This is a genomic window from Candidatus Pelagibacter ubique HIMB140 (assembly GCF_025558165.1).
GTDB classification, from domain to species: domain Bacteria; phylum Pseudomonadota; class Alphaproteobacteria; order Pelagibacterales; family Pelagibacteraceae; genus Pelagibacter; species Pelagibacter ubique_T.
This window is the reverse complement of sequence record NZ_LAMZ01000001.1, coordinates 919,999-977,669: the sequence shown is the minus strand read 5'-3', so window position 1 is coordinate 977,669 and position 57,671 is coordinate 919,999. Positions and strand designations below refer to the sequence as shown.

62 protein-coding genes (2 of these 62 only partly in view) are annotated in these 57,671 nt (G+C 28.6%); 29 read left to right on the top strand and 33 right to left on the bottom strand.

Annotated features, from left to right (window positions below):
• On the bottom strand, nt 1–224 hold the 5' portion of the coding sequence (locus VP90_RS05315; protein ID WP_262590093.1) for an alpha/beta hydrolase. It extends 427 nt beyond the left edge of the window; only the first 224 of its 651 coding nucleotides appear in the window; the start codon lies at nt 222–224; its stop codon lies beyond the left edge, outside the window.
• Between the two features lie 49 nt (nt 225–273).
• On the opposite strand from VP90_RS05315, the gene VP90_RS05310 reads away from it, so the two are divergent.
• Nucleotides 274–477 (top strand): twin transmembrane helix small protein, encoded by a 204-nt coding sequence (locus tag VP90_RS05310; RefSeq protein WP_262590092.1) that lies wholly within the window; start codon nt 274–276, stop codon nt 475–477.
• On the opposite strand, the gene VP90_RS05305 is transcribed toward VP90_RS05310, so the two are convergent.
• Nucleotides 474–983 (bottom strand): TlpA family protein disulfide reductase, encoded by a 510-nt coding sequence (locus tag VP90_RS05305; protein WP_262590091.1) that lies wholly within the window; start codon nt 981–983, stop codon nt 474–476. The two genes, VP90_RS05310 and VP90_RS05305, sit on opposite strands and share 4 nt — an antisense overlap.
• Nucleotides 984–1,007: 24 nt before the next feature.
• On the opposite strand from VP90_RS05305, the gene argH reads away from it, so the two are divergent.
• The 4 genes from argH to VP90_RS05285 are packed head-to-tail and all read left to right on the top strand — an operon-like array spanning nt 1,008 to nt 4,445.
• Nucleotides 1,008–2,399 (top strand): argininosuccinate lyase, encoded by a 1,392-nt coding sequence (gene argH, locus VP90_RS05300; protein WP_262590090.1) that lies wholly within the window; start codon nt 1,008–1,010, stop codon nt 2,397–2,399.
• Nucleotides 2,396–2,521, top strand: a complete 126-nt coding sequence (locus VP90_RS05295; RefSeq protein WP_262590089.1) for a hypothetical protein — start codon at nt 2,396–2,398, stop codon at nt 2,519–2,521. Before argH ends, VP90_RS05295 begins: the two co-directional genes overlap by 4 nt.
• Nucleotides 2,518–3,732, top strand: a complete 1,215-nt coding sequence (gene lysA / locus VP90_RS05290; RefSeq protein WP_262590088.1) for a diaminopimelate decarboxylase — start codon at nt 2,518–2,520, stop codon at nt 3,730–3,732. Before VP90_RS05295 ends, lysA begins: the two co-directional genes overlap by 4 nt.
• 11 nt (nt 3,733–3,743) lie before the next feature.
• Nucleotides 3,744–4,445, top strand: a complete 702-nt coding sequence (locus tag VP90_RS05285; RefSeq protein ID WP_262590087.1) for a lysophospholipid acyltransferase family protein — start codon at nt 3,744–3,746, stop codon at nt 4,443–4,445.
• Here the strand turns inward: VP90_RS05285 and dnaN are convergent.
• The 4 genes from dnaN to mutM all read right to left on the bottom strand — a co-directional run bounded on the left by dnaN (nt 4,442) and on the right by mutM (nt 8,451).
• On the bottom strand, nt 4,442–5,554 hold the full coding sequence (gene dnaN / locus VP90_RS05280) for a DNA polymerase III subunit beta (RefSeq protein ID WP_262590086.1): 1,113 nt from the start codon (nt 5,552–5,554) through the stop codon (nt 4,442–4,444). The two genes, VP90_RS05285 and dnaN, sit on opposite strands and share 4 nt — an antisense overlap.
• A complete protein-coding gene (gene dnaA / locus VP90_RS05275) occupies nt 5,544–6,962 on the bottom strand; it encodes a chromosomal replication initiator protein DnaA (RefSeq protein WP_262590085.1) in 1,419 nt (472 codons plus the stop codon). Before dnaA ends, dnaN begins: the two co-directional genes overlap by 11 nt.
• A 316-nt stretch (nt 6,963–7,278) precedes the next feature.
• Entirely contained in the window at nt 7,279–7,539 is a 261-nt protein-coding gene (gene rpsT, locus VP90_RS05270; protein WP_262590084.1) for a 30S ribosomal protein S20, read from the bottom strand.
• 48 nt (nt 7,540–7,587) lie between these two features.
• On the bottom strand, nt 7,588–8,451 hold the full coding sequence (gene mutM / locus VP90_RS05265) for a bifunctional DNA-formamidopyrimidine glycosylase/DNA-(apurinic or apyrimidinic site) lyase (protein WP_262590083.1): 864 nt from the start codon (nt 8,449–8,451) through the stop codon (nt 7,588–7,590).
• Between the two features lie 29 nt (nt 8,452–8,480).
• Here mutM and ubiE point away from each other — a divergent pair, with 29 nt between their 5' ends.
• Genes ubiE through VP90_RS05235 form a run of 6 tightly spaced genes read left to right on the top strand, consistent with a single transcriptional unit; the run spans nt 8,481 to nt 13,587 of the window.
• Nucleotides 8,481–9,185, top strand: a complete 705-nt coding sequence (ubiE, locus tag VP90_RS05260; RefSeq protein WP_262590081.1) for a bifunctional demethylmenaquinone methyltransferase/2-methoxy-6-polyprenyl-1,4-benzoquinol methylase UbiE — start codon at nt 8,481–8,483, stop codon at nt 9,183–9,185.
• Nucleotides 9,185–10,753 carry a 2-polyprenylphenol 6-hydroxylase gene (ubiB, locus tag VP90_RS05255; protein WP_262590079.1) on the top strand — a complete coding sequence of 523 codons (1,569 nt, stop codon included), beginning with the start codon at nt 9,185–9,187 and terminating at the stop codon, nt 10,751–10,753. The genes ubiE and ubiB overlap by 1 nt, the downstream gene beginning before the upstream one ends.
• Nucleotides 10,754–10,761: 8 nt before the next feature.
• The gene (gene coaBC, locus VP90_RS05250; RefSeq protein ID WP_262590078.1) at nt 10,762–11,967 is read left to right on the top strand and encodes a bifunctional phosphopantothenoylcysteine decarboxylase/phosphopantothenate--cysteine ligase CoaBC; all 1,206 of its coding nucleotides are present in this window, start codon (nt 10,762–10,764) and stop codon (nt 11,965–11,967) included.
• Nucleotides 11,967–12,404 carry a dUTP diphosphatase gene (gene dut, locus VP90_RS05245; RefSeq protein WP_262590076.1) on the top strand — a complete coding sequence of 146 codons (438 nt, stop codon included), beginning with the start codon at nt 11,967–11,969 and terminating at the stop codon, nt 12,402–12,404. The genes coaBC and dut overlap by 1 nt, the downstream gene beginning before the upstream one ends.
• Nucleotides 12,401–13,156, top strand: coding sequence for a HesA/MoeB/ThiF family protein (locus VP90_RS05240; protein WP_262590075.1), 756 nt, complete (start codon nt 12,401–12,403; stop codon nt 13,154–13,156). The genes dut and VP90_RS05240 overlap by 4 nt, the downstream gene beginning before the upstream one ends.
• Nucleotides 13,147–13,587 carry an SH3 domain-containing protein gene (locus VP90_RS05235; RefSeq protein ID WP_262590074.1) on the top strand — a complete coding sequence of 147 codons (441 nt, stop codon included), beginning with the start codon at nt 13,147–13,149 and terminating at the stop codon, nt 13,585–13,587. Before VP90_RS05240 ends, VP90_RS05235 begins: the two co-directional genes overlap by 10 nt.
• Here the strand turns inward: VP90_RS05235 and VP90_RS05230 are convergent.
• The 4 genes from VP90_RS05230 to VP90_RS05215 form a co-directional block, all read right to left on the bottom strand.
• Nucleotides 13,584–14,177: a DUF3501 family protein gene (locus VP90_RS05230; RefSeq protein WP_262590072.1), complete on the bottom strand. Its 594-nt coding sequence runs from the start codon at nt 14,175–14,177 to the stop codon at nt 13,584–13,586. The two genes, VP90_RS05235 and VP90_RS05230, sit on opposite strands and share 4 nt — an antisense overlap.
• A 2-nt stretch (nt 14,178–14,179) precedes the next feature.
• Nucleotides 14,180–15,511, bottom strand: a complete 1,332-nt coding sequence (locus VP90_RS05225) for a (Fe-S)-binding protein (RefSeq protein ID WP_262590071.1) — start codon at nt 15,509–15,511, stop codon at nt 14,180–14,182.
• A 159-nt stretch (nt 15,512–15,670) separates the two neighbouring features.
• Nucleotides 15,671–16,087 carry a rubrerythrin family protein gene (locus VP90_RS05220; protein WP_262590070.1) on the bottom strand — a complete coding sequence of 139 codons (417 nt, stop codon included), beginning with the start codon at nt 16,085–16,087 and terminating at the stop codon, nt 15,671–15,673.
• A gap of 106 nt (nt 16,088–16,193) precedes the next feature.
• Nucleotides 16,194–16,622 (bottom strand): Fur family transcriptional regulator, encoded by a 429-nt coding sequence (locus VP90_RS05215; RefSeq protein ID WP_262590069.1) that lies wholly within the window; start codon nt 16,620–16,622, stop codon nt 16,194–16,196.
• A 94-nt stretch (nt 16,623–16,716) separates the two neighbouring features.
• Between VP90_RS05215 and fabA the strand changes: the two genes are divergently transcribed.
• The 3 genes from fabA to VP90_RS05200 are packed head-to-tail and all read left to right on the top strand — an operon-like array spanning nt 16,717 to nt 19,217.
• Nucleotides 16,717–17,217, top strand: coding sequence for a bifunctional 3-hydroxydecanoyl-ACP dehydratase/trans-2-decenoyl-ACP isomerase (gene fabA / locus VP90_RS05210; RefSeq protein WP_262590068.1), 501 nt, complete (start codon nt 16,717–16,719; stop codon nt 17,215–17,217).
• Nucleotides 17,217–18,428, top strand: a complete 1,212-nt coding sequence (gene fabB / locus VP90_RS05205) for a beta-ketoacyl-ACP synthase I (RefSeq protein ID WP_262590067.1) — start codon at nt 17,217–17,219, stop codon at nt 18,426–18,428. The genes fabA and fabB overlap by 1 nt, the downstream gene beginning before the upstream one ends.
• 3 nt (nt 18,429–18,431) lie before the next feature.
• Nucleotides 18,432–19,217, top strand: a complete 786-nt coding sequence (locus VP90_RS05200; RefSeq protein ID WP_262590066.1) for an enoyl-ACP reductase FabI — start codon at nt 18,432–18,434, stop codon at nt 19,215–19,217.
• Nucleotides 19,218–19,293: 76 nt separating this feature from the next.
• Here the strand turns inward: VP90_RS05200 and pnp are convergent, their stop codons facing one another.
• The 12 genes from pnp to VP90_RS05140 all read right to left on the bottom strand — a co-directional run bounded on the left by pnp (nt 19,294) and on the right by VP90_RS05140 (nt 32,227).
• Nucleotides 19,294–21,366, bottom strand: a complete 2,073-nt coding sequence (pnp, locus tag VP90_RS05195) for a polyribonucleotide nucleotidyltransferase (protein ID WP_262590065.1) — start codon at nt 21,364–21,366, stop codon at nt 19,294–19,296.
• Nucleotides 21,367–21,426: 60 nt separating this feature from the next.
• Nucleotides 21,427–21,675, bottom strand: a complete 249-nt coding sequence (gene rpsO, locus VP90_RS05190) for a 30S ribosomal protein S15 (RefSeq protein WP_075485648.1) — start codon at nt 21,673–21,675, stop codon at nt 21,427–21,429.
• 12 nt (nt 21,676–21,687) lie between these two features.
• The gene (rbfA, locus tag VP90_RS05185; RefSeq protein ID WP_075485631.1) at nt 21,688–22,056 is read right to left on the bottom strand and encodes a 30S ribosome-binding factor RbfA; all 369 of its coding nucleotides are present in this window, start codon (nt 22,054–22,056) and stop codon (nt 21,688–21,690) included.
• Nucleotides 22,056–24,272, bottom strand: coding sequence for a translation initiation factor IF-2 (gene infB, locus VP90_RS05180; RefSeq protein ID WP_262590062.1), 2,217 nt, complete (start codon nt 24,270–24,272; stop codon nt 22,056–22,058). Before infB ends, rbfA begins: the two co-directional genes overlap by 1 nt.
• A 10-nt stretch (nt 24,273–24,282) precedes the next feature.
• On the bottom strand, nt 24,283–25,836 hold the full coding sequence (nusA, locus tag VP90_RS05175; RefSeq protein WP_262590061.1) for a transcription termination factor NusA: 1,554 nt from the start codon (nt 25,834–25,836) through the stop codon (nt 24,283–24,285).
• A gap of 97 nt (nt 25,837–25,933) precedes the next feature.
• Entirely contained in the window at nt 25,934–27,103 is a 1,170-nt protein-coding gene (gene metK / locus VP90_RS05170; protein ID WP_262590060.1) for a methionine adenosyltransferase, read from the bottom strand.
• A complete protein-coding gene (gene lnt, locus VP90_RS05165) occupies nt 27,096–28,634 on the bottom strand; it encodes an apolipoprotein N-acyltransferase (RefSeq protein ID WP_262590059.1) in 1,539 nt (512 codons plus the stop codon). Before lnt ends, metK begins: the two co-directional genes overlap by 8 nt.
• 1 nt (nt 28,635) lies before the next feature.
• Complete coding sequence (gene ybeY / locus VP90_RS05160) at nt 28,636–29,097, bottom strand: rRNA maturation RNase YbeY (protein ID WP_262590058.1); 462 nt, start codon at nt 29,095–29,097, stop codon at nt 28,636–28,638.
• Nucleotides 29,090–30,085: a PhoH family protein gene (locus VP90_RS05155; protein WP_262590057.1), complete on the bottom strand. Its 996-nt coding sequence runs from the start codon at nt 30,083–30,085 to the stop codon at nt 29,090–29,092. The genes ybeY and VP90_RS05155 overlap by 8 nt, the downstream gene beginning before the upstream one ends.
• A gap of 3 nt (nt 30,086–30,088) precedes the next feature.
• Complete coding sequence (miaB, locus tag VP90_RS05150; RefSeq protein ID WP_262590056.1) at nt 30,089–31,414, bottom strand: tRNA (N6-isopentenyl adenosine(37)-C2)-methylthiotransferase MiaB; 1,326 nt, start codon at nt 31,412–31,414, stop codon at nt 30,089–30,091.
• 6 nt (nt 31,415–31,420) lie between these two features.
• A complete protein-coding gene (locus VP90_RS05145; protein WP_262590055.1) occupies nt 31,421–31,831 on the bottom strand; it encodes a Fur family transcriptional regulator in 411 nt (136 codons plus the stop codon).
• A gap of 9 nt (nt 31,832–31,840) precedes the next feature.
• On the bottom strand, nt 31,841–32,227 hold the full coding sequence (locus VP90_RS05140) for a peptidase M22 (protein ID WP_262590053.1): 387 nt from the start codon (nt 32,225–32,227) through the stop codon (nt 31,841–31,843).
• On the opposite strand from VP90_RS05140, the gene VP90_RS05135 reads away from it, so the two are divergent.
• Nucleotides 32,175–33,236: a polysaccharide deacetylase family protein gene (locus VP90_RS05135; protein ID WP_262590052.1), complete on the top strand. Its 1,062-nt coding sequence runs from the start codon at nt 32,175–32,177 to the stop codon at nt 33,234–33,236. The two genes, VP90_RS05140 and VP90_RS05135, sit on opposite strands and share 53 nt — an antisense overlap.
• Here the strand turns inward: VP90_RS05135 and VP90_RS05130 are convergent.
• The 4 genes from VP90_RS05130 to murJ are packed head-to-tail and all read right to left on the bottom strand — an operon-like array spanning nt 33,233 to nt 37,438.
• Nucleotides 33,233–34,300, bottom strand: coding sequence for a glucosaminidase domain-containing protein (locus VP90_RS05130; RefSeq protein WP_262590051.1), 1,068 nt, complete (start codon nt 34,298–34,300; stop codon nt 33,233–33,235). The two genes, VP90_RS05135 and VP90_RS05130, sit on opposite strands and share 4 nt — an antisense overlap.
• Nucleotides 34,301–34,306: 6 nt before the next feature.
• Nucleotides 34,307–34,846 (bottom strand): NifU family protein, encoded by a 540-nt coding sequence (locus tag VP90_RS05125; RefSeq protein ID WP_262590050.1) that lies wholly within the window; start codon nt 34,844–34,846, stop codon nt 34,307–34,309.
• Nucleotides 34,847–34,902: 56 nt separating this feature from the next.
• The gene (gene trpS, locus VP90_RS05120; protein ID WP_262590049.1) at nt 34,903–35,904 is read right to left on the bottom strand and encodes a tryptophan--tRNA ligase; all 1,002 of its coding nucleotides are present in this window, start codon (nt 35,902–35,904) and stop codon (nt 34,903–34,905) included.
• 4 nt (nt 35,905–35,908) lie between these two features.
• Nucleotides 35,909–37,438 (bottom strand): murein biosynthesis integral membrane protein MurJ, encoded by a 1,530-nt coding sequence (gene murJ / locus VP90_RS05115; protein WP_262590048.1) that lies wholly within the window; start codon nt 37,436–37,438, stop codon nt 35,909–35,911.
• Nucleotides 37,439–37,556: 118 nt separating this feature from the next.
• Here murJ and VP90_RS07690 point away from each other — a divergent pair, with 118 nt between their 5' ends.
• Nucleotides 37,557–39,845 (top strand): NADP-dependent malic enzyme, encoded by a 2,289-nt coding sequence (locus VP90_RS07690; protein WP_316963614.1) that lies wholly within the window; start codon nt 37,557–37,559, stop codon nt 39,843–39,845.
• Here VP90_RS07690 and VP90_RS05100 read toward each other — a convergent pair.
• Nucleotides 39,842–40,438, bottom strand: a complete 597-nt coding sequence (locus VP90_RS05100) for a BON domain-containing protein (protein WP_262590047.1) — start codon at nt 40,436–40,438, stop codon at nt 39,842–39,844. The genes VP90_RS07690 and VP90_RS05100 overlap by 4 nt on opposite strands.
• Nucleotides 40,428–41,288, bottom strand: a complete 861-nt coding sequence (gene rsmI, locus VP90_RS05095) for a 16S rRNA (cytidine(1402)-2'-O)-methyltransferase (protein ID WP_262590045.1) — start codon at nt 41,286–41,288, stop codon at nt 40,428–40,430. The genes VP90_RS05100 and rsmI overlap by 11 nt, the downstream gene beginning before the upstream one ends.
• A gap of 33 nt (nt 41,289–41,321) precedes the next feature.
• Between rsmI and VP90_RS05090 the strand changes: the two genes are divergently transcribed.
• A complete protein-coding gene (locus tag VP90_RS05090; RefSeq protein ID WP_262590044.1) occupies nt 41,322–42,476 on the top strand; it encodes a penicillin-binding protein activator in 1,155 nt (384 codons plus the stop codon).
• On the opposite strand, the gene rdgB is transcribed toward VP90_RS05090, so the two are convergent.
• Nucleotides 42,460–43,062, bottom strand: coding sequence for an RdgB/HAM1 family non-canonical purine NTP pyrophosphatase (gene rdgB / locus VP90_RS05085; RefSeq protein WP_262590043.1), 603 nt, complete (start codon nt 43,060–43,062; stop codon nt 42,460–42,462). The genes VP90_RS05090 and rdgB overlap by 17 nt on opposite strands.
• Before the next feature lie 36 nt (nt 43,063–43,098).
• Between rdgB and VP90_RS05080 the strand changes: the two genes are divergently transcribed.
• From VP90_RS05080 to VP90_RS05055, 6 genes are all read left to right on the top strand, one after another.
• On the top strand, nt 43,099–43,752 hold the full coding sequence (locus tag VP90_RS05080; protein WP_262590042.1) for a nucleotide exchange factor GrpE: 654 nt from the start codon (nt 43,099–43,101) through the stop codon (nt 43,750–43,752).
• 63 nt (nt 43,753–43,815) lie between these two features.
• Entirely contained in the window at nt 43,816–45,741 is a 1,926-nt protein-coding gene (dnaK, locus tag VP90_RS05075) for a molecular chaperone DnaK (RefSeq protein ID WP_262590041.1), read from the top strand.
• 29 nt (nt 45,742–45,770) lie between these two features.
• Nucleotides 45,771–46,898, top strand: coding sequence for a molecular chaperone DnaJ (gene dnaJ, locus VP90_RS05070; RefSeq protein ID WP_262590040.1), 1,128 nt, complete (start codon nt 45,771–45,773; stop codon nt 46,896–46,898).
• Nucleotides 46,899–47,068: 170 nt separating this feature from the next.
• Nucleotides 47,069–47,845, top strand: a complete 777-nt coding sequence (gene dapB / locus VP90_RS05065) for a 4-hydroxy-tetrahydrodipicolinate reductase (protein WP_262590039.1) — start codon at nt 47,069–47,071, stop codon at nt 47,843–47,845.
• A complete protein-coding gene (gene nth, locus VP90_RS05060) occupies nt 47,845–48,498 on the top strand; it encodes an endonuclease III (protein ID WP_262590038.1) in 654 nt (217 codons plus the stop codon). The genes dapB and nth overlap by 1 nt, the downstream gene beginning before the upstream one ends.
• A gap of 1 nt (nt 48,499) precedes the next feature.
• Nucleotides 48,500–49,429, top strand: a complete 930-nt coding sequence (locus tag VP90_RS05055) for an adenosine kinase (RefSeq protein WP_262590037.1) — start codon at nt 48,500–48,502, stop codon at nt 49,427–49,429.
• A 102-nt stretch (nt 49,430–49,531) separates the two neighbouring features.
• On the opposite strand, the gene VP90_RS05050 is transcribed toward VP90_RS05055, so the two are convergent.
• Nucleotides 49,532–50,095 (bottom strand): winged helix-turn-helix domain-containing protein, encoded by a 564-nt coding sequence (locus VP90_RS05050; protein ID WP_262590036.1) that lies wholly within the window; start codon nt 50,093–50,095, stop codon nt 49,532–49,534.
• A gap of 11 nt (nt 50,096–50,106) precedes the next feature.
• Here VP90_RS05050 and VP90_RS05045 point away from each other — a divergent pair, with 11 nt between their 5' ends.
• Nucleotides 50,107–50,601: a L,D-transpeptidase family protein gene (locus VP90_RS05045; RefSeq protein WP_262590034.1), complete on the top strand. Its 495-nt coding sequence runs from the start codon at nt 50,107–50,109 to the stop codon at nt 50,599–50,601.
• On the opposite strand, the gene VP90_RS05040 is transcribed toward VP90_RS05045, so the two are convergent.
• Nucleotides 50,598–51,257, bottom strand: coding sequence for a YggS family pyridoxal phosphate-dependent enzyme (locus VP90_RS05040; protein ID WP_262590032.1), 660 nt, complete (start codon nt 51,255–51,257; stop codon nt 50,598–50,600). The two genes, VP90_RS05045 and VP90_RS05040, sit on opposite strands and share 4 nt — an antisense overlap.
• On the opposite strand from VP90_RS05040, the gene VP90_RS05035 reads away from it, so the two are divergent.
• The gene (locus tag VP90_RS05035; protein ID WP_262590030.1) at nt 51,252–51,776 is read left to right on the top strand and encodes a thiamine phosphate synthase; all 525 of its coding nucleotides are present in this window, start codon (nt 51,252–51,254) and stop codon (nt 51,774–51,776) included. The genes VP90_RS05040 and VP90_RS05035 overlap by 6 nt on opposite strands.
• 52 nt (nt 51,777–51,828) lie before the next feature.
• Here VP90_RS05035 and VP90_RS05030 read toward each other — a convergent pair whose 3' ends face one another.
• A complete protein-coding gene (locus VP90_RS05030; RefSeq protein ID WP_262590028.1) occupies nt 51,829–52,815 on the bottom strand; it encodes a porin in 987 nt (328 codons plus the stop codon).
• A 206-nt stretch (nt 52,816–53,021) separates the two neighbouring features.
• Between VP90_RS05030 and VP90_RS05025 the strand changes: the two genes are divergently transcribed.
• Genes VP90_RS05025 through holA form a run of 4 tightly spaced genes read left to right on the top strand, consistent with a single transcriptional unit; the run spans nt 53,022 to nt 57,577 of the window.
• The gene (locus tag VP90_RS05025) at nt 53,022–53,573 is read left to right on the top strand and encodes a DUF3576 domain-containing protein (RefSeq protein WP_262590026.1); all 552 of its coding nucleotides are present in this window, start codon (nt 53,022–53,024) and stop codon (nt 53,571–53,573) included.
• Nucleotides 53,574–53,581: 8 nt separating this feature from the next.
• Complete coding sequence (gene leuS, locus VP90_RS05020; RefSeq protein ID WP_262590024.1) at nt 53,582–56,116, top strand: leucine--tRNA ligase; 2,535 nt, start codon at nt 53,582–53,584, stop codon at nt 56,114–56,116.
• Nucleotides 56,116–56,583 (top strand): hypothetical protein, encoded by a 468-nt coding sequence (locus tag VP90_RS05015; RefSeq protein WP_262590023.1) that lies wholly within the window; start codon nt 56,116–56,118, stop codon nt 56,581–56,583. Before leuS ends, VP90_RS05015 begins: the two co-directional genes overlap by 1 nt.
• A complete protein-coding gene (gene holA / locus VP90_RS05010) occupies nt 56,576–57,577 on the top strand; it encodes a DNA polymerase III subunit delta (protein ID WP_262590022.1) in 1,002 nt (333 codons plus the stop codon). Before VP90_RS05015 ends, holA begins: the two co-directional genes overlap by 8 nt.
• Here the strand turns inward: holA and VP90_RS05005 are convergent.
• Nucleotides 57,561–57,671 carry the end of a ParB/RepB/Spo0J family partition protein gene (locus VP90_RS05005; protein WP_262590020.1) on the bottom strand. The gene runs 729 nt beyond the window's last position, so 111 of the gene's 840 nt are visible here — the last part of the coding sequence; the start codon falls outside the window, past its right edge; its stop codon occupies nt 57,561–57,563. The two genes, holA and VP90_RS05005, sit on opposite strands and share 17 nt — an antisense overlap.

The following is a 57,671-nucleotide window of genomic DNA, read 5'->3' as shown; positions in this document are numbered from 1 at the left end:
TCTTTGGTTAAATCAAACCATTGGTATCCTGATGGATTAATTACACACTTTTCATGTCCATTAGGACAAATAAAAATAGTGTTTGGCAGATGTCTTTTCCAATTTAAAGTTAACATACTTATGTCTTTTCCATCTCCACCATACCCATGAAGTAAAATTATCGCATTCTTGATTTCTGTTCCTTCTTCTGGCTTGATGATGATTGAATTAAGGCAAAATGTCATAGATGATTTATTATGTTTTTTATTTTTAAAAACACACTACAATAATAATATGTTTTCAGGAATATTAGTTAAAATTTTATCTATCGCTCTTTTAATAGCTGTTGGAATAGTTTTGGTTTTGGGTATTGGAACCTTATTTAAAGGTGGAGAAACAAGTAAAAAATATTCAAATAAACTAATGCAACTTAGAGTTCTACTGCAATTTGTGGCTATACTTGTTTTGGTAGCTTTCGCATATTTTTTTAAAAACTAATTATATTTTTCAATCCACTTTAAAAAATCTTTGTCATTAAAGTCTATGTCACCAAGAACCCTTGCAAATTCCTCGCCTTCTTTATTTATAAATATTGATGTTGGAACTCCTCTTAGAGAAAATGTTTTAGCTAAAGTTACTTCTGGATCAAAAAAAGGTTCCAAATTTTCTAAGTCTAATTTCACAAAAAATTCTTCAACTTTATTTAGTTTTTCTTTCCCAATATTAATAGGGAAAACTTTTAAATTATTAAGTGATGAATTTGCTTGCATATTGTCTAATGAAGGCATCTCTTCTTTACAAGGAGGACACCAAGTAGCCCAAAAATTTAAAACTAACAATTTTCCTTTGAAATCATTAATTTTAATTTTTTCATTTTTCTTATTTAAAAAAAATACATTTTCATACGTTTTTGGAACTTTATGAATAACAATATTTTTAATGTTCGGTAAATCACTGGCTTCTACAGTTGTAATTAAAAAAATAAATAATGCTAAAATTCTCATATTAATTAGGTATAACTAAATATCATGGCAAAAAATAAAAACAACCAAGCAATATGGAACACTCGAATACAAAAAGAGGCATCAAACCTATTTCAAAAAGTTGGTAATTCTATTGATATAGATAAGAGACTTTACAAAGAAGATATTCAAGGATCCATTGCACACGTTGAAATGCTTTTTAGACAAAAGATAATTTCCTTTAAAATAAAAAATAAAATTATCTATGGTCTAAATAAAATTGATAAAGAAATAACTCACAAAAAATTTGAATTTAATAAAAAATATGAAGACATTCATATGAATATAGAGAAAAGATTATTTCAAATAATTGGTGATGAAGCTGGATACATTCATACAGCTAGATCAAGAAATGATCAGGTAATAACTGATTTTAAAATTTGGATTAAGACTGCAACAAAAGATATTAATAATAATATAGATAAAGTAATCAAAAGTTCAATTAAACTGGCTGAAAAAAATGTTGAGACTATTATGCCAGGATTCACTCATCTTAAAAATGCTCAAGCTATATCATTTGGCCATTATTTAATGGCTTATGTGGAAATGTTTACTAGAGATAAAAAAAGATTTTTAAACAATTTAGATAATTTAGATGAAAGCCCGTTGGGTGTAGCGGCTCTATCAGGCACTTCATTTAACATAGATAGAAATTTTACATCTAAAAAACTTGGGTTTAAAAGACCAACCAATAATTCAATAGATACAGTTTCAGATAGAGACTTTGTGCTAGATTTTCTTTATGCTGTTTCTGTATGTTCAATGCATATTTCTAGAATTGCAGAGGAATTAATTATATGGAATTCAGATGGATTTAACTTAATCAACTTATCAGATAAAGTTGTTACAGGCTCTTCAATTATGCCTCAAAAAAAGAACCCTGATCTTCTGGAATATCTAAGAGGAAAAACTGGTGCATCTTATGGAAATTTTTTTTCTATGCTAACTATACTAAAGGGCTTGCCGCTATCCTATTTTAAAGATTTACAGGATGATAAGGAATTAGTTTTTAATTCTAATGACACTCTCATAAATTGCTTAAAAATATTTGATGAAGTTTTAAAAAATTGCAGTGCGAATAAAAAGAAAATGCTTGAACTTGCTAATACAGGTCATATTACGGCAACAGATTTAGCTGATTATTTAGTTAAAAAACACAACATGTCATTTAGAAAGGCATATCAAAAAACAGCTGCTATTGTGAACATGGCAGAAAAAAGAAAGAAAAATTTAAACGAGTTGACTTTACATGAACTAAAAAAAATTGAACCAAAACTCACAGATGAAGTTTTAAATATTTTTGAATTAAAAAATTCTATTAATTCAAAAAAATCTTTTGGAGGAACATCTTTTGATAATATAAGAAAAATGATAATAAAATATAAGAAAACAAAATGATTAAAAAAATATCACTTTTAATTTTAATTTCATTTATGCTGGTATCTTGTGGTAAGAAAAATTGTCCAACTTATACAGGTTCAGAAGAGGAGAAATGTAATCCTCTATTTAAAACAAAATGAAATATATAAATAAAAAACTTTCAATTGATAAACATTATTTCCAAGATATTGCTCAAAAGTACGATACTCCAACTTATTGTTACTCATATTCAAGGTTAAGAGAAAATATATTAAATTTCAAAAAAAATTTTAAATCAATATCCCCGTTGATATGTTTTGCAGTTAAATCAAATACTAATGTAAATTTAATAAATGAGATATCAAAATTTGGTTTTGGAGCTGATGTAGTATCTGTTGGTGAAATGATGATGGCTCTTAAAGCAGGTATTAGTCCAAAAAAAATTGTCTTTTCAGGAGTTGGCAAAACTACAAATGAAATAAGTTACGCAATAGATAAAAAAATTTTACTAATAAACGCAGAGTCTAAAAGTGAAGTAGTAGAAATAAATAGAGTGGCTAGACAAAAAAATAAAATTGTAAAAATTGGTTTAAGATTAAATCCTAATACTGATGCAAAAACATTAAGCCAAATTTCGACTGGTAAAAAAGAGAATAAGTTTGGTGTAAATGAAAAAACATTTTATGAAATAATTGAATATTGCAAAAGTTCACAAAATATAGATCTTAATTGCCTAAGTGTTCATATTGGAAGCCAAATTTTAGATCATAAGCCTTATGAAAAGATGCTTAAAGTAGTCGATAATATTTTAAAGAAAACATCTCATACATTTGAATACATCGATTTAGGTGGTGGTATGGGAATTTCTTATGCAGATAAAAATAAAAAACTTAATTATAAAAAATATAATTTAGCTATTAAAAAATTTTTAAAAAATAAAAAATGTAAAATTATATTTGAACCAGGAAGATCTATAATAGGAAATTCTGGAACATTGATTACAAAAGTAATTTATATAAAAGACAGTGAAAGTAAAAAATTCATTATATTAGATGCAGCAATGAATGATTTAATGAGACCAGCATTATATGGTGCAATTCACAAAACTTTACCTGTTATTAAATCTGGAAAAGTTTCCAAAAAAACTTATGAATTTGTAGGACCTATATGTGAAACTACAGACAAGTTTGTAACTATTAAAAACTTTCAGGAACTTCAAGAAAAAGACTATGTTGCAATATGTGATGTTGGTGCTTACGGAATGTCACTAAGTTCAAATTATAACTTAAGAACAAAACCATTAGAAATATTAATTAAAAACAACAAAATAAAAATAATTAGAAAAAGACAAAAGCATAAAGATTTAATTTAGCTTTTGAGACAATGATAAGAAACATTTTATTTTCAATAATTTTTTTTACTGGAATTATTTTTATTTCTATAATTTTTTTACCTTCTTTTTTCCTACCAAGAAAAATAGTTTTAATTGGTGGCAAATTAATGGGCTATTGGACTAGTGTTTGCTTAAGGTTTGTCCTTTCAGTAAAAATCCTTATCAAAGGTGAAGAAAATATAATCAATGAGGATAAATTTTTTATTGCTGCATCTCATCAATCAATGTTTGAAACCTTTTATTTGCAAACTATTTTTAATTCTCCAGTTTTTATTTTAAAGAAAGAGCTTCTTCAAATTCCAATATTTGGTTGGTATTTAAAAAAAATAGGATCAATTTCAATAAATAGAAATAAAACAACTAAAGATAATTTGGGTTTTTTTAGTGATATTTCAAAAACAATATCACAATCAAATCGTCCATTAATTATTTTTCCTCAAGGTACCAGGGTATTACCTGACGATAGAACTCCATTTAAAAAAGGAGCCTCAAGAATATATGAAGAATTAAAAATAAATTGTTTACCAGTAGCCATAAACTCTGGTTACGTATGGCCAAAAAAAGGTAGAAAAAATAGCAATAGAACAATTACTATATCAATATTAAAACCTATTTCAGCTGGACTAGAAAAAAATGAATTTTTAAAAACTCTAGAAAAAAATATCTACCAAGAATTAGATTTAATAAATTAACCCTTCATTGGCATCACAACATAAATACTATCAAAATCGCCTGGATCTTTTATTAAAGCTGGTGAACCCGTATCATTAAAGAAGATTTCGACTCTATCGCCATCTAATTGTGAAGCTACATCAATCAAATATCTGGAATTAAAACTTATTTCTAAGTCATAATCAAATTTAACATTTAATGTTTCTTTTCCGTCTCCACTATTAGTATTATTTACCGAAAGATTAAGAGTATCATTTGATAAATTAAATTTTACACCATCTTTTTTATCCAGAGATACAGAAGCCACTCTATCAACTGAGTTTAAGAAAAGTTTTAAATCAATTTCTAATTTTTTTTGATTATTTTTAGGGATTACCTGAATGTAATTTGGGAATTTTCCATCAATAAGTTTTGAAATTAAAATACTATTATTCAGTTCAAACTTAATTTTTGACTTTAGATTTGATACTTTTACATCACCATCATAACTATCTAACAGTGAACAAAGTTGAAAAATCGTTTTTTTGGGAAGTATAATAGGGTCAAATTCAATTTTTTCATCTAGCCTGATTTTTGAAATCGACATTCTATGACTGTCAGTCGCAACAGCAGTTAAATAATTTTTATCCTCAACTTCGGTTTGGTGAAAATAAATACCACTTAAATAATGTCGAGTCTCATCATTTGAAACAGAAAACTTACATTTATTTAGAAGCTTCAATAATTGTTTTGATTTTATAGTAAATTCGTTTTCATTAAAATTTTCATCAGTCAAAGGAAACTCTGTGGCACTAATACAATTTAAATTAAAAATTGATTTTTCTGACTCTACTTGTAATTTACTTACATCGGTAAGAGTAAGGTTAATTTTTTTTCCTGATGTTAATTTTCTGATTATGTCATACATAATTGACGAGGTTGTTGTTGTTTTACCTTCTTCCAGAATTTCAACATTATTTAGCTGGTGTATAAAAATTAAATCAAGATCTGTAGCAGTAATTGTTAATTTAGAATTACTCGCATCTAATAAAATATTAGATAAAATTGGTAACGTGCTTCTCTTTTCAATTACACCCTGACAATAATTTAGTGCTTGCTGAAGGTCTTGTTGATTGACGTTAAATTTCATTTTCTTTGTTATTATATAATATCTGATTTTTAAGTTTATTGATATTATCTACCATTTCCGGATCTTTTTCTTTAATTTTCTCAATTGTTTTAACAGAATGGATAATTGTTGTGTGATCTCTATTCGAAAATTCTCTACCTATTTCTGGTAATGATTTTGAAGTCAAAATTTTAGTTAAGTAAATTGCTGTCTGTCGAGGTCTTACAAGATATCTTGACCTTCTTGAAGAAAGCATTTCATTTTTGCTTATCTTAAAAAACTTACACACAATAGTCTGTATTAAGTCAATTGTTACTTTATTTTCTGAGATATTTAAAAGATCTTTTAATACCACTTTAGTTTCAGGTAAATTTGGAACTTTGTTATAAATTCTTGAAAAGGATACTATTCGATTAACTGCTCCAACTAATTCTCTAACACTTCCCGAGATCTCATTACTGATAAAATCTTGTATATCTTTTGATACTTGAAGCTGATCTGAATATAAATTGTTTAATTCCTCTGTTTTTTTTTGAACTATTTTTTTTCGTAATTCTAAATCAGGTTTTTGAATGTCAACAACCAATCCACCTGAAAATCTAGATTTAATTCTCTCTTGAATACGCATTAATTTATTAGGTGCTCTATCAGCAGATACTATAATTTGTGACCCTTTATCTAACAAGGCATTGAATGTATGAAAAAATTCTTCCTGCATTGCTTCTTTGCCGCTAATAAACTGGATGTCATCTATTAATAAAATATCAGTATTTCTAAAATATTCTTTAAACTTAACCATATCATTTGATTTAATTGATTTTACAAACTGATACATGAAACGTTCAGCTGAAATGAACATCACTTTATTTTTTTTCTTCATCTCAAAACCAATAGAATTTAATAAGTGAGTTTTCCCCATTCCTACACCACCATAAATATAGAGTGGATTGTAATGAGAGATAGTTTCTGTAACCTTTAAAGAAGCTTCATATGCAAGTTTATTGCTTGATCCAGTTATAAAGTTATCAAATCGTTTATTTGGATCTATTCGATTATACTGAAGATACGAGTCTTTTATAAATGAAATATTTTCATTTTGAGTATTTTCAACATTTATTGTGTCTTTTAAATCCTTATCAACTTTTTGATCAATAATTTTAAATTCAATTCTAATTATATCTTTTTTATTCAATTTAATTATTTTCAGAATTTGGTCTAAATACCTCGAAGTAATCCAGTCTCTGATAAATCTAGTTGGAACAGATAAAAGTAAATAATTATTATGCTCCTCAAGAAATGATATTTTTTTTAACCAACTTTCATAAATTTCCAAACCTAATTTATTCTTCATTTCAGATTGAATTTGTTGCCAATCGATCTCTTCTGAAGCAAAATTATTAATATTTTTATTTGTAAAAGATTTATTCATAACTTAAGGGAAGATCTCAGTTAGAACGATTTAAAAAATTTTGCAACAAGTATTAAATTTAAAATTAAAAAAAAATTAAATCTGCAATTGTAGAATTTATTGTCACAATCATTTTTTTTTATGGACATAAATTTTAAAATTAATTTTAAATTTTTTTAAAAATAAAATTTTTGATTGAATCAAATACAGATTGAATCAAACATGGATTGTATTGTATGAGATCAAAGATTTACTAAATCTAAATATAGTAATTTTAAAATATTTAGATCTTATATAATGTGTGTGTGAAATTTATCTTCGAAACAACTTAAGGTTTTTAAATTGCTGCAATCTTTTTAGTTATTCTTGAAACGTTTCTTGATGCATTTTGTTTTTTAATTACACCAGTCTTTGCAATTTTCATCAACTCAGAGTTTAATTTAGGTAAGAATTTTAACGCTTCATCTTTCTTTTTGGTGTCAATTAAAGCGTTCATTTTCTTTAATGCATTTCTAAATCTACTTTTTCTAGCTTTATTAACTGCTGTTTGCTTAGAAATACGTCTTATACGTTTAATAGCTGATTTTGTATTTGCCATGCGCAGGGGTATAGCTTGAGAACTGAAAACGGTCAACTAAATATTTGGCTAATTTTGGCAGGAATTACAAAAAAAAGTAGATCTATTTGATACAATTTTTTTCTGTATAGTATCGGTACATCCTATAGTTTTACATCTTAATCCTTCTTGCTGATATACTTTAAATTCTTTTTGATAGTTTCCAGGAGATCCCAACGTATCCTTAAAATCTCTAATACTTGAACCACCTTTTTTAATTGCTCTTAATAAAATTTTTTTTGAATAGTAAATAATTTTTTTACAATCTTCTCTAGTTAACAAACTTGCTTTTTTAAATGGATAAATCTTACTTAGAAATAAAATTTCACTTGCATAAATATTCCCAATTCCAGAAACAAATTTTTGATCTAATAAAAATGTTTTAATATTTTTATTCTTTCCTTTGAGGTAATTAAAAACATATTTCAAATTAAAATTTAAATTGAATGGTTCTGGTCCCAAATTTTTAAATCTATTTTCTAATTTTTCACTATTTTCTACTAACTCAAAAAAACCAAATCTTCTTGGGTCATTATAAATTACTTTCAAAGAATTAAATATTAATTCAATATGATTATGTTTTTTTGGTAATGTAGGAGAATGATAAAAACTAGCATTAGTAAATTTTAATTTTTTTTTACTATCAATGATGTGTATGGTTCCAGACATACCCAAATGTATCAAACAAAACTCTCCACTTTTAAAATTCAATATTAAATACTTGGAAAATCTATCTACTTTAATAATTTTTTTATTCATTAAAAAAGAACTAAAATTTTTTGGAAGTGGAAACCTAAGATTTTTATTTCTAATAATTACTTTTTTAATACTTTTTTGTTTAATTTTTTTGTCTAAAGACTGTCTAACAATTTCTACTTCTGGTAATTCTGGCATTTCTCACTATATTCAATATATATTTTTTTATGCAACAATATCTTCAAAATAAAAAAGGTCTTGTAGAAGGTGTTTTTGATCAAGTTTATAGTAAATACGACTTGATGAATGATTTCATGTCACTGGGCATTCATAGATTTTGGAAAAAAAGTCTAATCAATATAATGAAACCATCTCCAAATAGAAAGTTAATAGATGTTGCTTGTGGAACTGGAGATATCGGTAAATTATTTTTGAATAGTACAAATCAAATGTCAGAAGTCACTTGTGTAGATCCAAATAAAGGTATGATTAATCAAGGCAAACAAAAATTATCTAATTATAAAAATATAAAATGGATCAATGCAGCTGCTGAGAAGCTTCCACTTCAAGACAACGAATTTGATTATTACACAATAAGTTTTGGTCTTAGAAATACAAAGAATTTAGATAAAGCTATAACTGAAGCTTATAGGGTATTAAAACCAGGCGGAAGATTTCTATGTTTAGAATTTTCAAAAATTCAAAACTCTAACCTAGATTTTGTTTATAAAAACTATTCAAAAATAATTCCTCGTATTGGTCAATTTATTGTTGGCGATAAAAAACCATATGAATATTTAGTAAAAAGTATTGAAGAATTTATTAATCAGGAAGAATTAATTGACTTAATGAAAAAGCATAATTTTACGAAATGTAATTATAGGAACTTTTCAGGTGGTATAGTTTCTATCCATAGTGGTTGGAAAATATAATGATAAGAAAATTAATTACTTTATTTAAATTAGGAAGAAAGATTGCAAAATCTGATATTTTAGATATTGCCTCTAAATTTAAAAAACCGCCGGTCGCAATTACAATTTTATTTCAGCTATTAGCAATATCTTTTGAAAAAAAAGAATTAAGTCATCATGCGCTAGATGATGGTGAAAGACTTTCAAAATCATTAGAGTTGATGGGTACAACTTTTATAAAATTGGGTCAATTTTTAGCTACTAGACCTGATATTATAGGAGAAGAACTTTCTACAAAACTGGAAAAATTACAAGATCGTGTACCACCATTCTCTATTAATAAGGCAAAAGAAATAATTAAAAATGATTTAGGCAATGATGCTTACAATTCTATTATTGATTTAAGTGAGCCAGTTGCTGCTGCATCAATAGCACAGGTTCATAAAGCTAAAATAAATGACAATGGTACAATTAAAGATGTGGCAATAAAAATTATAAGACCAGACATAAAAAAAATATTTAATGAAGAAATTGATGCAATGATGCTATTTGCATTTATCATTGAGTCATTTTTAAAAAAAACTAAAAGATTAAAACTTGTGGAAGTTGTTTTTTTGTTGAAAGAAATAACCAACCTAGAAATGGATTTAAGGTTTGAGGCAGCAGCTGCAAATGAATATGCAGAAAATACAAAAAATGATGCTGGATTTAAAGTTCCTGAAATATATTGGAACTTTACTAGTGAGAATGTAATGACATTAGATTGGATAGATGGAGTATCTATTCGTGAAACAGAAGAACTGAAAAAAAGAAATTTAAATACTAATAAAATTGCTGAGGATATTATCCAACATTTTTTAAGACATGCAGTAAGGGATGGTTTTTTTCATGCTGATATGCACCAAGGAAATATATTTATTGATGAGAATGGTCAAATAGCTCCAATAGATTTTGGCATAATGGGTAGATTAGACAAAATGAGTAAACGTTTTTTAGCTGAAATTTTATTTGGATTTATACAAAGAGATTATAAAAAAGTTGCTGAGGTTCACTTGGTAGCAGGATTAGTCCCTAAAAATGTGCCAATAGATGATCTTGCACAAGCATTAAGGTCAATAGGAGAGCCAATATTTGGTCAAGAGGTTAAAGATATTTCAGGTGGAAAATTATTAAAACAGCTTTTTGATGTTACAGAAAAATTCAATATGCAAACTCAACCTCAATTGTTGATGTTACAAAAAACAATGGTTGTAGTTGAGGGTGTTGCAAGAAAATTAAATCCTAACACTAATATTTGGACAACCTCTAAACCAGTTCTTGAAAATTGGTTAAGAGAAACAAAAAATCCTATAAATAATTTTAACGAAACACTTAAAAATAGTACTGAAGTAATTAAAAGATTACCTGAGTTACCTGAAATCATGGATAAAGCAAATCAAGCTCTAACATTTTTAGCTAGCGGACAAATTCCTCAAAACTCCAATTCTTATACAGCTTTAAAAGATAAAAAATCTGAAATGATAGCATTTAGAAACCAATCTATTATTGGTTTATTACTCCTTGTAATTTTTGGTCTTATAGTATTTTAATTCTGCAAATGAAAAATCTTAATAACAAAAAAATTCTTTTTATTATTTGTGGTGGTATTTCAGCTTATAAAAGTCTTGAAACGATTAGATTATTAAAAAAAAATGGCGCAGAAATAAAAACTATACTTACTCCTAGTGCTAAAGAATTTGTAACTCCATTATCAGTAGCATCATTATCTCAAGGTAAAGTTTATAGTGATTTGTTTAGCTTAGAAAACGAAACTGAAATGGATCACATTTCACTTTCTAGATGGGCAAACGTAGTTATCGTTGCTCCAACCACAGCAAATACAATTTCAAAATTAGCACAAGGTACTACAGATGATTTGGCTTCAACTGTAGTACTTGCTTCAAATAAACAAATTTATTTAGCACCAGCGATGAATGTTAGAATGTGGGAACATAAATCTACAAAAACTAATTTAAAAAAATTAAAAGATTTTGGTTATAAGTTTATTGGTCCAGAAATAGGAGATATGGCATGCGGGGAATATGGAGAAGGTAAGATGTCAGAACCATTAAAAATTGTGGATGAGTTAAACCAGTTTTTTTTAAACCAAAGTCAAAATAAAAAATTTAAAGCTTTAGTTACTGCGGGTCCAACTAATGAGTATATCGACCCTGTACGTTTTATAACAAATAAATCAAGTGGCAAACAAGGATATGAACTAGCCAAATGTCTATCGAAAAAAGGTTTTAATACAACACTGATTTCAGGACCAACTAATTTAGAAGTAGAAAAAGATATTAAACTCATTGAAGTTGAAACAGCAGATGAAATGTTTGCTGCTACACAAGAGAATTTACCTGTAGATGTAGCAATTTTTTCAGCAGCAGTATCAGACTTTAAAGTAAAAAATAAATCTCAAAAAAAAATAAAAAAAGAAGAAGCATTAAATTTAGATTTAGAAAAAAATATTGATATTTTAAATTACATATCAAATCATAATTCTATGAGGCCTGAAATTGTGATTGGTTTTGCAGCAGAAACAAACGAAGTTTTAAAAAATGCAGAAGAAAAATTAAATAAAAAGAATTGTGATTGGATAATTGCTAATGATGTTTCTAAAAAAAATATTGGATTTAACTCTGATTATAATGAAGTTGTAATCCACTACAAAAATAAATCTTTAAAAAGTGAAGTCCTACCATACAAAAGAAAATCTGAAATTTCTGAGGAAATAGTTGATAGAATAATTGATCAATTAAATTAATGGCAAAAATCCTTGTTAAAAAATTAGATCCTTCAATAGAGCTACCTGCCTACAAAACAGAAGGGGCTTCGGGAATGGATCTTATGGCATTTATAAAAAAACCAATTATACTTAAATCGCAAAATTCTTGTTTAGTTCCAACTGGAATTGCCGTTGCTTTTTCAAATGAATTTGAAATTCAAATACGACCTAGATCAGGTTTAGCAGCAAAAAATAATATTAGTGTTTTAAATACACCAGGAACAATAGATAGTGATTACAGGGGTGAGATAAAAGTAATACTTTACAATCACGGAAAAGAGGATTTTTTAATAAACAATAAAGACAGAATAGCTCAAATGGTTCTTACACCAGTGATAAAAATGAATTTTGAGGAAACAGATGAGCTTCCAGAAACAATTAGAGGCGAAGGCGGATTTGGCTCAACAGGAAAATGAGCAAAAAATTAAACAAAAAACAAATCGAACGTTTTTCAAGACAGATCATTTTAAAAAATATTGGTATTTTAGGTCAAAATAAAATTACAAATGCAAAAGTATTAATAATAGGCATGGGTGGTCTTGGGTGCCCAGTAGCAGAATTCTTGACTAGGTCAGGGGTTGGCTCATTAGGAATTGTGGATTATGATCGAATAAGCCTTTCAAATATTCATAGGCAGAGTTTATTCAATCAAAAAGACTTAAATCAACTAAAAGTCAAAATAGCTAAAAAAAAATTAAACAACATTAATTCTTTAACAAAAATAAAAATTTTTAATTACAAACTAAATAAATCTAATTTTCAAAAAATTATTAAAGATTACGATTATATTGTTGATGGAACTGATAATTTTGAAAGTAAATTTCTAATTAATGATTTAAGTTTAAAGTATAAAAAGTTTTTGGTAACTGGTGCTATAAGTAAATTTGATGGTCATATCTTTACATTTAATTTCAAAAATAAAAAAGAACCATGTCTTCGATGTTTTTATCAAGAGGAAAAAATATCAGATGAAATACTCAATTGTGAATATGAAGGAATCCTGGGAACTGTAGCAGGAATAGTTGGCACAATGCAAGCTAATGAAATTTTAAAAAATATTTTAAATATAGGCCAAAGTTTAAATAATTATATTTTAATTATTGATTTATTAAATTTAAATTTTAGAAAAGCAAAAATTAAAAAAAGAAAAAACTGTCTATGCAATTAATTATAAGAATAATTTTAATTTTTATCTTATCAATTTCAATAAGTTCAGCTGATGAAATATTTGTTTCTTTAAAAAAAAATAAAGTAAACGTTAGATACGGTCCAAGTTTTGACTCAGATGTAAAATATGTTTACAAAAAAATTAACTTTCCTTTAAAACAAATAGATAAAAAAGAAAACTTTAGAAGAATTATAGACCTTAAAAATAATGGTGGGTGGATACATATATCTCAATTAAAAAAAAATAATTCTGTAATAGCAACAAAAAATAAAATTTTATTTAAAAACCCTACATCTTTTGCAAAACCAATAGCTCTTATTAAGGAAGGTAGGTTATTAATATTAGAAAAGTGTGAGCAAGAATGGTGTCGGATAACATCTGGAAAATTTCAAGGTTGGGTTAAAATAGATAATGTCTGGGGATTTAATTAACTAAAATCAGCAGAAAGTGACTTTTTGTTCTCTAAAGACAGCTTGGTAGTATGGGAATATTCTTTATGATCTATTCCTATTTCAACTTCAATTTCTTCAGATTTAAATTTAGCTATTTGGTCATCTGAAAAATTAAGATGAATAAATTGAACTGAAGAAGCTTTTCCTTCAGCTGATGTTCTATCAACATCTTCCTCTGGTATGGCTTTTATTTTTTCTCCATTAATTTTCATAAACACTGTTTCTTCTATTCCACCCACTTTTCCTAGGAAAGCTGAACGTGATATAGGATTGTCTATTTCAAACATCAAAGTAGCAGTTAATTCTTTACCATTTGGTATTAGAGGATTGTATGCTGACAACTCATCTTTAAGTTGTTCATCGCCACCTTTTTCAATATATAACATTTCTTGAACTTGAGCTAACATTGTCTCGTAACTTTCAAAATAAAAAGTTGCATAAGGACCTAATGCAATTCTTCTATTTTTTTTAAAATCAACAATATTTTTTCTCAGTTCTCTTCTATTTTTTGTGTAAACATCCAATGGCATGATGTCTTCTTTTTGTATTTCTCTTTTTTCTCTTGGCATAATCATAATTTATAACTTTTAGCCATCAATTCGATAGGATGTAGTGCCTCATCATTGGAGATGTTAGTATCCACTTCAAGTTGCTTCAAGTGCTTACCTGCTAAAGGACAATCAGAAGCCATGTACTTGTTATTTTTTGTTTTAATTTGTCTTGCAGTTGGTCTTCCTACTTTATTGGCCAGATCATGTGTTTCTTTCATCACACCAAAAGTTCCACCATGCCCAGCACATTTCTCTACAACATCGATTTTAACATTCGGGATAAGTTTAAGCATATCTCTTGCTTTGATACCCATGTTTTGTGCTCTTGCATGACACGCATGATGAACTGTTACTCCACCATCGATTTCTTGCAAACCATCTGCTAATCCTTCTTTGTTTGCAATATCAACAACATATTCATCAATATCCATTACATTTGCAGATAATTTTTTTATTTTATCATCATTTGGTAAGAGCAATGGCCATTCAAATTTTAACATTAAGCCACAACTTGCGGTTAAGGTAACAACTTTGTAACCTTTGTTAATCCATTCAACTAAATCTTTAGAAACTTTTTTAGCCTGTTCCACAACTTTAGGAAGATCAGCTTGCTCTAAGAATGGCATTCCACAACATCCAGGATAGGCTTCTTGAACTTCTACACCATTTTTCTTTAGAACTTTTAAAGCTGCAACACCCGTATTTTTTTTATTAAAGTTAACAAAACAGGTAGAATAAATTACAACTTTTCTATCATTAGTTTTTGTCTCGTAGTTTATTTTGTCATTATTTTTCTTAAAAAAGTTAGAAAAAGTTTCTGAATTGTATTTTGGAAGTTGAACCCTTTTATCGATACCCGCAACTACCTCTAATATTTTTCTGAACAACTTATTTTTTATATCTGATGCCCAATTAATTATTTTAGAAAATAAAACCCCAATTTTTGCGTTTCTATCTATTTGGGCTAATTGCTTTGGAACACTTGGTAATTTACCTAATTTTTTCTGTGCCGTTCTGTACCTCAACATTAAATGAGGGAAATCAAGATCAAAATCATGAGGAGGTACATAAGGACATTTGGTCATAAAACACATGTCGCAAAGAGTACAGGCATCAACAACCGGAGCAAATTGCTCACTTTTTAAACTTTCTACGTCTTCTTTTTCAGATTCATCAATCATATCGAACAATTTTGGAAAGGAGTCACAAAGATTAAAACATCTTCGACATCCATGGCAAATATCAAACACTCTTCGCATTTCTGCATCTAATTTTTCAGGATTTAAAAAATCTGGATGCTCAAAATCAATAGGGTGACGTATTGGGGCGTCTAGACTTCCTTCTTTGCTCATACGATTATATTAGAAATTATAATTAATGATAAAGAAACTAATACCACTGGTTCATTAAACCAATCTTTTATTAATTGTAAAAGTTGCTCTTTCATTTTTTTTGATTTTAGAAATTTTGTTAAATTTAGTGGGCGGTAAACGCCCACTAATGAATATTATTTAGGCAATAGACTCTAAAGTTTTTTGGAATTTACCAGCATGAGATTTTTCAGCTTTTGCTAAAGTCTCAAACCAATCTGCAATTTCCTCAAAACCTTCTTCTCTTGCAGTTTTAGCCATACCTGGGTACATGTCAGTATATTCATGCGTTTCTCCTTCAATTGCTGAAGCTAAATTTGCTTTAGTTTCACCAATTGGTTTCCCAGTAGCTGGATCTCCAACTTGTTCAAGGTATTCTAAGTGACCATGTGCGTGACCAGTTTCACCTTCTGCTGTTGATCTAAATACTGTAGCTACATCATTATAACCTTCGATGTCAGCTTTTTGTGCAAAATAAAGATATCTTCTATTTGCTTGACTCTCACCAGCGAATGCTGCTTTTAAGTTCTCTTCTGTTTTACTTCCTTTTAAAGACATTTTTTTCTCCTTAATTTAACTTTATAGACCATATAGTGTCTAAAACTTTAATGTCAATAGTTTAGAATTATTATAATCTAGATTTTATATAATTGATTTAATTGAATTATTTTTGAGTTTGATTATCACTCGCAACTTTAACCAAAACTTCAACTGAATTTATTTTTTTTCCTGTAATATTTTTTTTAATATTTACTGGGTCTATATCATTTTCATCACAATCTATTAGCTGATGAGTATCTTCATCATAAAAATGATGATGAACAGATGTGTTTGTATCAAAATAACTTTTATCGCTGTTAATCGAAATTTCTTTTAAATAACCTTTTTTCTGAAATGCATGAACAGTGTTATAAACTGTTGCTAAAGAAATTTTTTCATTCATCTCCTCAGAAATCATTTTTACGAGATCATTGATTGTAAAATGAAAAGTTTTTTCTCTATTAAATAGAACTTCACACATTTTAACTCTTTGTTTAGTGGGTCTAAGTCCTAAATCTCTTAATTTTTCAACAAAATTACAGTTTTTTACCATTGTATTTTATAATTATTCTAATGTATGAATAAAAATATACAGTTTTATTATATTATATTGGTATTAAATCAAGTAATAAGGTTTCTCAAAAAATATGAAAAAAAATTCCTACTCATATGACGATCTAATAAGTTGTGGAAATGGTAATCTTTTTGGACCAGGTAATGCAAAATTACCACTTCCTCCAATGTTGATGTTTGATAGAATAACTGAAATCAACGAGAATAATGGAGTTTTCAATAAAGGCTCTTTAAAGGCTGAATTAGATATAAAAAACGATCTATGGTTTTTTGATTGTCATTTTAAAGAGGATCCAGTCATGCCTGGGTGTCTAGGTTTAGATGCTATGTGGCAACTAGTTGGATTTTTTCTGGGCTGGCTAGGAAATCCTGGCAAAGGTAGAGCTCTAGGAGTTGGTACTGTAAAATTTACTGGTGAAGTTTTACAAAATGTTAAAAATGTAAGGTACGAAATAGATATGAAAAAAATTATGTCGCCAGGTGGAACAACTGTTGGTCTTGCCAATGGAATTGTATTTGCTGATGACAAAAAAATATATTCAGCAGAAAGTTTGAAAGTGGGGTTATTTAAATAATGAGAAGAGTAGTAATTACAGGATTAGGAATTGTCTCTTGTTTGGGAAACAACCAAGAGGAAGTTCATCAATCATTAATTAATTCAAAATCAGGAATTTCTTATGCTGAGGAATATAAAGAACATAATCTAAAAAGTCATGTTCATGGCAAACCAAATATAAAATTAGAAGATCATATCGATCGAAAAACAATTAGATTTATGGGTTCAGGTTCAGCTTATAATTATATTGCAATGAAAGAAGCCATTGAGGATTCGGGATTAGAAGAAACTGAAGTTAGCAATTTTAAAACTGGAATCGTGATGGGTTCTGGTGGTCCATCAATAGAAAATGTTATTTTGGCTGCGGATAAAACAAGGGCTAAAACTCCAAAATTAATGGGACCGTTCATTGTTCCAAGAACAATGGCAAGTACAGCTTCTGCAACACTTGCTGTTCCATTTAAAATTAAAGGAACCAACTACACAATGAGTTCTGCTTGCGCAACAAGTGGCCACTGTATTGGTAATTCAATGGAATTAATTCAAATGGGAAAACAAGATGTTATTTTTGCAGGTGGAAGTGAAGAAGTTCATTGGGCAATGACGGCAATGTTTGATGCGATGACTGCTTTATCATCAAAATATAATGATGCACCCGAAACAGCATCAAGAGCATATGACAAAACAAGAGATGGTTTTGTAATTGCAGGTGGTGCAGGTGTGTTAGTGCTAGAGGAATATGAACACGCTAAAGCAAGAGGTGCTAAAATATACGCAGAATTAACTGGTTATGGAGCAACTTCGGATGGATACGATATGGTAGCTCCATCAGGAGAAGGTGCTGTCAGATGTATGCAAATGGCAATGTCTACTGCTAAAAATAAAATTGATTATATCAATACTCATGGAACTTCTACTCCAGTTGGAGATATCACGGAGCTAAATGCAGTTAAAAATACTTTTGGAGAAAATATCCCAAAGATTAGTTCGACAAAATCTTTATCAGGACATCCACTTGGTGCGGCTTCAGTTCATGAAGCAATTTACTGTTTGATAATGATGAAGAATAATTTCATAGCTGGCTCTGCAAACATAAGTGAGATGGATGAAGAAGCTAAGAAATTTCCTATAATTTCAAAAACTGAAACGGGAGTAACTTTAAATACAGTAATGTCAAATAGCTTTGGTTTTGGTGGAACTAATGCAGCTTTAATTTTTGAAAAGGTTTAATTTATGAGTTTAATGAAAGGTAAAAAGGGATTAATCATGGGTGTTGCAAATGAAAGATCTATTGCCTGGGGTATATCTCAAAAACTTGCTGAAGCAGGGGCAGAACTAGCATTTACATATTTAGGTGATGCTTTGAAAAAAAGAGTTGTTCCTTTAGCAGAAAAATTAAATTCAAACGTTACATTTAGTTGTGATGTTGAAAAAAAAGAAGAGGTTGTAAAATTATTTGAAGATATCAAATCCCAATGGGGTGAAATTGACTTTGTAGTTCATGCAGTTGCTTTCTCTGATAAATCAGAGTTATCAGGTGAATATTTAAATACCACTAGAGAAAACTTTTTAAGAAGTATGTTAATCTCATGCTTTTCATTTACCGAAGTAGCAAAAGAAGCCTCAAAGGTAATGAAACAAGGCGGAAGTTTATTAACTTTAACTTACGAGTCTACTAAAGCAATTCCAAATTATAACGTAATGGGTGTTTGTAAATCAGCTTTAGAAGCTAGTGTTAAGTATCTAGCTCGAGATTTGGGTGCCAAGGGCATGAGAGTAAATGCAATAAGTGCAGGCCCTATTAAAACATTAGCAGCTTCTGCGATTGGAGATGCAAAATTCCTATATAAATGGAATGAAGACCATTCTTTTCTAAAAAGAAACGTAGATATCCATGATGTTGGAAATTCAGCATTATATCTATTAAGTGATCTTGCAAACGGAGTTACTGGTGAAATTCACTATGTAGATGCAGGATATAACAAAGTTGGAATGCCTGACCCAAAGAATATCAGCTAAATTTAGTTAATTTTAGTTAAAAAAAACCCCCAGAACTCTCATTCAGGGGGTTTAAAATTTAAAATTAAGCTATTAATTATTCAGTAGCTTGTTTCATAGAAAGTTTAACTTTACCTCTATCAAAGCCAATCACTTTAACTTTTACCTCATCGCCTTCTTTGACAACATCGGTTACTTTAGCAACTCTTTTATCTGCAAGTTCTGAGATATGAACAAGCCCATCTTGTTTTCCTAAGAAATTAACAAATGCGCCAAATTCCATAATCTTCATTACTTTACCTGAATAAATTTTATTCAGTTCAGCTTTTGCAGTTATGTCTTTAATCATCTGCATTGCGATGTTTCTAGACTCTTCATCTGGAGCAGCAACTGTTACTACACCTTCATCATTTACATCTACTTTCGCACCTGATTTTTCAACTATTTCTCTGATTGTTGCACCACCTTTTCCAATTACAGCGGCAATGTCTTTTTTATCGACATTAACTTGTTCCATTTTTGGAGTATGTTTTCCAACATCAGATCTTGAAGCTGATAATGCTTTATTCATTTCTCCTAAGATATGAACTCTTCCATCTTTAGCTTGGCTTAATGCTTGCTCCATGATTTCAAATGTAATACCTGTAATTTTGATATCCATTTGAAGAGAGGTAATACCATCTTTGGTTCCAGCAACTTTAAAGTCCATATCACCTAGGTGATCTTCATCACCTAAAATATCTGACAAGACACTAAAATCATCACCTTCCTTAATTAAACCCATTGCAATACCTGCAACTGGCTCTTTAATTGGCACTCCAGCATCCATTAACGCTAGAGAAGTTCCGCAAACAGTAGCCATTGAAGAAGAACCATTAGACTCAGTTATTTCTGAAACTACTCTAAAAGTATATGGAAATGCCTCTTTAGTTGGTAATGAAGAGTTAATCGCTCTCCAAGCTAATTTACCATGTCCGATTTCTCTTCTACCAGTTCCAATTCTTCCAGTTTCACCAACAGAAAAAGGAGGAAAATTATAGTGAAGCATAAATCGTTCTCTCTGAAGCCCATCTAAGCTTTCAATTCTTTGTTCGTCATCAGAAGTTCCTAAAGTTGCTACAACAATTGCTTGGGTTTCTCCTCTAGTAAATAATGCAGAACCATGAGCTCTAGGTAAAATACCCACTTCACACTCGATAGGTCTTACATCAGATAAACCTCTTCCATCAATTCTATTTTTATTTTTTAGAATATCAGTTCTAACAATTGATTTTTCTAGGCTTTTTAACTGACTGTTAACATCAAGATCTGTGTAGTTTTCATCTTCCTCATAAAGTTTTTTAGCTTTATCAGTAATCTCGGAAATTTGATTTGATCTATCTTGTTTATCTCTTGTAGCAAAAGCTTTTTTAAGATCTTCTGTAAAATTTTCCTCAAGTTTTTTCTTAACTTTAGATAAATCTTTTTTCTCAACTGTCCACTCAGGTTTTCTACATTCTTTTGCAAGTTCCTCTATCATTTCAATTACTGGAACAAAGCCTTCGTGACCAAATTTAACTGCATTTAACATTTCTTCTTCTGTTAAACCACTTGCTTCTGATTCAACCATAAGCACAGCATCTTTCGTACCTGCTACAACTAAATCTAATTTCGATTTTTCTAGCTCTGCTTTAGAAGGGTTTAAAACATATTTTCCATCTATAAATCCAACTCTCGAAGCTCCAACAGGACCCATAAATGGCATTCCTGATATAGCCAATGCTGCTGATGATGCAGTGATTGATAAAATATCTGGTTCGTTTTCTTTGTCATATGAAATTACAGTTGGTAATAACTGTACTTCATTTTTAAATTCATCAGGAAACAAAGGTCTGATTGGTCTATCAATTAATCTGGAGATTAATGTTTCGCTCTCAGTTGGTCTTGCTTCTCTTTTAAAATAACCACCTGGAATTTTTCCAGCTGCATAATATTTCTCTTGGTAATTTACAGATAATGGAAAGTAATCCATATCAGGATTTACTTTTTTTGCCCCCACTACGGTTGCTAGTACGACTGTCTCTCCACATGTTGCGATTATTGCACCGTCTGCCTGTCTTGCTACTTTACCTGTTTCTAAACTTATCTTCTTTCCCGCTACTTCAATTTCCTTCTTATATACTTTAAACATTTCATTTCCATTTCGTTTCGTTCGTTTCGTTCCATTCCGTTCTATCTATCTTGACTTCTATTATTTTCTTAAATTCAATTTCGACAGTACATTTTTGTAAGAATCCATTTTGTTTTTCTTTAGGTATTCTAACAATTTCTTTCTTCTATTTACCGCTCTCAACAATCCTACAGATGAATGTTTATCCTTCTTGAATTGCTTAATATGCTTAGAGAGAGTTTCAATTTTCTCTGTTAGCAAAGCGATTTGGATTTCTGAAGATCCAGTATCTTTATCATGCATTGCTAATTCTTGTGCCTTTTTATTCATGCCTCTTTCTTCCTATTTATTTGTTTGTTTTATTAAGTTTTCTATTTTTTCCGCATACTCAAAAGACTCATCTTTTCTAAAAAGTAATTTTGGTAAAAATTTCATAACCACTTTTTGTGATAAAATTTTTCTTATTAAAAATGAGTATTCCTTCAAAACATTAATTGTTTCCTCAGCATCTTTTCCTCCTAATGGAAGAACATAAGCTTTAGCAATTTTCAAATCAGGACTCATTCTAACCTCAGTAACTGTTATAGTGTTTGTTTCTAAATTTGGCACCTTAGCCTCATTTCTTATAAAAATCATGCTTAAAGACTGCTTAATCATCTCTCCAACTCTAAGCTGTCTTTGTGATACTGGTTTTCCTATTCTATCAGCCATTAAATCGATCTCTCTGTAGATGTAACACTAAATGCCTCTATTGTGTCGTTTTTTTGGAAATCCATATAATCTTTAACAGTAATTCCACATTCTTGACCATCACTAACCTGTTTTACTTGGTTTTTTTCTCTGAAAATTGTTGAAACTTTTCCTGTATAAATTATTGCGCCGTCTCTAATAATTCTTACATCAGAATTACTATTTATTTCACCTTCTGTAATTTTTGAGCCTGCAACTTTTCCAGCACCTGAAACTTTGAATATCTCAAGAATTTGTGCTGTTCCAGTAATTGTTTCTTGAACATCAGGAGATAATAATCCAGACATTTTTTGCTTAACATAATCCAACACCTCATAAATGATATTATAAGTAGAGATTTTTATTTTTTCATTTTCAGCAAGTTTTTTAGCCTCTTTACTCGGTTTTACATTGAAGGCTATGAGAACAGCATTAGATGCTTTGGCTAATGTAACATCAGTTTCGGTTACCATTCCTATATCTGCTAATATTATTTTTGGTTTTACTTCTTCATGTTTAATTTGAGCAATTGCATTTTTGATAGCCTCAGATGATCCTTGTACATCAGATTTAATAATTAAATTTAATTCCTCTGAAGATTTATCTGAGAAAGCAGAATCTTGTGTCGCAAACGTTAATGGGTTTTTTCCATCTTTGCTCTCTTGAGCTCTATTTTCACTCAGAGTTTTAGCCTCTTTTTCAGTATCTAAAACAATAAAATCATCTCCAGCTTTAGCAGCACCATTTATACCCAAAACTTCTATGGGAGTTGAAGGTGGAGCCTCGCTAATATTTTGACCTTTATCATTAATAATTGCTCTAACCTTTCCCCATTTTAAACCGCTTACAAAAAAATCACCTTTTTTAAGAGTACCTGTCGTTACAATAATATTTGCAACCGGTCCTCTTCCAACATCTATTTTTGACTCTAATACTATACCTGTAGCTTTAGATTCATAATCTGTTTTAAGATCTAATATTTCAGCTTGTAAAATTATAGACTCAACTAACTTATCTAAGTTTTGTTTTGTTTTTGTAGAAACCTCAACCATTAAAGTGTCACCAGATAAATCTTCTGCTATTAACTCATGTTCAAGTAGTTGGTTTTTAATTTTCTGCGGATCAGCTTCTGGAAGGTCACACTTATTTATTGCAACTACTATTGGAACATTCGCGGCTTTTGCATGTTTTATAGACTCGACTGTTTGTGGCTTCACTCCATCATCAGCTGCAACAACCAAAACAACTACATCTGTTAATTTAGAGCCTCTAGCTCTCATTTCTGTAAAAGCTGCGTGACCTGGGGTATCTATAAAAGTTAATTTATTATTTTGACTTTCAATTTGGTATGCTCCGATATGTTGAGTAATTCCACCAAACTCTCCTGAAACAACATTAGCGCTTCTTAAAACATCTAAAACAGAAGTCTTACCATGATCAACATGGCCCATAACAGTAACAATAGGTGGTCTATTTTTTAAATTTTCTACTCTAGTAGCTTTTATTTTTTGAATAATTTCCTCTGCTTTTTCCTCTCTTATTGGATTATGTCCAAATTCCTTAACTAAAAATTCAGCTGTATCAGCAGCTAAAGTTTGATTAATTGTTACAGTCACACCCATTCCAAATAAATATTTAATTACATTGCTAGACTGTTCCGCCATTCTATTTGCTAACTCTCTAACAGTTATTGCTTCTGGAATATTGATGTCTCTTTTTACTGGTTTTGAATTTTCTTGTGCCTCTTCTTTGGAAGAGTTTTTCATCTCTTTTTGTCGAGCTCTTTTAACTGATGCTAAACTTCTTTCTCTTGCTTCTATTTCGTCACTTAATGCTCTTGAAACAGTTAATTTTAATTCTCTTTTTTTTGTTCCAGCTTTTAATGTTTTTTTATCTTTTTCACTATCTCCCTTAAGTCTTTTGGTGGCTCTTTGCTCTGCCAGTTTTCTTCTTTCAAAATCGCTTGTAATTGGAGGAGATTTCGGTGCAAAAGACGGTTTTGATGGTGCACCTCTATTAAATGAAGTGGTAGATTTTGGTTTTCCTACACCAGGTCTAAACGATCCACCTCTATTAGTGAATTTTCCACCTTGTTTTTCAATTACTCTAGAATTTTTTCCTTGAGTTTTAGCTATCTCAATATTTCTTATAGATTTCTTTGCAGAGCCGGATATTGTTAATTTTGTTTTTTTCTCCATTGCTCATCTCTCAATCTTTGTAAATTATATTTCTAGCAGACATAATTAATTCATCTGCCTCTTCTTTAGATAAAGCAAAATCCTCTAGATAACCCTGAATTTTAACTCTCTCTCCTTTAACTATATCGTAGCCACCAGTAAGTTCATCAGATGCCAGATCTGCAAAATCTTCTAATGTTAATATTTTTTGTTCACCCAATGTAACTAACATTCCTGGAGTTAGACCTTTAAGGTTGATAAGAGCATCTTGCAGACCAAGCTCTTTAATTCTTTCCGATATATCTTCTTGATCTTTTTGGTGAAACTCTTTTGCTCTATCAATTAACGCAATAGCTGTTTCTTCCTCAATTCCTTCTATTTTAGTTAAGTTTTCTGGTAAGCTATCTTTAATATCGTCTATTGTTGAAAAACCTTCGGCAACTAATAACTGACCTAAAGTTTCATCTAATTCTAAGTTTTTAACAAAGTTATCAGTCTTTTCTTTAAATTCTAATTGTCTTCTCTCGGAGTCTTCTGCATCAGTCATAATATTAATTTCATAATTTAACAATTTAGTCGCCAACCTTACATTTTGACCCCTTCGACCAATCGCTTTACTCAAATTTTCTTCAGTTAAAATTACATCAAGTTTTTTTCTTTCTGCATCAACATTAACTCTTTGAACTTCTGCAGGCGACAAAGCATTTGATACTAATATTGCAGCATCCTCTGACCAATTCACAATATCAATTTTTTCTCCTTGAAGTTCATTTACAACTGCCTGAACTCTAGAACCTCTCATACCAACACAAGCTCCAACTGGATCTAATGATGTATCAACTGCTTTAACACAAATCTTTGCTCTACTTCCAGGATCTCTTGAAGAAGATTTAATTTCGATTAATCCATCATATATTTCTGGTACTTCTTGAACAAAAAGTTTCTCCATAAATTTTGGATGAGCTCTAGACAAGAAGATTTGTTGACCTCTTGGCTCTCTTCTTACGTCATAACAATAAGCTTTTACTCTATCACCAGCTTTAATATTTTCTCTAGGAATTAACTCATTTTTTTGAATGATTGCTTCTGTTCTACCTAGATCAACAATAACGCTTCCAAATTCTAATCTCTTAACAATACCACTTAAAATTGTATCTTTTTTATCAATAAAGTCATTAAATTGTCTTTCTCTCTCTGCTTCTCTAACATTAAAGCTTATTACCTGTTTTGCAGTTTGAGCAGCTATTCTACCAAAATCAAAAGATGGTAATGGCTGAAGAACCTCATCACCGATTGATTTATCTTTATTATTTTCATTAAGACTTATCGCATCTTCTAATTTTATTTCTGTATTTGCATTTTCAGGATTTTCAGAAATAACAAGTTTTCTGAACAATTCTATGTCCCCATTATCTCTATTGATTGAAACTTTAATTTCATTTTCTTGACCAAACTTAGATTTAGCTGCTTTAGCTATTCCTGTTTCCATAGAACTAATTATAAGTTCTTTATCTATCGATTTTTCCAAAGCTACTGCTTCAGCAATTCTTAATAATTCTAATTTATCAGCTCTTTTATTTAACATTTTTTATCTGCTCCAAAAAAAAATGGGCCAGAGCCCATTTTGATAATTCAACAATGTAAGGGCAATATAGTAAAGTTTTTTTTTAATTCAACTGAAACTATTTAGAAAAAACGTTGATTTTATCAGTTTTTTCCCATGAAAATGATCCATCATCTCCTGGAGTTCTACCAAAGTGGCCATAGGCTGCTGTTTTTTCATATATAGGTCTATTAAGGTTTAACATCTCTCTAATTCCTCTAGGACTGAGATCAAAATTTTCATTAATCTTTTCAACAACAAATTTGTTTTTATCTAAATCATTATCAAATAAATCAATATAAATTGATAAAGGTTTTGAAACTCCGATTGCATAAGCTAACTGTATCAAACATTTATCTGCTATTTTTGAAGCAACAACATTTTTAGCAATATATCTTGCCGCATAAGCAGCAGATCTATCTACTTTTGTAGGATCCTTACCTGAAAATGCTCCTCCTCCATGGGGTGCTGCTCCACCATAGGTATCCACAATAATTTTTCTTCCTGTTAAACCACAATCACCATCTGGACCACCTATTACAAAATTACCAGTGGGGTTTACATAAAACTCTTCCTCATTAAAATCTTTAAGAAATTTTTCTGGAATTGATTTTAACATATACGGTCTTAATAATTCTCTTACCTGAGCTTGATTAACATCAGAAGAATGTTGAGATGATATGACAACAGATTTTACTTTAGTCGGTTTACCTTCAACATATTCGAATGTAACTTGGCTTTTTGAATCTGGTTCGATATTTTTTAATTTACCAGATTTTCTGTCCTCAGCCATAAGTCTTAAAATTTTATGCGAATAATGAATTGGTGCAGGCATAAATACATCTGTTTCATTACATGCATAACCAAACATTATACCTTGATCTCCAGCACCTTCATCTTTGTTTCCAGATGAGTCCACACCCATTGCAATATCAGCAGATTGAGAATGCAAATGACTTTCTATTTTTGTTGCTTCTTTCCAGGTAAATCCTTCCTGATCATATCCAATATCTTTTATGCAATTCCTTACTTTTTCGATTAAATCATCTTTTTTAATCTCAGGTCCCCTTACTTCACCTGCAAGTACAACTTTGTTTGTTGTCGTTAAAGTTTCACAAGCAACTCTTGAATAAGGATCTCCAGAAATGTAACTATCAACAACCATATCAGAAATTCTATCTGATACTTTATCTGGATGTCCCTCTGAAACTGACTCGCTTGTAAATAGGAAGTTTTTTAAATTACTCATTTTTAATTCTATTAAATGAAAATATTAAAAAAATATACAATAAAATTATTAAACCAAAAATTTTATTCCCATATTTAGAAAAGAATGTTGGTTGAATTTTTCTCATTTTGGTAAAATCAATATATCCAACTTCATTAAAGTTAATTTTTTCTTCAACGATACCGAGAGGATTTACTATCGCAGCTATTCCGTTATTAGCTGATCTAATTACATATTTTCCACTTTCGATAGCTCGAAATATACTGTGAATAAAGTGTTGCTCTGGTCCTATTGATTGACCAAACCATCCATCCTCTGAAATATTTACTATTATGTCAAAGTCATGATTTTTATATAATTTTCCAGAATAAATTATCTCATAACAAATTAATGGTAAAAATTTTATAGAAAAATTTTTTTGATTTAAATCTATAATTTCTCTTTTTTGACCTTTTGAGTAAGATTGATAATTGTTAGTTAAAGATTTGAGACCTACTTTTTTTAATAAATTTTCCATGGGTAAAAATTCGCCAAACGGTACAAGATTTATTTTATTATAATAATTTAATAAATTAAGATTATGGTCATAAACCGATAAAGAATTGTAATACTTAACTTGATCATTAACTTTTGATTTGTTGTTGATGCCTAAAATAAGTAAGTGATTTTCGTTAAAACTTTCATTAAATAAATAATCATAACTTTGAATTTGATCCTGAGAAATTCCAGGCAATATGCCCTCTGGCCAAATGAAAATTGTTTTTTCTTTCTTATTTGGTGAACTAATATTTATAAGATCTTCTATAGTTGATACAGGCCCCTCTCCTGAATAAAACCTATCTAAAGAAATATCGGTGCCAACTAATCTTATTTTATATTCAAGTTTTTCAACATCACTATTGTAAAAATCCTGCTTATTTGAATATCCAAAGAAATAAAATAATAAAAATATTAATGGTAAAATTAAGCAAAAAATTAAATCTTTTTTGTCATTCCGTAAAATGAAGAGTGCAGGACTTAGAAATAAAGTTATACAAATTAAGTTGAAAGAATATGTGCCTATTAAAGATGTTATGCTTAGAATTTGTATATGATTTGAAAAACTATATGCAATTAAGTTCCAAGGGAAACCTGATAAAACTGAACCTCTGATAAATTCTAGAAAACCAAAGATTACAGAAAATAGTAAAATTGAACTCAAAGTTTTATTTGGTTTAAAGAAAATAAACAAATAACAAACAAAACCGTAAAATAACGCAATAAAAGAAGGAACTAAAATTAGAGTGAATGGAATTAAAAATTTAAAATTTTCATCAAATGTTAGTGAAATAGAGATCCAATATATATTTGTTAGAAAATATCCAAATCCAAATAACCAGCCATAGAAAAAAAATAATTTATGTTTGCTCTCTTTTTTTTTAATCAAAAAAATAAAGAATAAGCTAAAGGATAGAAAATTAATTATTAACAAATTGAAAGGTGGTAAACTTAATGAAGTTACCGCTCCAAGAAACAATAAATAAACTATATCAATATATAAATTTTTTTTCAATTTACTTAGTTTTTGAAATAACTGATTTAAATATTTTTTCTTCTTCTTTTAACATTTTTAAATAATCTTTATTTTTTACATGATCAAATCCTAACAAGTGCAAGAAACCATGAATAAACGTTTTAATTATTTTTTCTTTAAATTGTTTATCTGATTGTGATTTTGGTTTATTCATAAAATTAAAACTAATAATTATATCTCCTAAATAAGTTTGCTTTGATATTTTTAATATTTTGCTAGTTGGGAAAGATAAAATATCAGTAGATTTATTTTTATTTCTAAATTTTTTATTTAAAACTTTAATTTTTTTATTGTTTGAAAGAAGTAAAGATAAACTTATTTTTTTATTTAAAAATTTATATTTTTTTGGAAAAGCATCACAAATACTTTTGAAAAAAAAATCTTTTTTTTTAAGTTTTTTAGACCAAGCCTTCTCTTCTGAGAAGACGTTTAAATTAATCATTTTTAGAGTAGGCTTTTACAATTTTAGAAACCAGTGGATGTCTTACTACATCTGAATGATCAAAGTCTACAACTGAAATTTCATTTAGATGCCCCAATAATTCTTTTGATCTAACTAATCCTGACATACTTTTGTTAGGTAGATCTATCTGAGTAGGATCTCCATTGACTACAATTTTTGAATTTTCACCGATCCTTGTTAAAAACATTTTTATTTGTGTATCTGTTGCATTTTGCGCTTCATCTAATATAGCAAAAGAGTTTTTTAGTGTTCTACCTCTCATAAATGCCAAAGGAGCGATTTCAATATCACCAATTTCGATCATTCTTTGTATTTTTTCAAAATCAAATAAATCATATAAAGAGTCATATAAAGGTCTTAAATAAGGATCTACTTTTTCTTTCATATCTCCAGGTAAAAAGCCAAGTCTCTCTCCTGCTTCAACAGCAGGTCTAGATAGAATAATTCTTTCTATTTTTTTTTCTAACAACATAGTCAAACCAACTGCTACAGCTAAAAAGGTTTTTCCTGTTCCAGCTGGACCTGCTGAGATTACAATATCACTTTGTCTTAAAGCTCTGACATAGCTTTTTTGTTTTTCGGATCTGGGAATAATTGATTTTTTTGGTGTTTTTATAATGTCAGTTACATTATTATTTTTAACTTTCTCTTTAATCATAAATTGATCAACTGATGATATAAGATCTTTATTTTCGATTGAACCATTATTTATAAATTGATTAGTTAAAAATTGAATTGCATTTTTTATTAATTCATTTTTTTGTGGATCTGATTTTATCATTATTGAATTTCCCCTAGAATACAAACTAGAGTTAGTCATCTTTTCTAATTCTTTTAAATTTTTATTAAATTCTCCGGCAACGCCCATGAGTAATTCGTTGTTGTGAAATATTACACTTAATGAATTGTTATCTGAGTAAACAAATTTTAGAGTGGTATCGATTTTTTTTTTAATTGTATTATTCAAAGATTATGCCACCTTTTGATCTGGGTTGCTTAACAATTCTCCAAACAATGTAGTTCTATTACTATTTGTAATTTTTACTTTCACAATTTTTCCAATATGTTCTCTTTTACCATTAAAAATTACTGATGTCATATATTCAGTTCTGCCAAAAGCTTTGGATTTATCTTCAGTTAAATTTTCAACCAACACATCAATTGTTCTATTTTCTAATTTTTTGTTCATTTGGGTTTGATTTTCAGATAATAAATTTTGAATAAATTCTAACCTTTCCATTGAAATTTTTTTATCAATTAAATCTAAAGCTTCTGCCTTTGTCCCAGGCCTTGGACTAAATATAAATGAGTAAGAATTTATAAAATTAACTTTTTTAATTAAATCGACTGTACTTTGAAAATCTTCTTCAGTTTCACCAGGATAACCAATAATAAAATCACTTGAAAATTCAATTGATTGATTAATTTTTTTCAATTCGTCATAAACTTTTAAATAATGATCTATTTTATGTTTTCTATTCATCAACTTTAAAATCCTATCGGATCCACTCTGAACTGGAAGATGAACTAAAGGCATTAATTTTTTAGAGACTTTATATACTTCAATTAAATCATCAGTCATATCTTTTGGATGCGAAGTTGTGTATCTAATTCTTTTTACGTCTTTAATCTTTTCAATTTCTAAAACTAAATCAGATAGTCTTTTACTATTATCATTGTAAGCATTTACATTTTGTCCCAAAAGTATGATTTCTTTTGCTCCATGATCTGACAAATAATTTGCCTCCTCAATTATTTGATTGAATGGTCTAGAATATTCTGGTCCACGAGTATATGGAACCACACAAAAATGACAAAACTTATCACATCCTTCTTGAATAGTTAAAAAAGATGAAATCTTACCTGCCTCATTCTTTATTTTACTAAAATATTTAAATTTTGAAACAGCATCAAAATCTGTTTGTTCAATTTTTTTTCTTTTTTCAATATGATCCAGAATCGTTTCGTTAATCTTGTGATAAGCTTGAGGGCCAATTACTAAATCTATATAAGGTTCACGTTTAAGCATCTCTTGGTTTTCTGCTTGAGCAACACACCCTGCAATTATTACTAATGGTTTTTTTTTAGCTCTAAAGCTTTTTTTAACTCTTCCTATTTCAGAATAAACTTTTTCTTTTGCTTTATCTCTGATGTGACAAGTGTTCAACAAATAACAGTCAGCTTCTTCTAGGTTTTCACTTTTTTGATAACCAATTTTCTTTACTGAATCGAAAATTCTATTTGAATCATATTCGTTCATTTGACAACCAAATGTTTTAATGAAAATTTTTTGCATTTTAATTTAGGATTTTTTTTTTATCCCATAAAGTTCAAGCTTATGATCAACTAAAGTGTAACCATATTTATCTGCTACCTTTTTTTGAAGTTTTTCGATTTCTTCATCAACAAATTCTATTATTTCACCTGACTTCACATCTATTAAATGGTCATGATGTCCTTCATTGAGCTCCTCGTACCTAGCTTTTCCACCTTTAAACTCATGCTTAGTAAGTATTCCAGATTCTTCAAATAATTTTACTGTTCTGTAGACAGTAGCAATACTTATTTTATTATCTATCTTTGAAACTCTATTGTAAAGTTCGTCAACATCAGGATGATCAGTGGACTCGGACATGACCTGAGCAATTATTTTTCTCTGGTCTGTCAATTTCACACCTTTTGCTAAACATTTTTGTTCAATTGTTTCGGACATAATTTAATTTTAACTTATATAAATAGGGTTAATCAAATTTTTTTTAATTTTAAATTTATCGCACAAATAAGGGACATTTTCATATTTTACATCTTTTTCACCTTTAAAATCTTTTAAACTATAGCAATAATAATCAATATTTTTTGCTAATTTAAGAGCTTTTACAACAGAGATAGAATTTCTAATCCCTGCAAAACTTCCTGGGCCTCTGTTAATGTATATTTTATTAATATCCTTCAATTCAAATTTATTTAATTCTAAAAATTCTTTTATTTTCAAAGTTAATTTTTCATAATTTATTTTAGTATTCTCATGAGTAATATTGTAAATATGATCATTAGCTATGATCATTAAAAAAATTTTATCTCCAGCTACATCAATTATAAGTTTATTCATTTTATCTTTGTTTTTTAGTTTTAGTTCTAAATCAGATGAAAATAATATCAAATTTTATTCAGAAGATAATGGGATTTTATCAATAATGTATCATCGTTTTAATGAACATAAATACCCGTCAACTAATATTAATATGGAGGTATTTAAGAAGCACTTAGAAACTGTTAAAAATTCTAAATATAATTTTCTTAATCCTAATGAATTTGATTCAAAATTTAAAACTTCAAAATCAGAAAAAGAAGTTTTGATAACAATTGATGATGCATTTGAATCATTTTACAATGAAGCTTGGCCATATTTAAGGGATAACAAAATTCCATTTATACTTTTTGTTTCAACAGAACCAGTTGGGAACAAAGGTTATATGACCTGGGATCAAATTAGAGAAATTGATGCAGTGGATTTTTCTTTAATTGGACATCATTCACATAGCCACGAATACCTAATAGAAGAAACTGAAGAAAATTTCATTTTAGATATAGAAACTGCAAACAAGATTTTTAAACAAGAACTTAATTATATTCCTAGTCTATTCTCTTATCCATTTGGTGAATATTCTAAATTTATGAGAGATTATATTTCTCAAAACTTTGAATATGCATTTGGTCAACATTCGGGGGTTATTGATCTTAACAAAAATAAATTTGAACTGCCAAGATTTCCGATAAATGAAAAATATGGAGAGCTTAAAAGATTTAAATCTATAATTAATTATTATCCTTTAGAATATAAAAGTTTATCTCCAAGTGAAAAACAACTTACAATAAATGACAATCCACCAAATTTTAAAGTTGAATTTTTTAAAGAACAAAAAAATTTAAGCAATATTACATGTTATTCCAACGAAGGAGACCAGTGGGATAAATCTAAAACTAATTTATCTAATCAAATCTTAACTATTGAATTTAGAGAACCTTTTAAACCTAGAAGAGGCAGAATAAACTGTTCATTAAATGATAATGGAAAATGGAGATGGTTTGGAGTTCAATTTCCAATCAAAAAAAATTAAATTAAGCTTTCTAAATCCTTACTAGATGGCAATAATCTTGCCTCATCAAAATCTTTCAATTTATTTTGATTTATTATTTTTTGGAGAACTTCAATGTACTGACTTCCTGTTTCAGCATATTTATCTAAATGTTTAGATAAAATTATACTATCAAGTGGTTTATCATTACTTCTCAACTCACTCCTAGCTTTTCTTAAATTTATGTAAGATTTATGAGTATTTAAATTTCTTAAATATGCTCTCACAGATAGTTGTAAACTATTAAATTTCATGACTTTATGAGTCTCACCTTTCTCAGCTTCTTTAGGTTTTAAACCTTCGCCAGACCACGTCCATTGACCAAATAAAGCATTTCCTTTTCTTGCAAATCTTGAAGTTCCCCAACCTGTTTCTTTTGCTGCTTGTGCAATTACTAACGAAGTTGGAATTTCATCCATCCTTACCTTTAATGATGGAAAATCATTTTGCCTAACACCATATTGTTTAAATTTTTTCTCAAGCCATTTTTTTTCGATATCAGTATTGCTACTTTTATTTAAAATCGTAAAGAGTCTTTTTCTATCTATTCTAATTTTAGTGTTTTCTTTAACGATCAATGGGAGGATTATTTTAATAAACATATCCTTTTTTTTCTTTGAACTAGAGATGTCATTTATTTCGTTTGGAAGAAGTCCTATATCTATAGGCTTTACGAGTTTATTTTCTCTCACATCTTTTAAGTTATAGTTTACCTCTTTAAATAATGAATTGATTTCTGAGGTTGTATACCTGACTAAATTAATCTCTGAATTATTTTCCTCTAAAATATCATAAAGTAAATCCATCTCATCTACTTCACCTGAGATATCTTCTTCAATTAAACCATTTGTATTAAGTTTTTTTAATAAAAGATTTTTAGAATTATTTGTAAATTCCTTATGATTAAAGTTTTTTTCAGCAAAGTTAATAAACATTGGAGTTACATAAAAAAATGAGATTAAAAAAATTCCACTTAGCATAAATCTAGAAATAGAATTAATGCTTTTATTTTTACTAAATTGAAATTTGATTAAATTTTTTTTCATAAATTATTATATCGCAACAACTTCTTTTACCTCTGGAAGATAGTGACAGAGAAGATTTTGTACTCCCTGCTTTAAAGTCATTGTCGAGCTTGGACAGCCTGAACAACTTCCTTGTAGTTGCACTTTTACTATTCCGTCTTTAAATTCTTTAAATTTTATATCACCACCATCTCTTGCAACTGCAGGTCTAATCTTTTGATCTAAAATTTTTACAATTTTTTCCTCAATTTCACTTAGATTGTTATTTTTTTCTTCCTCATTTTCGTCAATGACGTATTCTTTGCCATCTAAATAAAAGTCGTTTATTAGTGAAATAACAATATGTTTAATTTCGTCCCATTTAATTTGGTCATTTTTATTTACTGAAATAAAATCCTGTCCTAAAAAAATACCCTCAACCCCATTGACTGATAAAATATTTCTAACCAAATCATTATTTATTTGATCTTTATTTGTGATTTCATAAGGACCACTATTTGATACTTTCTTCCCAGGAAGAAATTTCAAAGAATTAGGATTTGGCGTTATTTCAGTTTGTACGAACATGTTGTAAGTATATATAGAGCTTATTTCTAAAATTTAAACTTGATATTTAAATTATGTTAAAATCCTAGTATTTCTTTAATTCTATCTATCTTTTTTGATGCAATTGAGTTTGCTTTTTCAACTCCTTCTAGAAGGATTTTATCTAAATAAGGTTGATCATTTAAAAGTTTTTTTATTTCTAAAGATATAGGTTCAATCTTTTTAACCAATAAATCAGAAAGTTGATTTTTAAATTCAGAAAAATTTTTACCTGAAAAATTTTCGACTGTATTTTGTAAAGTTGAATTATTTAAGCTAGAATATATTCCAAGAAGGTTTCTTGCTTCTAACCTCTCATTTAATTCTTCAACATTACTCGGCATTGGTAACGGATCAGTTTTTGCTTTTTTTATTTTATTTACTATTGCATCTTTGTCATCTGTTAAATTAATTCTACTTAAATCGGATAATTCAGATTTACTCATCTTTTTTGATCCATCTTTTAAACTCATAATTCTAGAAAATTCTTTTTGAATTAAAGGTTCTGGTACTTGCAAAAAATTATCTTTATCAAAATCATTATTAAACTTTTGAGCAATATCTCTACATAGTTCAAGATGTTGTTTCTGATCATCACCAACAGGGACATGAGTCGCGTCGTACAAAAGAATATCAGCTGCCATTAAAACAGGATATGAATAAAGTCCAACACTTGCTTTTTCTTTATCTTTACCTGCTTTTTCCTTGAATTGCGTCATTCTATTTAACCAACCCATTCGGGCAACACAGCTCAAAATCCAAGCTCCCTCTGAATGGGCTGCTACACCAGATTGATTAAAAATAATGCTTTTTTTAGGATCAATTCCACTTGCTATAAAAGTAGCTACGGTCTCTCGAATATTATTTTTTAGCTCTTTTGGGTCTTGTTTAACTGTAATTGCGTGCAGATCAACCACACAGAATATACAATCATTATCACGGTCATTATTAAGGTCTACAAAGTTTTTGATTGCACCTAAATAATTACCCAAGTGAAGATTGCCTGTTGGCTGAACACCAGAAAATATTTTTTTACCCATATTTTTAATAGTTTAATTTAATATCACTAATTTTAAAAGCTTTGATGAAATAACAAATAAATATGTAAAAGAATAGTGCAAATAATACGCTCAAGATTAAATAAATTGATTTAAAGCTATAATAAAATAAAAGTTGATTTTCAAAAAAGTTTAATAGAAAATTAAAAAATATTCCCATTAATATTGATGCAAAAATTATTTTAAAGAAATTTAAAATAAAGTTATTTTGAAAATAGAATAAATTATTATTTCTTAAGTATATAAATAATACTACTGCATTAAACCATGATGAGATTGAAGTTGCGATTGGAATTATAATAAAACCTATTTTGTTAAAATAATAAATACTTATTAAAATATTTAAAAGGACTGAAATTAACGAAATATAAAATGGTATTTTTGTATTATGATTAGCAAATAAAAAACTTGAAAAAACTTTTATCAAAGCAAAAGCAGGTAAACCTAAAGCAAAATAAAATAAAGCTAGACTTGAATTATTAACAGATTCTTTGTTAAAATTACCATAACCAAACAAAGCTGAAATTATTTCCTGTGAACCAATCACCAAAGCTACTGTTGCTGGTATACTTAAAAATAAACTCAGCTCTAAAGCTTTGTTTTGAATAAGAGAAATTTTTTCTTCATTTTTAGATTCTATAAACCTTGAAAGTTGTGGCAGAATCACAACTCCAATTGCAATACCAGCTATCGCTAGATTGATCTGATAAATTCTGTCTGCGTAATAAAGATAAGAAACTGCGCTAGCTTGAAAGGAAGCAATAATTGTTCCAACCAAAATATTAATTTGAGTTACGCCAGATGAAAAAATGCTCGGTAATAGTTTTCTAAAAAAAAACTTTACTTTTTCATCACTTGCTAACTTAAAATTAAATTTAAATGAAAAAAATCTTTTAACAAAATAATATAAAAAAATTAATTGTAAAAAACCTGCTAAGGATACACCGTATGATAAATAATAAACAAGCTCATCTCCTAAAGCTTTAGAAAATAATAAAACAATTATTAAAATAAAATTTAATAAAATTGGTGCTGCTGAAGCTGCAGCAAATTTATTATGAGAATTTAATATTGCAGAAAAAAAAGATGCTAAACTAATAAATAATAAAAAAGGAAAAGTAATCCTTGTTAAACTGATAGCTAAATCCATTTTATCTAAATCATCTACAAAACCTGGGGCAATAATTGATACAAATCCAGGCATAAAAATTTGAACAACTATTGTTAAAATTAAGAGACCTAAAAATAAAAGATTAAAAATATTATTTGCAAAATCGTTTGCAGATTTTTTTCCTTTGTTCATTTCAGAAGTATAGCTAGGTACAAAGGCGGCATTGAAAGTTCCTTCTGAGAATAATCTTCTAAATGTATTTGGAATTCGAAATGCTACAAAAAAAGCATCTGCCAACAAACCTGTTCCAAGAAATATTGCAATTAATATGTCTCTAATATATCCAAGCAGTCTGCTAATGATGGTATAAAAGCCAAATGTGCCTGTTGACTTAATTAAGTTCATAAATCATATTAGTCTTAATTTTACCCTAATTGTATACTTATTATCAGAATATATAGATCAAATATTCCAAATAATAAAAAATATAAAATAGATAAAGTTTGTATTCAGTTTAATAAAAATGAAAAAAACAAAGATTGATCATTACACAGATAAAGAAGCTTTAGATTTTCATAAAGATAAGAAACCTGGCAAGATCGAAATAATCTCTTCCAAAAATATGACTACAAAAAGAGACCTTGCTCTTGCTTATTCTCCAGGGGTTGCTGCCCCAGTTAAAAAAATAAGTGAGGATCCAGAAGCAGCTTATGATTATACGAGTAAAGGAAATTTAGTAGCAGTAATTAGTAATGGTTCAGCAATTTTAGGACTGGGCAACTTAGGTGCATTAGCCTCTAAACCAGTTATGGAAGGAAAGGCAGTACTATTTAAAAGGTTTGCAGATATAGATTCGATTGATTTAGAAATAGACTGTAAAGATGCTGATGAAATTATCAATTCAATTAAAAATTTTGCTCCGAGTTTTGGAGGAATAAATTTAGAGGATATAGCTGCACCAGATTGTTTTATCATAGAGCAAAAACTTAAAGAAATATTAGACATTCCAGTATTTCATGATGATCAACATGGAACAGCAATTATCACAACAGCAGCTTTACTGAATGCACTCGACATAAGTGGAAAATCAATCAAAGATATAAAAGTTGTAGTTAATGGTGCTGGTGCATCTGCTCAGGCATGTACAGAGTTATTTATTAACACAGGTGTAAAATCTGAAAATGTAATAATGCTAGATCGAAAAGGTGTGATTTATAAAGGAAGAGCAGAAGGTATAGATCAATGGAAATCAAGATTTGCAATTAATACAGATTTAAGAACTTTAAGTGATGCAATTAAAGGAGCTGATGTATTTTTAGGATTATCTTCCAAAGGTGTTTTGAAAAAAGATATGGTTAAAAACATGTCTAAAAACCCAATTATATTTGCATGTGCAAATCCTGATCCAGAAATTACACCAGAGGAAATAAACGAAGTAAGAAATGATGCAATTATTGCAACTGGAAGATCAGATTATCCCAATCAAGTAAATAATTTAATTGGATTTCCTTATATATTCAGAGGTGCTCTAGACGTAAGATCGAAAACAATTAATGAAGAAATGAAAGTTGCTGCTGCTGAAGCTATAGCAAAACTTGCTAGAGAAGATGTGCCAGATGAAGTTGTTGCAGCTATGGGCGGTGAAAGACCTCATTATGGAAAAGAATATATAATCCCATCAACTTTTGATCCAAGACTAATTAGTGTCATTCCAGCTGCTGTAGCTAAGGCTGCTATTGAAAGTGGAGTTGCTAGAAAAAAAATTGATAACTTTGAAATCTATAAAGATCAACTTAAACAAAGATTAGACCCAACAGTTACAATTATGCAAGGTATAAACTCATTCATTAAAAAAAATCAAAAAAGAATTGTTTTTGCAGATGGGGAAGATGAAAATACTTTAAAAGCTGCAATAGCATTTAAAAATTCAAAACTTGGTATTCCAATTTTAGTTGGTAAAGAAAGTAAAATTAAAGAGCAGATTAAAAATATTGGTTACAGCGAAAATTTTGATATTGAAATTACTAATTCAAAAGACGAAGAAAAAAGAAAAAAATACGTAAATCATCTATTCAAAAAACTTCAAAGAGAACAAGGTTTGTTAGAACGAGATTGTGATCGAATGGTAAGAAACGATAGAGTAGTTTGGGCTACTAGCATGGTAGCTTGTGGAGATGCAGATGGTGCAGTTACTGGAAATACTAGACGTTTTGGAGCATCTCTTGAAAAAATAAAACAAGTTGTAGATGTTAGAAAAGGTGAAATAATGTTTGGACTTAACATGGTTGTTAATAAAGGAAAAACAATTTTTATTGCAGATACAAGCGTTCACGAATACCCAACATCAGAAGAAATGGCGGAAATAGCAATTTCAGCAGCTAGAGTAGTAAGACTTTTTGGAATTGATCCAAAAATTGCATTTGTTTCACACTCTACATTTGGACAACCTTTGACAAGTAGGACAAAACACATTCGTACAGCAGTAGATATATTAAAAGATAGACAAGTTAATTTTGAATTTGATGGTGATATGCAGCCTGATGTTGCTCTAAATTCTGATTATGAAGAACTGTATCCTTTTGCAAAAATAGTAGGTAAAGCAAATATTCTGATAATGCCTGGGCAACACAGTGCAGCCATCTCCTATAAACTAATGAAAACTTTAGGTGATACTAAAGTTATAGGACCCTTATTGATTGGTCTTGGATTACCAATTGAGATAGCTCCACTTAGATCTTCAACATCTGAAATAATTAACTTAGCCTCGATTGCAGCTTATTCATCAGAGGTTATTGAATATCAAATAGATTAATTTTTTTGAATTCTCAAATCTTCAAGTAGTAAAATACTTGCTACAACATCCTCAACGTCAAGAATTTCTTTTGCTTCACTGATAACCATTTCTTTTTCTTCATCAGTTGAGGCTATCCCATACACATAAATTTTCTTTTTATAAGTATCTATTTGATAATTTGTTGCTTTGATATTTTTATTTACTATTAGAGCTGTCCTTAATTGAGACGTTATAAGTAAATCTTTTGCTGATTGCTTAAAATTAAATTCCTCTTTTATTTTGATATCATTTCTTACTGATCTAGCGCCTTTTGTTTCCCAAGCAATTTTAGTAATTTTTAATTTTTCTTCCGGTGCATCAACTTTTCCAGTAATAAATATTCTTCCATCCAAAACTTTAGTTTTAACTTTTAAAAAATGTTTTTTATCCATAGCAAGTATTTTACTTGAAATCGTTTTTTGCATAATAGAGTCATCTATTTGTGTTCCGACAGTTCTTGGATCGATTGCAACTGATACTCCAGTACCAAATAAACCAGTTGAGCTAACTCCTGGTACACAACCAGATAAAATAACTGATAAAAAAATAATTATTAAAATTTTAAATTTCATTTTTTAATTTTAAGCAATAATTATAAACCACTTTTTTGGGAACATTTTTATTGCTACATATTAAATCTGTAATTTCTTTTGTAGTTAATTTGTTAACCATTTTCTTAATCAAATTAATATCTGATTCACTTAGCTTTTGGGAAGCTTTTTCTTCTTTTTTTTCAGAAATAACTATTGTTAATTCGCCTTTTAATTCACTATTAAATAATTCCAATTCATCAATATTCTTTCTAATATACTCTTCATACAATTTAGACAGCTCTCTACAGAAGACTATTTTTCTTCCACTAAAAAATTTTTTAAATGCAGGTATAAGTTTATTTATTTTTTTTGATGATGAAAAAAAAACTAAACTGTGATTAAAATTTGATAATTTTTTTAATTCATCTTCAATTTGATTGTTTTTTTCTGGTAAAAAACCATAAAATAAAAACTTATCCGAAAACCCACTTGCTGCAACAGCAGTTGTAACTGCTGACGGTCCAGGTATTGAAAATATATTAAGATTATTCTTTATACATTCATTTACTAATACTAAACCTGGATCAGAGATACTTGGAGTTCCTGCATCTGATATCAGTGAAATTAATTTACCTGATTTTAAATATTCAATTATCTGTAATGCATTTTTTTTTTCATTGAATTTATGATTTGAAATCAATTTTGATTTGATTTTATATTTTTCTAATAAATTTTTAGAAACTCGTGTATCCTCGCAAAGTATATAATCTGATTTTTCCAGAACCTCTAATGATCTAAATGATATATCTTTTAAATTACCTATTGGTGTTGCTACTAAATAAAGCCCATTTTTATAATCATTTGATTTAAATTGTGGTTTTGTGATCATAATTCAGCTTAAAAATTATATAATAACATTAAAATGAAAAAGATTATCAAAATTATTTCTATTTCTTTGTCTCTCTTATTCTTAAACTTGTTAAATATAGTTAGTGCCAATGAAAAAATAAAAATTGGGCTGTTAGTTCCGATGACTGGAGAAAATAAAAATCTGGGATCATCTATTATTAAAGCTGTAAGTTTAGCTATCAAAGATATTAACAATGATTTAATTGAAATTTATCCAAAAGATACCGCAACAAGAGCTAACCAAACTCTTAAGTCTGCTTTTGAATTAAAACAAATAGGAATAAAAATTGTTATTGGACCAATATTTCATGAAAGTTTAACTTATTTAGATGAGATGAAGGATTTAACTTTTTTATCACTAACAAATAAAACTTTAGATTTGCCTGAAAATGTAATTTCTGCTGGAATAAATTCAACTTCACAGTTTAATACTATAAAAAAATTTTTAGATAATAATAATTTACAAAAAACTCTTTTTTTAACACCAATTCAGAACTTTGAGTTTGAAGTAAAAGATGGTGTTAAGAATTCTAAAATAAAAGTTTTTAAAAATTTTGAATATAATACTGAACCAACAAAACTTACAAAACAGATTGAGGAAATAACTAAATACAAAATTAGAAAACAAAATCTAGTGAATGAAATAAGAAGAATTCAAGAGTCAAATGAACCAAATAAAGAAAGGAAAATAAAAAGCTTGGAAAAAAGGTACACGATTGGAGATGTAAATTTTGATTCAGTTGTTATATCTGATTTTGATGAAAGCCTTAAGAGTGTTGCAACCTCTTTACTCTACACTGATGTGTCTCCAAAAAATAAATACTTTATAACCCTTAACCAATGGTTTGATGAAAGTTTAATGGAAGAAAAAAATATTCAACCAATTTATTATCCATCAATTAATAAAGAAAATTTTGATGATTATAAAATTAAATATTTTAATGCTTATAATCAAAACCCATCTCATCTCTCACTGTTAAGTTATGATTTAGTTGGTTTAGTGTATTATCTTTCATTAAAATCAGATCTTTCAAAAATGGACAAATTATTTAAGAAAAAAAATTCATTTAAAGGTAAGATAGGAATTTTTGATATTAAAGATAACAAAATTAATCACAGATTAAATTTTTATAAAATAGAAAATAAAAAACTTACAAAAATCTTTTAAGTTTTTTAAAAGCTTGATAACGATGGTCCATTTTGTATTTTTGGGATGGTTTCATTTCACCAAATGTTTTAGATTTTTTTAGTGGAATAAAAATTGGATCATAACCAAATCCATTTTTCCCCTTTGGCTCATTTGATATTCGACCCTCAACTTTGCCTACTACACAAGCAATTTTTTTATTTAAATAAGAGATCGATAGGGCACAAACAAATCTTGCTTTAATTTTTTTATTTTTCCAATTCTTATCTTTTTTATCTAACTCTCTAAATACTTTTTTAATAGCTTTATTAAAATCCCCAGATTTTCCTCCCCATCGAGCAGAATAAATTCCAGGTCTTTTATCTAAATGATCTATCTCCAAACCAGAATCATCAGCCAAACATATTAGACCAGTCTTTTTAGAGAAATGTTTTGATTTAATTAAGGAATTTTCCTCAAAAGTTTTTCCATTTTCAGCAGGACTTTTCAGTTTATAATTAGAGGTAGAGTAAATTTTGATGTAATTTGGTAATAAACTCCTAATTTCTCTTAATTTACCCTTGTTGTTAGTCCCAATGAGTAATTGTTTAATTTTTTGCTTAGACATCTAGAAATAATTAAATTTCTTACCATATATGAGGCTATGGAAAAAGAAGAAAACCAAAACAACACTCCAAAAAACGAAAATGAGAATTTAGAAAAAGAATCGGAAAAAACTGAGGAAAGCTCAGCAGGTGAAAATAAACAAGAAACACCTCAGGAAACCAAAGAAGAGATTAGAGAACCAACTCCAGAGGAAAAAATTGCAGAACTAGAAGATAAACTGGCACGAACTTTTGCTGAAATGGAAAATCAAAGAAGAAGGTTTGAAAAAGAAAAAGAAGATGCCTTTGAATATGGAGGTTCTAACTTTGCTAAAGAAGCATTAAATTTAATTGATAACTTAGATCGTTCTAAACATGTTTTAGAAAGCGATGACAAATTAAAAGAAACAGACGCTTTAAAGAAGACACTGGAGCATTTAGAAATAATAAAAAAAGATTTAATTTCTATTTTTGAAAAAAACAATATTAAACCAATTGATTGTATTAACAAAAAACTAGATCCTAACTTTCATCAAGCAATGATGGAGATTGAAGATGACTCTAAAGAAGCTGGAACAATTGTTCAAGAAATTCAAAAAGGCTTCACTATTAAAGATAGACTTTTAAGACCTTCATTAGTTGGGGTCTCAAAAAAAATTACCAAAATAGAAGAAAAAACTGAACAAAATCAGGAAAATTCAGGAGATAAATAATAATGAGATCAACTTGTAGTTTTAAATTTAAACCCTATATGACGAAAGAGAGACAATAATATTATGAGCAAAATAATTGGAATAGACTTAGGAACAACCAACTCTTGTGTTGCGGTAATGGAAGGAACACAAGCTAAGGTTTTAGAAAATGCAGAAGGAGCAAGAACGACACCTTCAGTAGTTGCATTTACTGATGAAAATGAAAAATTAATAGGTCAACCTGCTAAAAGACAGGCAGTAACAAATCCTGAAAACACAATTTTTGCAGTTAAAAGATTAATCGGAAGAAATTTTGATGATCCAACAGTAAAAAAAGATGTTGAAGCTGCACCATTTAAGATAGTTAACTCTGAAAAAGGAGACGCTTGGATTGAAGCTAAAGGAGAAAAGTATTCTCCCTCACAAATCTCTGCATTCATATTACAAAAGATGAAAGAGACAGCTGAAAAATATTTAGGATCTGAAGTAACAAAAGCTGTAATTACTGTACCAGCATATTTTAACGATGCACAAAGACAAGCTACAAAAGATGCGGGTAAAATTGCAGGACTAGAAGTTTTGAGAATTATCAATGAACCAACTGCTGCATCGCTAGCTTATGGTTTAGACAAAAAACAAAATAAAAAAATTGCTGTATACGATCTAGGTGGAGGAACATTTGATGTTTCTATACTTGAGTTAGGTGACGGTGTATTTGAAGTTAAATCAACTAATGGTGATACTTTTTTAGGTGGTGAAGATTTTGATAATGCTATCGTTGATTATTTAATTTCTGAATTTAAGAAAGATAATGGTATTGATCTTAAATCAGATAAACTTGCTTTGCAGAGATTAAAAGAAGCGGCTGAAAAAGCAAAAATAGAATTATCATCTGCAGAACAAACAGACATAAATTTACCATTTATAACTGCAGATAAAACAGGTCCAAAACACATTAATTTAAAGATGACTAGAGCAAAACTTGAGGCTTTAGTTGAAGACTTAATTGCTAGAACAATGCCTCCATGTCAGACTGCTTTAAAAGATGCAGGAATTACCGCAAGTGAGATAGATGAAGTGGTTATGGTTGGTGGTATGACTAGAATGCCAAAAGTTTTAGCAGAAGTTAAAAATTTTTTTGGAAAAGACCCTAATAAGAGTGTAAACCCAGATGAAGTAGTTGCAATGGGTGCTGCTATTCAAGCAGGAGTTTTACAAGGAGATGTTAAAGACGTTCTTTTATTAGACGTTACACCGTTATCATTAGGTATTGAAACGCTTGGTGGTGTTTCAACAAAACTAATTGATAAAAATACGACAATTCCAACTAAAAAAAGCCAAGTTTTCTCAACCGCTGAAGATAATCAGCCAGCTGTTTCTATTAGAGTTTTACAAGGTGAAAGAGAGATGGCTTCTGATAACAAGTTATTAGGTAATTTTGAATTGGTAGGTATTGCGCCAGCTCCAAGAGGAGTTCCTCAAATTGAAGTTACATTTGATATTGATGCTAACGGTATCGTAAATGTTTCGGCAAAAGACAAGGGAACAGGTAAAGAGCAGAAGATACAAATTCAAGCCTCTGGTGGATTAAGTGATGAAGAAATTGAAAAAATGGTCAAAGATGCTGAAGCTAATAAAGAAGCTGATAAAAAGAAAAGAGAGTCGGTTGATGTTAGAAACCAAGCAGACACTTTAATTCATTCAACTGAGAAAAACTTAAAAGAGCATGGATCAAAAGTTTCAGATGCAGAGAAAAAAGCAATTGAAGATGCATCATCTGCTGTAAAAGAAGCTCTAAAAGGCGAAGATATTGAAGATATCAAGAAAAAAACAGAAGCTTTAGTTCAAGCTTCAATGAAACTTGGAGAAGCAATCTACAAATCACAACAAAGTGCTAAACCAGAATCAGGAAAAGATGATGGTGGAGATGATACAGGTAAAAAAGACGAGAATGTTGTTGATGCTGATTTCGAAGAAGTAAAAGACGAGAATAAAGAAAAAAGCGCATAAACTGACATTTAATTGTCTGGGGTAATTTGATGGCTAAAAGAGACTATTATGATGTCCTAGGCGTTAACAAAAGCGCAAGTCCTGATGAGCTAAAATCTGCATATAGAAAACTAGCAGTTAAATATCATCCAGATAAAAATCCAGGTGATTCAAAGGCTGAGGAGAAATTTAAGGAAGCTAGTGAAGCCTACGGAATACTTTCAGACAAAGAAAAAAAACAAAACTACGATAACTTTGGACATGCTGCATTTGAAAATGGTGGCGGTAGACCAGGTGGCGGTTTTGGTGGTTTTAGTGGAGCTGATTTTTCAGATATTTTTGAAGATTTCTTTGGTGATTTTGGAGGTGGAGGGAGATCAAGAAACAGAAGGTCAAACAACAGAGGTTCAGATTTAAGGTACGATTTGTCAATTTCATTAGAGGAAGCTTATCACGGGAAAAAACAAGATATAAAATTTGCAACTACTGAGCAATGTGGAACTTGTAAAGGTAATGGTTCAGAACCAGGTTACTCTCCAGACAGGTGCTCTTATTGTGGAGGAAATGGAAGAATAAGATCTAACCAGGGTTTCTTTACTGTTCAACAAACATGTCCACAATGTAATGGTAATGGTGAAGAAATCACCAATCCATGCAATGATTGTAATGGTCAGGGCAAAAAACAAGCATCCAAAAAAATATCTGTAACTATTCCGAAAGGAGTAGATGATGGTACTAGAATAAGACTTGCTGGAAAGGGTGAAGCTGGCAGCAGAGGTGGTGCTACAGGTGATTTATATTTATTTATAAATGTTCATTCTCATGAACTATTTAAAAGATCAGATGAAAACTTATTTTTTGAATTTCCTCTATCTCTTGCTGATGCGGCTCTCGGAACTACTATTGAAATACCAACAATTGATGGTGGGCGGGCAAAAATAAAAATTCCAGATGGAACTCAAAATGGTAAACAATTTAGATTAAAAGGTAAAGGAATGCCATTTATGAGAAGAGGTGATTTTGGTGATTTATATGTTCAGGTAAAAACAGAAGTGCCTGTATATTTAAACAAAAAACAGAAAGAATTATTAGAACAATTTAGAGAAATAGAAAACGACAAGTCAAATCCAAGTATTAAAAAGTTTTTTCAAAAAGCAAAAGACTTTTGGAAGAATTAATTTGTGGGATTAGAAGAAATAATTCCATCAATAGCTTTAATATTAATACTAATTCTAATTTTACCTAGCTTCATAAAATCAAACTTTAAGAAAAAAGTTTTTTTTAAAAATTTAAGTATTTGGGGTGTCATTATAATTGTTCTTATGATATTTCTATATTTTATCACTTAATGAAAAAAATTAATTTAGCTATTTCAGGATGCATGGGAAGGATGGGTCAACAACTCATCGAGTCATCTAAGAAAAATAAAAATTTCAAATTAGTTACACTTACAGAAAATAGATTGGTAAATAAAAAATTTAATGGAATTAAACCTGAATTAAATTCTGATAAAGCCTTTAAAAAAATTGATGTAATTATTGATTTTACTGTTCCTAAATGCACCCTTGAAATATTAAAAATAGCATCAAAATTAAAAAAAAAAGTAGTAATTGGTACCACTGGATTTTCTAGAGCTCAAGAAAATCAAATTAAAAAATATTCAAAAAAAATAGCTATTTTAAAAGCTGGTAACATGAGTTTGGGTGTAAATTTATTAATGTATTTAACTGAAATTGTCTCTAAATCACTAAATGAAGAATACTTGAGCAAAATATTTGAGGTACACCACAAACATAAAAAAGACTATCCATCTGGTACAGCATTAATGCTTGGAAAAGGAATTGCTGATGGAAAAAATAAAAATTTATATAATTTAATTGGTAAGAAATTCTTGAATAAAAAAACATTTCCTTATGGAAAAAAAATTAATTTTAACTCAATTAGAAAAGGTGAAATTATTGGTGAACATGAAGTAAAATTCTCAAGTGGTAAAGAAATAATTACATTAAATCATGAGGCTTTTGATAGAGCACTTTACTCAGATGGAGCTTTAACAGCATCAAAATGGTTAATGAAAAAAAAACCAGGATTATATTCAATGAGAGATTTACTTAACTTTTCTTAATGAATGAAAAAGAAAAAGCAAAAATAATTATCAAAACTTTAAATAAAATTTATCCTAAAGCACCAGTTCCTCTAAAAAGTAAAAATACTTTCACTCTTTTAATTTCAGTTTTACTGTCTGCTCAATGTACTGATATAAATGTCAACAATGTAACAAAACATATATATCCAAAATACTATAAGCCAGAACATTTTGTAAAATTAGGAAGAAAGAAAATTGAAAAATTAATAAAAAAAATTGGGATTTTTAGAATCAAAGCTAAAAGCATTTACTTGATGTCAAAACAAGTGCTAGAAAAACATGAGGGTAAAGTACCTAGAACTTTTGAAGAACTTGAAAAATTACCTGGTGTGGGCCATAAAACAGCAAGTGTAGTAATGTCTCAAGGTTTTGGATTTCCAGCTTTTGCTATAGATACTCATATTCACAGACTTGCACAAAGATGGGGTTTAACAAATGGAAAAAATGTAGTTCAGACTGAGAAAGATCTAAAAAGAATTTTTCCAAAAAAAACCTGGTCAAAACTTCATTTACAGATAATTTTTTATGGTAGAGAATATTGTAAAGCTAGAGATTGTTATGGGCTAAGTTGTAAAATATGTACTACGTGCTACCCAAATAGAAAAAAACCTGTTATTACAAAAAAAGCTTGATATGAAAATTTTGGGAATAGGTAATGCTATTGTAGATGTAATTTGTAAAGTAGATGACAATTTCATTGAGGAAAATAATCTTACAAAAAGTACTATGAAATTATTCTTTGATGAAAATGAGTTCAAAGATCTATTAAAAAATCTTAAAATAGAAAAAACAGTTTCTGGAGGATCAGTTGCAAACTCTATAGTCGGTATATCTCAACTTGGTAATAAAGTTGGATTTATAGGAAAAATTTCAGATGATAAATTTGGTAGTAATTACGAGGAAGGTTTAAAAAAGGAAAATGTAGAATATTTTTATTCAAAAAAAAAAGAAGTATTACCAACAGGAACATGTTTAATCTTGGTAACTCCAGACTCAGAGAGAACTATGTGTACTTTTTTAGGTACGGCAGGAAAAATTAATGAAAACGATGTTGATACCAATGCTATTAAAAGAAGTGAGATAATTTTTTTAGAGGGATATCTGTGGGACAAGGGAGAACCTAAGAAAGCTTTCGATAAAGCAATAAATAATGCAAAAAAAGTTGCTATGTCACTTTCTGACTTATTTTGTGTAGAAAGACATAAACCTCATTTTTTAAAATTAGTTAAAAACAAGCTTGATATAATTTTTGCTAACGAACAAGAAGTTACATCATTAATTGATGCAAAGAACTTTGAAGAAGTTATAAATTTTTCAAAACAACTTAATAAATTATTTGTTATAACTAGGGGGGAAAAAGGTGCAATTGCGGTTAATGGAGATGAGGTTATTGAAGACGATATTGAAAAAAATCTAAAAATTATCGATCTTACAGGTGCAGGTGATTTATTTGCTGCAGGATTTTTACATGGATACATTAATAAATTAGATACAATGGAATGTCTAAAAAAAGGGACAGAAATGTCATCTAGAGTAATACAGCAAATTGGTGCAAGACTTTAGATTTAACTTTTCTTTCTTTTAAAACTCCCTTTTCCTTTTTTAGGTCTAAGTGTTTTCGGTTTATATTTTTTTGTAAATAAATCTTTGGCAATTGGATTTTTCTTATTTAATTTGATAACCATTTTTTTTGCTAATTATAAATTCATGATCATTAAAAGTATTTAGAATTTTTTTTCTTAATCGATAAATGTGAGTTTCAACAGTATGTGTTTCTATATCAAATTGATACCTCCACACCTTTTCCTGTAGCTCATCAACACTCACAGGCTTATTTGATTTAGACAAAAAAGTAATTGTATTAATTTCTTTTTCAGTCAATTTAAGCTTAATTTTTTTTAATAAGATTTCTCTAGAATTTAAATCAATAATATAATTTTTTACTTTTACTTCTGATTGGTTGTTGAACTGTGCTTTTAGAAATTCAATGTTAATTTTTTCTGCTAATTTATAAATACTTATAGGTATTTGGTTTAAAACAAATTGACGATTAATATTCAAGTTTGCATTGTTTGTTATAACTAAATAATTACCAAGATTTTTTAATTTATCATTTAAAATATTTTTATCATCTGCATATAAAATGTTAAAATTTAAATCTGAGCAAAGTTCTTCTAGAATATGATATAATTCTAAAAATTTATAAATTATTATATTCTTAATTAACATTGACATAGATTATGACAATTTTGGTAAAAAATAAACATACTCTTCAACTAGATGAATTTACATTTAACTGTTGTATAGGAAAAAAAGGGTCAACAAAAAACAAGAAAGAAGGAGACAAAAAAACTCCAAAAGGTACATTCAAACTTGAAAACCTTTACTTTAGGAAAGATCGTTTAAAAAAACCACTAACAAAACTTAAAAGTATTGAGATAAAAAGAAATATGGGTTGGTGTGATGATACTCGCTTTCCAAAAAAATATAACAAACTTATCAAAATTAAAAAAAAAATTAGACATGAAAAATTACGAAGAAGTGATCATAAATATGATTTGCTAATACCGATTAAATACAATTTTGAGAAACCTATTACTGGGCTAGGAAGTTGCATTTTTATTCACTTAACAAAAGATTTTAAAACTACAGCTGGATGTATTGCTTTAAAAAAAAAAGATTTTTTAATTCTACTTAAATTAATCAAAAAAAATTCTAAAATTAAAATTTTTTAATTTCGTTGACCAAAGATACTAGATCCAATCCTAACATATGTAGCGGAGTGTTTAACTGCAACAAGATAATCAGAAGACATGCCCATACTTAACTCATTTAAATCGAAAGATTTATTTAGTTTGCTAATCTCTTTAAAATAATTATTAGGATCAATATTTGCTGGGGGAATACACATGAGTCCAATTAAATCTAATCCAATTTCTTTACAGTAAGAAACTAGCTGACCTGTTTCTTCTTTTTTAACACCTGATTTTTGTTCTTCCTCACCTATGTTTATCTGCAAAAAAACTTTAATTTTTTTATTTATTTTTTTTTGTTCATCAGCAATTTTTTTAGCAAGTTTCGTGCTATCAACTGAATGGATATAATCGAATATTCTTACTGCGTATTTTACTTTGTTCGTCTGTAATTTTCCAATCATATGTAATTTTATCTGCAAATTGTTTTTTTTAATTGCCGACCATTTTTCATTTGCTTCCTGAACTTTATTTTCTCCAAAATCAATATGTCCATGTTCTATAAGTGGTAAAATTTTGTCAATTTCAAAAGTTTTGGATACTGCTATAATTTTAGGGGTTCTATTAATATTAAATTTATTGAGATTAACTTGAATATTATTATCAATATCTAATAAATTTTTAACAGTGTTATGCATAAAAATACTAAATATTACTTCATAAATAAATTTGAAACAAACAATATTGATAAACAAAACAAGCAAACTATTATTATCTATAGAAACTATTCATCAGAAAATGCAGATGAAAAACTTATTTTAAAAATTAAAAACTATTGTAAAAAAAAAAGAATAAAGTTTTATCTATCTAATAACATTCGACTTGCAATAAAACTTAATTTAGACGGGGCGTATATTCCATCATTTAATAAATATACAAAGCATTTATCCTATTCCTTAAAAAAAAATTTCAAAATTATAGGATCTGCACACAATCTTAAAGAAATAAAAATTAAAGAAATACAAAAAGTTGATCAAATTTTCTTATCATCATTATTTAAAAAAAATAAAAATTATTTAGGAATAAATAAATTTAGATTACTTTCAAAGCTTACAAAAAAAGAAGTGGTTGTTTTGGGTGGTATTTCTAAAAACAATATAAAAAAACTCAAAATTTTAAATCAATCTAAATTTGCTGGAATATCTTATTTTGAATAAAAAAAAGGCCTCTTAAAAAAGAGGCCTTTTTATAAATTACAATCTAATTAGATTAGAATGCAAATGAGAACGCGATTTCGTATGAATCTTCGTCGTCAGTTGCACTGTTCTGAATGTTATCAGTAGAGTTAAACGCTGCACTTATTGATACACCACCTGATGTATAAGAAGCAGAGAAACCAGATGATTCCTGTTCAGTTGTACTTGTACCTTCTTCGTACGTGTGTTGTCCGTAAGATACTGAGAAGTCATCGTTCACAGCGTATGATACACCCCAAGACTCAGAAGAATCATGGTCAGCTGCTGCTGATCCATCTCTTTCAGATTCTTGAACACCAACTGTAAATGAACCTACTGCATATTTAACCCATAAAGTTGAAACATCGATTGATTTAGTAGCAGTTTCGTCATACTCACCAACTGCATAACCAATAGATAAACCTTCAACCATTTCTGGAGCTATTTGGATACCCATATCACTGTATGAGCTTACTTTAGCTGGAGTTCCACCTGAAGCAGCTGCAGTTCCAGCTGATTGGTAAGCCATATGGAATGATGCACCACCAATACTTGGCGAGTCATATCTCCATAAGTTATCTCCACTGTAACCAGCGATTACTGTGTTACCATCTGCAGTACCGTCAGCTCTTTTCTTAGTTAGAGCAAATACTTCTTCATAAGCTGTTGGCATTACATCATCCCAACCACCTATTACTGAATCACCACCGTGACCAGCAAAAGTAACTGTACCCATTTCATCGTTACCAATTTTGATGCTTCTGTTATCGAAACTTCCAGTAGAAGCCGCACCAGCACCATCTAGCTCTAAGCTAGTAGTAACAGTTAAACCATTATCAGTTTCACCTGAAATTGTCATAGTTACACTGTCATTCATGTAGTAACCAGTTTTGTCACTATCAAAAGCACTTGTAAAAGCAACAGAAGCACCACCACTTAGTGATACATCAGCAGCTTGTGCTGAAACAGCAACTAGAGAACCAGCTAATGCTGATAATCCAATTTTTTTAAAGTTGTTCATATTAATTACTCCTTTTTGATTGTTATTATTAATAATAAACGCTGAACTTTTAACATTTTTAGTGTTTTTTTTTCCCTAAAATCGAAGAAAAATGGTTTTTTTTACCTTATGTTGTATTTTTACAACACTATTAATAACAGTAAAATATAAGGTTTTTTTAATTTTTTTTTTTAATGTATATAATCCCTTTTATATTACCAATTAAAATGTCTCATAAATTAATCAAAATTATCTTAACAACCGTTTTAACAAGTTTACTTCTGTTAAATTGCAAAGGAGGAGATGCAAGAAAAAATCCGCCTGATCCAAGAGAAAGAGTTAAAAAAAATTTAGAAGAAGGGAAAGGTTTCAGGCTTGATACTGCTATGCAAAATATGTCAGGTGGTGGTGGAAGTTTTGAATTTGCAAGCTCAAATGAATTATGGAGAGCCTCTTTAGATATAATTGATTTTATGCCATTAACTTCAGCAAATTATAGTGGAGGAATTATTATTACAGATTGGTATTCTGAAAATCCCAATGAAGCAATCAAAGTTACTATAAGATTTTTAAGTAACGAAGTAAGATCGGATGCTTTAGACATAAAAATTTTTTATAAAAAATGTGAAAATTTAGTTAATTGCACGATTTCAGATTATAAAGGAAATTTAAAATCTGAACTAACTAAAGAAATTTTAAAAAAAGCTGCGATATATAAAAAACAATATAAAGATAAAAATTTTAAGCCTTACGCAGGTAATAGTCTAAATGACGATTAAATCATTCTGTGACAAGATATAATTTTAAAGAAATCGAACAGAAGTGGCAGGATTTTTGGGAAGAAAATAAAACTTTTCAAACATCTACTGATAAATCTAAAGAAAAATTTTATTGTCTTGAAATGTTTCCATATCCTTCAGGAAAAATTCATATGGGACATGTTAGAAACTATACTATTGGTGATGTTTTGGCACGTTTCAAGAAATTGCAAGGTTTTAATGTTTTGCATCCAATGGGTTGGGATTCTTTTGGAATGCCAGCAGAAAATGCAGCAAAACAAAATAATCTAAATCCTAAGCAATGGACTGAAGAAAATATTTCCAATATGAAAAGACAATTAAAAAAACTTGGTTTATCTATCGATTGGGATAGAGAAATTTCAACTTGCTCACCAGAATATTACAAACATCAACAAGAATTTTTTTTAGAACTTTATGACAAAGGATTAGTATATCGTAAAGAACAGTATGTAAATTGGGATCCAGTAGATCAAACTGTACTTGCTAATGAACAAGTCATAGATGGAAAAGGCTGGAGATCAGGTCATCCAGTTGAGAGAAAAAAATTAAATCAATGGTTTTTTAATATTACAAAATTTTCAAACGAGTTATTGGAAAGCTTAGATACACTTGATGAATGGCCTAATAAAGTAAAAATAATGCAAAAAAATTGGATTGGAAAATCCTTTGGATGTGAAGTTTCATTTAAAATTATTAGTTCGAAACCAATAGAAGAAATAAAATGTTTTACTACAAGACCAGACACATTATTTGGTTCATCATTTTTAGCTTTATCAATTGACCACCCCTTATCAAAATATTACGAAGAAAATAAAGACTTTTTAGATTTCAAAAATAGATGTTCAAATACTGGCACAACAGAAGAAGCGATTGCAAATGCTGAAAAAATAGGATTTAAAACAGATTTGATTGCAATTAATCCCTTAGACAAGAATATAAAAATTCCAGTTTATTTCGCTAACTTTGTATTAATGGATTATGGGTTAGGAGCGGTTTTTGGATGTCCAGCACATGATCAAAGAGATTTGGACTTTGCTAAAAAATATAACTTAAAAATTTTGCCTGTCGTTACACCAAAATTAGAAGAAGATTTAGTAATTAATGACAAAGCTTATACTGGACCAGGATATATTTTTAATTCTGATTTCTTAGATGGATTAAAATCTCCTTCAGAATCAATTTTAAAAACTATAGAATTCTTAGAAAAAGAAAATTTAGGAGAAAAAAAAATAAATTTTAGATTAAAGGATTGGGGTATTTCGAGACAAAGATATTGGGGATGCCCCATTCCTATAATTTATGATGAAAATAATAATCCAAAAAAAGTTCCTAAGGAAATGTTACCGGTATTATTACCTGAGATTAAAAAGTTAGATGAAACTGGAAATCCTCTAGACAGGATAAGTGATTGGAAAAATATCAAAATTAATAATAATAACTTTAAAAGAGAAACCGATACTTTAGATACTTTTGTAGATTCATCTTGGTATTTTTTAAGATTCTGCTCTCCAAAAAATAATAATTACGGATTTAGTCAAGAAGATGTTGACTATTGGATGCCAGTTGACCAATATATTGGTGGCGTTGAACATGCAATTTTACATTTATTGTATTCAAGATTTTTTATGAACGCCTTATCTTTTAAAAGTAAAAATTTTAATCTAAAGGAGCCTTTTAAAGGTTTGTTTACACAAGGAATGGTCTGTCACGAAACATATAAAGACAATAACGATAATTGGTTAAGTCCTGATGAAATAGAAGTAATTAATGGAAAAAAAGTTCTTAAATCTGATAATTCTAAATTGATAAAAGTTGGACCATCAGAGTCGATGTCAAAATCAAAAAAAAATACTATTGATCCAGAGAATATTATTAATAATTTTGGTGCAGATTCTGTTAGATTATTTATACTATCTGATAGTCCACCTGAAAAAGACGTGCAATGGTCTGAGGAAGGGATTTCTGCATCATATAAATTTATTCAAAAACTTTGGGTATTAAATAATAAATTTCATGAAGAAATTAATAAAAAGTATTTAAAAGATCAAGATGATGAATTGATAAAATTTACAAGCAAATTTATTTATAAATTAGAAAATAATTTAAAAAATTTTAGTTACAATATTATCATAGCAAACATGCACGAAGCTCATTCTGCATTAAACAAGATACTTTTAAAAAAATATAAATTTTCAACCTTAATTGAAAATTATAAAAAAATTTTAATAGCAATATCAATAATTATTCCTCATTTTTCATCAGAGTGCATTGATCAACTTGAAGATAGTCAAGATTTAAGATGGCCACAATATAACAAAAGTTTAATTGAGGAAGACGAAACAAATATAGTAATTCAAATAAATGGTAAAAAAAGAAATATTCTAAATTTTAAGAAAGATACAAAAGAAGACGATATCTTTGAACAAATTATCAAAGATAAAGTTATAGTTAAATATTTAGTAGATAAGAAAATAAAGAAAAAAATCTATGTAAAAAATAAACTAATGAATATTATAATTTAATGATTAAAAAAATATTATTAATATTATTGATATTAAATTTAAACCATTGTGGCTACTCTCCAGTTTATAACAACAAGATTTATGACGATTTAAAAATCTATGTATCAAAGTATTCAGGGGATAGATATTTAAATCAAAAATTAAATTACGAATTAAGAACATATTTTGATGTAAAGGATAAAAATACATTTCAATTAAATATTGAGAGTAAATATGATAAAAAAACAATTTCTAAAGATATTACTGGCAAAGCAACAAATCTTGAACTAATTGCAAATATAAATTTTAAAGTAACGTATCAAGATCATACTGAAACCTTTTCAATAAAAGAAAATATTAAAATTAAAAGTAAAACAGACACTTTCGACCAGCAAAAATATGAAAAAATTATGAAAGATAATTTTGTAAAATCAATTAAACAAAAATTACTTTTGAAATTAATGAATATTAAACAAATAAATGATTAAAAAGATATATGAAATAAATGAAAAAATATTATCAATTAATAATTTTTTTTTGTTATATGGCCTAAATGATGGGGCTAAAAAAGAGTTGATAGATAAAATAATAAAAAGTTTAAATAATAAAAATGTTTATAAGTATAATGAAAAAGAAGTTTTTGAAAACCTACAGTCATTTTCAGAAAGTATAATCTCAAAATCTCTTTTTGATGAAAAAAAAATTATAATTATAAATGATTGTACAGATAAAATTGTTGATGCAGCAAATACACTCGAAGAAATAGTTGACGAGGAGATAAAAATTATTTTCAATGCAGGGAATCTTGATAAAAAATCGAAATTAAGAAAATTATTTGAAAAAGATAACAATTTAATTTGTATACCATTTTATCAGGATGATAATAAAACGCTACTATCTATCTCACAGAAATTTATAGCGGAAAATAAAATATCTATTTCTACACATGATTTAAATTCAGTTGTTAATAGGTGTAATGGAGATCGAGGAATTTTAAAAAATGAATTAGAAAAAATTGAACATTACTCAGTTACAAATAAAAAAATAAGCTCAGATGTACTTTTTAAACTAACCAACTTAATTGAAAACTACAGCGTTGATGAACTTACAAACAATTATTTAGCAAAGAATAAAAAAAAAATATTACAAATTTTGAATGAAAATAACTATGTCTCTGAAGATTGTATTATAATTATTAGAAACTTACTATTTAAAGCTAAAAAGCTATTACATTTAACAAAAAACTTCTCAAAAACAAATAACCTCAATCAAACAATTAATGATTTTAAACCTCCAATATTTTGGAAGGAAAAGGAAATTATAAGCACACAAATTTTAAAGTGGTCCGAACCAGAAGTAAAAAAATTAATTTATAAAATATTTGATATAGAACTCGAAATAAAAAAAGACATAAGTAACTCGAAAACTCTAATTATAAATTTTATTTTAGAAGACTTTGCTAAAATTAATAATTATTCTTAATAATATCTATTATTTTGTTAAGTTGATCTAAATCTTTATATTCAAAACTTATTTTACCTTTATTTCTTTTATTATTTTGTATATCTACATTTAG

Bases quoted from the DNA above. Each gene is read 5' to 3' on its own strand.
- metK (WP_262590060.1), bottom strand. From the start codon at position 27,103: ATGAGTAATTTAAAAAACTTCCTATTTACAAGCGAGTCAGTTTCAGAG.
- VP90_RS05025 (WP_262590026.1), top strand. From the start codon at position 53,022: ATGTCTCATAAATTAATCAAAATTATCTTAACAACCGTTTTAACAAGT.
- VP90_RS05230 (WP_262590072.1), bottom strand. From the start codon at position 14,177: ATGCCAAGAGAAAAAAGAGAAATACAAAAAGAAGACATCATGCCATTG.
- dnaK (WP_262590041.1), top strand. From the start codon at position 43,816: ATGAGCAAAATAATTGGAATAGACTTAGGAACAACCAACTCTTGTGTT.
- rpsO (WP_075485648.1), bottom strand. From the start codon at position 21,675: ATGAATAAAAAGGCACAAGAATTAGCAATGCATGATAAAGATACTGGA.
- rdgB (WP_262590043.1), bottom strand. From the start codon at position 43,062: ATGTCTAAGCAAAAAATTAAACAATTACTCATTGGGACTAACAACAAG.
- nth (WP_262590038.1), top strand. From the start codon at position 47,845: ATGAATGAAAAAGAAAAAGCAAAAATAATTATCAAAACTTTAAATAAA.
- VP90_RS05200 (WP_262590066.1), top strand. From the start codon at position 18,432: ATGAGTTTAATGAAAGGTAAAAAGGGATTAATCATGGGTGTTGCAAAT.
- miaB (WP_262590056.1), bottom strand. From the start codon at position 31,414: ATGCAAAAAATTTTCATTAAAACATTTGGTTGTCAAATGAACGAATAT.
- rpsT (WP_262590084.1), bottom strand. From the start codon at position 7,539: ATGGCAAATACAAAATCAGCTATTAAACGTATAAGACGTATTTCTAAG.
- VP90_RS05145 (WP_262590055.1), bottom strand. From the start codon at position 31,831: ATGTCCGAAACAATTGAACAAAAATGTTTAGCAAAAGGTGTGAAATTG.
- VP90_RS05015 (WP_262590023.1), top strand. From the start codon at position 56,116: ATGATTAAAAAAATATTATTAATATTATTGATATTAAATTTAAACCAT.
- VP90_RS05295 (WP_262590089.1), top strand. From the start codon at position 2,396: ATGATTAAAAAAATATCACTTTTAATTTTAATTTCATTTATGCTGGTA.
- dapB (WP_262590039.1), top strand. From the start codon at position 47,069: ATGAAAAAAATTAATTTAGCTATTTCAGGATGCATGGGAAGGATGGGT.
- VP90_RS05100 (WP_262590047.1), bottom strand. From the start codon at position 40,438: ATGAAATTTAAAATTTTAATAATTATTTTTTTATCAGTTATTTTATCT.
- mutM (WP_262590083.1), bottom strand. From the start codon at position 8,451: ATGCCAGAATTACCAGAAGTAGAAATTGTTAGACAGTCTTTAGACAAA.
- dnaJ (WP_262590040.1), top strand. From the start codon at position 45,771: ATGGCTAAAAGAGACTATTATGATGTCCTAGGCGTTAACAAAAGCGCA.
- VP90_RS05080 (WP_262590042.1), top strand. From the start codon at position 43,099: ATGGAAAAAGAAGAAAACCAAAACAACACTCCAAAAAACGAAAATGAG.
- pnp (WP_262590065.1), bottom strand. From the start codon at position 21,366: ATGTTTAAAGTATATAAGAAGGAAATTGAAGTAGCGGGAAAGAAGATA.
- holA (WP_262590022.1), top strand. From the start codon at position 56,576: ATGATTAAAAAGATATATGAAATAAATGAAAAAATATTATCAATTAAT.
- VP90_RS05030 (WP_262590028.1), bottom strand. From the start codon at position 52,815: ATGAACAACTTTAAAAAAATTGGATTATCAGCATTAGCTGGTTCTCTA.
- VP90_RS05310 (WP_262590092.1), top strand. From the start codon at position 274: ATGTTTTCAGGAATATTAGTTAAAATTTTATCTATCGCTCTTTTAATA.
- ybeY (WP_262590058.1), bottom strand. From the start codon at position 29,097: ATGATTAATTTAAACGTCTTCTCAGAAGAGAAGGCTTGGTCTAAAAAA.
- VP90_RS05220 (WP_262590070.1), bottom strand. From the start codon at position 16,087: ATGTCTTTAAAAGGAAGTAAAACAGAAGAGAACTTAAAAGCAGCATTC.
- lysA (WP_262590088.1), top strand. From the start codon at position 2,518: ATGAAATATATAAATAAAAAACTTTCAATTGATAAACATTATTTCCAA.
- rsmI (WP_262590045.1), bottom strand. From the start codon at position 41,288: ATGATCACAAAACCACAATTTAAATCAAATGATTATAAAAATGGGCTT.
- fabB (WP_262590067.1), top strand. From the start codon at position 17,217: ATGAGAAGAGTAGTAATTACAGGATTAGGAATTGTCTCTTGTTTGGGA.
- VP90_RS05135 (WP_262590052.1), top strand. From the start codon at position 32,175: ATGATCATTAAAAAAATTTTATCTCCAGCTACATCAATTATAAGTTTA.
- trpS (WP_262590049.1), bottom strand. From the start codon at position 35,904: ATGGGTAAAAAAATATTTTCTGGTGTTCAGCCAACAGGCAATCTTCAC.
- infB (WP_262590062.1), bottom strand. From the start codon at position 24,272: ATGGAGAAAAAAACAAAATTAACAATATCCGGCTCTGCAAAGAAATCT.
- murJ (WP_262590048.1), bottom strand. From the start codon at position 37,438: ATGAACTTAATTAAGTCAACAGGCACATTTGGCTTTTATACCATCATT.
- VP90_RS05240 (WP_262590075.1), top strand. From the start codon at position 12,401: ATGAGCAAAAAATTAAACAAAAAACAAATCGAACGTTTTTCAAGACAG.
- VP90_RS05225 (WP_262590071.1), bottom strand. From the start codon at position 15,511: ATGAGCAAAGAAGGAAGTCTAGACGCCCCAATACGTCACCCTATTGAT.
- VP90_RS05050 (WP_262590036.1), bottom strand. From the start codon at position 50,095: ATGTTAATTAAGAATATAATAATTTATAAATTTTTAGAATTATATCAT.
- VP90_RS05215 (WP_262590069.1), bottom strand. From the start codon at position 16,622: ATGGTAAAAAACTGTAATTTTGTTGAAAAATTAAGAGATTTAGGACTT.
- VP90_RS05040 (WP_262590032.1), bottom strand. From the start codon at position 51,257: ATGCATAACACTGTTAAAAATTTATTAGATATTGATAATAATATTCAA.
- VP90_RS05305 (WP_262590091.1), bottom strand. From the start codon at position 983: ATGAGAATTTTAGCATTATTTATTTTTTTAATTACAACTGTAGAAGCC.
- fabA (WP_262590068.1), top strand. From the start codon at position 16,717: ATGAAAAAAAATTCCTACTCATATGACGATCTAATAAGTTGTGGAAAT.
- ubiE (WP_262590081.1), top strand. From the start codon at position 8,481: ATGCAACAATATCTTCAAAATAAAAAAGGTCTTGTAGAAGGTGTTTTT.
- dut (WP_262590076.1), top strand. From the start codon at position 11,967: ATGGCAAAAATCCTTGTTAAAAAATTAGATCCTTCAATAGAGCTACCT.
- VP90_RS05235 (WP_262590074.1), top strand. From the start codon at position 13,147: ATGCAATTAATTATAAGAATAATTTTAATTTTTATCTTATCAATTTCA.
- nusA (WP_262590061.1), bottom strand. From the start codon at position 25,836: ATGTTAAATAAAAGAGCTGATAAATTAGAATTATTAAGAATTGCTGAA.
- VP90_RS05090 (WP_262590044.1), top strand. From the start codon at position 41,322: ATGAAAAAGATTATCAAAATTATTTCTATTTCTTTGTCTCTCTTATTC.
- dnaA (WP_262590085.1), bottom strand. From the start codon at position 6,962: ATGAATAAATCTTTTACAAATAAAAATATTAATAATTTTGCTTCAGAA.
- argH (WP_262590090.1), top strand. From the start codon at position 1,008: ATGGCAAAAAATAAAAACAACCAAGCAATATGGAACACTCGAATACAA.
- VP90_RS07690 (WP_316963614.1), top strand. From the start codon at position 37,557: ATGAAAAAAACAAAGATTGATCATTACACAGATAAAGAAGCTTTAGAT.
- coaBC (WP_262590078.1), top strand. From the start codon at position 10,762: ATGAAAAATCTTAATAACAAAAAAATTCTTTTTATTATTTGTGGTGGT.
- VP90_RS05035 (WP_262590030.1), top strand. From the start codon at position 51,252: ATGCATAAAAATACTAAATATTACTTCATAAATAAATTTGAAACAAAC.
- VP90_RS05125 (WP_262590050.1), bottom strand. From the start codon at position 34,846: ATGTTCGTACAAACTGAAATAACGCCAAATCCTAATTCTTTGAAATTT.
- dnaN (WP_262590086.1), bottom strand. From the start codon at position 5,554: ATGAAATTTAACGTCAATCAACAAGACCTTCAGCAAGCACTAAATTAT.
- VP90_RS05285 (WP_262590087.1), top strand. From the start codon at position 3,744: ATGATAAGAAACATTTTATTTTCAATAATTTTTTTTACTGGAATTATT.
- VP90_RS05055 (WP_262590037.1), top strand. From the start codon at position 48,500: ATGAAAATTTTGGGAATAGGTAATGCTATTGTAGATGTAATTTGTAAA.
- VP90_RS05045 (WP_262590034.1), top strand. From the start codon at position 50,107: ATGACAATTTTGGTAAAAAATAAACATACTCTTCAACTAGATGAATTT.
- rbfA (WP_075485631.1), bottom strand. From the start codon at position 22,056: ATGGCTGATAGAATAGGAAAACCAGTATCACAAAGACAGCTTAGAGTT.
- ubiB (WP_262590079.1), top strand. From the start codon at position 9,185: ATGATAAGAAAATTAATTACTTTATTTAAATTAGGAAGAAAGATTGCA.
- VP90_RS05130 (WP_262590051.1), bottom strand. From the start codon at position 34,300: ATGAAAAAAAATTTAATCAAATTTCAATTTAGTAAAAATAAAAGCATT.
- VP90_RS05140 (WP_262590053.1), bottom strand. From the start codon at position 32,227: ATGAATAAACTTATAATTGATGTAGCTGGAGATAAAATTTTTTTAATG.